Annotated in this window: 39 protein-coding genes and 1 pseudogene (2 of these 40 only partly in view); 10 read left to right on the plus strand and 30 right to left on the minus strand. The window is 39.1% G+C overall.

Going from position 1 to position 57,671, the window contains the following annotated elements; genetic code table 11:
- Positions 1–1,208, plus strand: partial view of a DEAD/DEAH box helicase gene (locus I6F50_RS02200; RefSeq protein ID WP_197160954.1) — the 3' portion only. The gene continues 121 nt to the left of window position 1, outside the view; the window shows 1,208 of its 1,329 coding nt (coding positions 122–1,329); the start codon falls outside the window, past its left edge; its stop codon occupies positions 1,206–1,208.
- Positions 1,209–1,210: 2 nt separating this feature from the next.
- Positions 1,211–2,044, plus strand: coding sequence for a S1 RNA-binding domain-containing protein (locus tag I6F50_RS02205; protein ID WP_024590152.1), 834 nt, complete (start codon positions 1,211–1,213; stop codon positions 2,042–2,044).
- Between the two features lie 43 nt (positions 2,045–2,087).
- Here I6F50_RS02205 and I6F50_RS02210 read toward each other — a convergent pair whose 3' ends face one another.
- The 10 genes from I6F50_RS02210 to gyrA form a co-directional block, all read right to left on the minus strand.
- Entirely contained in the window at positions 2,088–2,462 is a 375-nt protein-coding gene (locus tag I6F50_RS02210; RefSeq protein ID WP_165727496.1) for a hypothetical protein, read from the minus strand.
- A gap of 93 nt (positions 2,463–2,555) precedes the next feature.
- Complete coding sequence (gene pyrF, locus I6F50_RS02215) at positions 2,556–3,260, minus strand: orotidine-5'-phosphate decarboxylase (protein ID WP_165739707.1); 705 nt, start codon at positions 3,258–3,260, stop codon at positions 2,556–2,558.
- 43 nt (positions 3,261–3,303) lie between these two features.
- Positions 3,304–4,440 (minus strand): lipopolysaccharide assembly protein LapB, encoded by a 1,137-nt coding sequence (gene lapB / locus I6F50_RS02220; protein WP_165727494.1) that lies wholly within the window; start codon positions 4,438–4,440, stop codon positions 3,304–3,306.
- 2 nt (positions 4,441–4,442) lie between these two features.
- A complete protein-coding gene (locus tag I6F50_RS02225; protein WP_024600249.1) occupies positions 4,443–4,724 on the minus strand; it encodes a lipopolysaccharide assembly protein LapA domain-containing protein in 282 nt (93 codons plus the stop codon).
- Between the two features lie 21 nt (positions 4,725–4,745).
- Positions 4,746–5,033, minus strand: a complete 288-nt coding sequence (gene ihfB, locus I6F50_RS02230; RefSeq protein WP_007583054.1) for an integration host factor subunit beta — start codon at positions 5,031–5,033, stop codon at positions 4,746–4,748.
- 67 nt (positions 5,034–5,100) lie between these two features.
- Entirely contained in the window at positions 5,101–6,768 is a 1,668-nt protein-coding gene (gene rpsA / locus I6F50_RS02235) for a 30S ribosomal protein S1 (protein ID WP_002961176.1), read from the minus strand.
- A 95-nt stretch (positions 6,769–6,863) separates the two neighbouring features.
- Positions 6,864–7,574 (minus strand): (d)CMP kinase, encoded by a 711-nt coding sequence (gene cmk / locus I6F50_RS02240; protein ID WP_007583052.1) that lies wholly within the window; start codon positions 7,572–7,574, stop codon positions 6,864–6,866.
- A gap of 106 nt (positions 7,575–7,680) precedes the next feature.
- A complete protein-coding gene (gene aroA, locus I6F50_RS02245) occupies positions 7,681–8,958 on the minus strand; it encodes a 3-phosphoshikimate 1-carboxyvinyltransferase (protein WP_197175221.1) in 1,278 nt (425 codons plus the stop codon).
- Entirely contained in the window at positions 8,958–10,040 is a 1,083-nt protein-coding gene (gene serC, locus I6F50_RS02250) for a 3-phosphoserine/phosphohydroxythreonine transaminase (RefSeq protein WP_197175223.1), read from the minus strand. Before serC ends, aroA begins: the two co-directional genes overlap by 1 nt.
- A 151-nt stretch (positions 10,041–10,191) precedes the next feature.
- Positions 10,192–12,891, minus strand: coding sequence for a DNA topoisomerase (ATP-hydrolyzing) subunit A (gyrA, locus tag I6F50_RS02255; protein WP_197175224.1), 2,700 nt, complete (start codon positions 12,889–12,891; stop codon positions 10,192–10,194).
- Positions 12,892–13,068: 177 nt separating this feature from the next.
- Between gyrA and ubiG the strand changes: the two genes are divergently transcribed.
- The 5 genes from ubiG to yfaE all read left to right on the plus strand — a co-directional run bounded on the left by ubiG (position 13,069) and on the right by yfaE (position 18,621).
- On the plus strand, positions 13,069–13,779 hold the full coding sequence (ubiG, locus tag I6F50_RS02260; RefSeq protein WP_197175225.1) for a bifunctional 2-polyprenyl-6-hydroxyphenol methylase/3-demethylubiquinol 3-O-methyltransferase UbiG: 711 nt from the start codon (positions 13,069–13,071) through the stop codon (positions 13,777–13,779).
- Positions 13,779–14,459 (plus strand): HAD family hydrolase, encoded by a 681-nt coding sequence (locus I6F50_RS02265; protein WP_197175226.1) that lies wholly within the window; start codon positions 13,779–13,781, stop codon positions 14,457–14,459. The genes ubiG and I6F50_RS02265 overlap by 1 nt, the downstream gene beginning before the upstream one ends.
- A 411-nt stretch (positions 14,460–14,870) precedes the next feature.
- Positions 14,871–17,153: a class 1a ribonucleoside-diphosphate reductase subunit alpha gene (gene nrdA / locus I6F50_RS02270; protein ID WP_197139696.1), complete on the plus strand. Its 2,283-nt coding sequence runs from the start codon at positions 14,871–14,873 to the stop codon at positions 17,151–17,153.
- A gap of 65 nt (positions 17,154–17,218) precedes the next feature.
- Positions 17,219–18,349 (plus strand): class Ia ribonucleoside-diphosphate reductase subunit beta, encoded by a 1,131-nt coding sequence (nrdB, locus tag I6F50_RS02275; protein WP_165727486.1) that lies wholly within the window; start codon positions 17,219–17,221, stop codon positions 18,347–18,349.
- Positions 18,349–18,621: a class I ribonucleotide reductase maintenance protein YfaE gene (gene yfaE / locus I6F50_RS02280; RefSeq protein ID WP_165739718.1), complete on the plus strand. Its 273-nt coding sequence runs from the start codon at positions 18,349–18,351 to the stop codon at positions 18,619–18,621. Before nrdB ends, yfaE begins: the two co-directional genes overlap by 1 nt.
- Positions 18,622–18,708: 87 nt before the next feature.
- Here the strand turns inward: yfaE and aldA are convergent, their stop codons facing one another.
- Genes aldA through I6F50_RS02295 form a run of 3 tightly spaced genes read right to left on the minus strand, consistent with a single transcriptional unit; the run spans position 18,709 to position 21,980 of the window.
- Complete coding sequence (aldA, locus tag I6F50_RS02285; RefSeq protein ID WP_165741093.1) at positions 18,709–20,157, minus strand: aldehyde dehydrogenase; 1,449 nt, start codon at positions 20,155–20,157, stop codon at positions 18,709–18,711.
- Positions 20,158–20,161: 4 nt separating this feature from the next.
- Positions 20,162–20,926 (minus strand): 2,5-didehydro-3-deoxy-L-galactonate 5-reductase, encoded by a 765-nt coding sequence (locus tag I6F50_RS02290; RefSeq protein WP_033016439.1) that lies wholly within the window; start codon positions 20,924–20,926, stop codon positions 20,162–20,164.
- A gap of 31 nt (positions 20,927–20,957) precedes the next feature.
- Positions 20,958–21,980 carry a zinc-binding dehydrogenase gene (locus I6F50_RS02295; protein WP_165727483.1) on the minus strand — a complete coding sequence of 341 codons (1,023 nt, stop codon included), beginning with the start codon at positions 21,978–21,980 and terminating at the stop codon, positions 20,958–20,960.
- A 290-nt stretch (positions 21,981–22,270) separates the two neighbouring features.
- Here I6F50_RS02295 and I6F50_RS02300 point away from each other — a divergent pair, with 290 nt between their 5' ends.
- Positions 22,271–24,226 (plus strand): CRTAC1 family protein, encoded by a 1,956-nt coding sequence (locus I6F50_RS02300; protein WP_197175227.1) that lies wholly within the window; start codon positions 22,271–22,273, stop codon positions 24,224–24,226.
- A gap of 70 nt (positions 24,227–24,296) precedes the next feature.
- On the opposite strand, the pseudogene I6F50_RS02305 reads toward I6F50_RS02300, so the two are convergent.
- From I6F50_RS02305 to I6F50_RS02350, 10 genes and pseudogenes are all read right to left on the minus strand, one after another.
- Positions 24,297–24,793 (minus strand): annotated as a pseudogene (locus I6F50_RS02305) (helix-turn-helix domain-containing protein).
- Positions 24,794–24,908: 115 nt separating this feature from the next.
- Positions 24,909–27,272: an alkaline phosphatase D family protein gene (locus tag I6F50_RS02310; protein ID WP_166376310.1), complete on the minus strand. Its 2,364-nt coding sequence runs from the start codon at positions 27,270–27,272 to the stop codon at positions 24,909–24,911.
- 547 nt (positions 27,273–27,819) lie between these two features.
- Positions 27,820–31,287, minus strand: a complete 3,468-nt coding sequence (locus I6F50_RS02315; RefSeq protein WP_166376309.1) for a TonB-dependent receptor — start codon at positions 31,285–31,287, stop codon at positions 27,820–27,822.
- 512 nt (positions 31,288–31,799) lie between these two features.
- Positions 31,800–34,139, minus strand: a complete 2,340-nt coding sequence (locus tag I6F50_RS02320; protein ID WP_197175228.1) for an alkaline phosphatase D family protein — start codon at positions 34,137–34,139, stop codon at positions 31,800–31,802.
- A 67-nt stretch (positions 34,140–34,206) separates the two neighbouring features.
- Positions 34,207–35,235 (minus strand): UDP-glucose 4-epimerase GalE, encoded by a 1,029-nt coding sequence (gene galE / locus I6F50_RS02325; protein ID WP_197175229.1) that lies wholly within the window; start codon positions 35,233–35,235, stop codon positions 34,207–34,209.
- 10 nt (positions 35,236–35,245) lie between these two features.
- Positions 35,246–36,400 carry a galactokinase gene (galK, locus tag I6F50_RS02330; RefSeq protein WP_165727477.1) on the minus strand — a complete coding sequence of 385 codons (1,155 nt, stop codon included), beginning with the start codon at positions 36,398–36,400 and terminating at the stop codon, positions 35,246–35,248.
- The gene (locus I6F50_RS02335; protein WP_166419029.1) at positions 36,397–37,452 is read right to left on the minus strand and encodes a UDP-glucose--hexose-1-phosphate uridylyltransferase; all 1,056 of its coding nucleotides are present in this window, start codon (positions 37,450–37,452) and stop codon (positions 36,397–36,399) included. Before I6F50_RS02335 ends, galK begins: the two co-directional genes overlap by 4 nt.
- A gap of 12 nt (positions 37,453–37,464) precedes the next feature.
- Positions 37,465–38,547 carry a glycosyl hydrolase gene (locus I6F50_RS02340; RefSeq protein ID WP_165727475.1) on the minus strand — a complete coding sequence of 361 codons (1,083 nt, stop codon included), beginning with the start codon at positions 38,545–38,547 and terminating at the stop codon, positions 37,465–37,467.
- 9 nt (positions 38,548–38,556) lie between these two features.
- On the minus strand, positions 38,557–39,495 hold the full coding sequence (locus tag I6F50_RS02345; RefSeq protein ID WP_197139639.1) for a sugar kinase: 939 nt from the start codon (positions 39,493–39,495) through the stop codon (positions 38,557–38,559).
- On the minus strand, positions 39,492–41,087 hold the full coding sequence (locus I6F50_RS02350; RefSeq protein WP_197175230.1) for an MFS transporter: 1,596 nt from the start codon (positions 41,085–41,087) through the stop codon (positions 39,492–39,494). The genes I6F50_RS02345 and I6F50_RS02350 overlap by 4 nt, the downstream gene beginning before the upstream one ends.
- 326 nt (positions 41,088–41,413) lie before the next feature.
- Here I6F50_RS02350 and I6F50_RS02355 point away from each other — a divergent pair, with 326 nt between their 5' ends.
- A complete protein-coding gene (locus tag I6F50_RS02355; RefSeq protein ID WP_197119164.1) occupies positions 41,414–43,753 on the plus strand; it encodes an agarase in 2,340 nt (779 codons plus the stop codon).
- Between the two features lie 171 nt (positions 43,754–43,924).
- Positions 43,925–44,539, plus strand: coding sequence for a GntR family transcriptional regulator (locus tag I6F50_RS02360; protein ID WP_149605600.1), 615 nt, complete (start codon positions 43,925–43,927; stop codon positions 44,537–44,539).
- A gap of 291 nt (positions 44,540–44,830) precedes the next feature.
- Here I6F50_RS02360 and pbpC read toward each other — a convergent pair whose 3' ends face one another.
- The 7 genes from pbpC to I6F50_RS02395 form a co-directional block, all read right to left on the minus strand.
- Complete coding sequence (gene pbpC, locus I6F50_RS02365) at positions 44,831–47,221, minus strand: penicillin-binding protein 1C (protein ID WP_197175231.1); 2,391 nt, start codon at positions 47,219–47,221, stop codon at positions 44,831–44,833.
- Positions 47,202–53,126 (minus strand): alpha-2-macroglobulin, encoded by a 5,925-nt coding sequence (locus I6F50_RS02370; protein WP_197175233.1) that lies wholly within the window; start codon positions 53,124–53,126, stop codon positions 47,202–47,204. Before I6F50_RS02370 ends, pbpC begins: the two co-directional genes overlap by 20 nt.
- Before the next feature lie 64 nt (positions 53,127–53,190).
- On the minus strand, positions 53,191–53,784 hold the full coding sequence (locus I6F50_RS02375) for a DUF1287 domain-containing protein (protein WP_165740628.1): 594 nt from the start codon (positions 53,782–53,784) through the stop codon (positions 53,191–53,193).
- A 27-nt stretch (positions 53,785–53,811) separates the two neighbouring features.
- On the minus strand, positions 53,812–54,291 hold the full coding sequence (locus tag I6F50_RS02380) for a hypothetical protein (protein ID WP_197119167.1): 480 nt from the start codon (positions 54,289–54,291) through the stop codon (positions 53,812–53,814).
- A 221-nt stretch (positions 54,292–54,512) separates the two neighbouring features.
- Positions 54,513–55,235 (minus strand): SapC family protein, encoded by a 723-nt coding sequence (locus I6F50_RS02385; protein ID WP_166419035.1) that lies wholly within the window; start codon positions 55,233–55,235, stop codon positions 54,513–54,515.
- A 23-nt stretch (positions 55,236–55,258) separates the two neighbouring features.
- Positions 55,259–56,812 carry a tryptophan halogenase family protein gene (locus I6F50_RS02390; RefSeq protein ID WP_197175234.1) on the minus strand — a complete coding sequence of 518 codons (1,554 nt, stop codon included), beginning with the start codon at positions 56,810–56,812 and terminating at the stop codon, positions 55,259–55,261.
- A gap of 73 nt (positions 56,813–56,885) precedes the next feature.
- Positions 56,886–57,671, minus strand: partial view of a TonB-dependent receptor gene (locus I6F50_RS02395; protein WP_165740624.1) — the 3' portion only. Its footprint extends 1,986 nt past the window's final position; only the last 786 of its 2,772 coding nucleotides appear in the window; its start codon lies off the right edge, out of view; it ends in the stop codon at positions 56,886–56,888.

Raw genomic sequence — 57,671 nt, forward strand, 5'->3', positions numbered from 1 at the left:
TTTTCGCTCAGTCTAAAACTGGGTCGGGCAAAACCTTGGCGTTTTTATTACCTGCTGTACAAAGGGTTATGAAACAAAAAGCACTCAGTAAACGCGATCCTCGTGTACTTATTGTTGCTCCTACGCGTGAGCTTGCTACGCAAGTATTTACTCAACTGCGTTTATTAATTGCAGGCACAGCAATTAAGGCCGTAAAAATACTTGGCGGCGAAAACTTTAATGACCAAATAAAAGCACTTAGAAACGACCCACAATTCGTAGTTGCTACACCTGGGCGTTTAGCCGATCACATTACAAAACGCTCACTACAATTGAGTGGGCTAGAACTGCTTATTTTTGATGAAGCCGATCGTATATTAGATTTAGGCTTTACCGAGCAGTTAAAAATGATTAACGAGCAAGCTAATCACCGTTTACGTCAAACGTTATTGTTTTCTGCAACACTTGACCATGCTCAAGTAGATGCTCTATCACGTAACCTATTAAAAAAACCAAAGCAAATTACGCTAAGTGCAGCGAACGAGCAACATAGCGATATTAAACAAACGTTATATCTTGCCGATCACCTTGATCATAAAGAAGCGCTTTTAGAGCATTTCTTGAATCAAGATGATGTTGGCCAGTGCATTATCTTTACAGCAACACGTTCTGACACGAGTCGTTTGAGTGAGGCGCTTAATGCTAAAGGCTTTAAGTCTGTAGCACTTGCAGGTGACTTAACGCAAAGTAAACGTTTAGATATTATGGATTCGTTTAGTCGCGAAAACTTTAAAATATTGATAACAACCGATGTTGCGTCACGTGGTTTAGATTTACTAAGCGTAACGCATGTTATTAACTTTGATTTACCAAAACACGCAGAAGAGTATGTACACCGCATAGGTCGTACTGGACGTGCTGGTTTTAAAGGTAACGCAATTTCATTAGTTGGGCCTAAAGATTGGGCAAGTTATTTAGCTATTAAAGCATTTTTAAATGACGAGTTAAAATTTGCGAGCGTAGAGGGTTTAAAAGCTAAGTTTAAAGGTTTAAAAGAGAAAAAGCCTGAGACAACGTGGGATAAATCTAAAGAAAAAGCAGCTGCTGTTAAAAAGCCTGTATTTAAACGCAAAGCTAAACCTAAAAAGCCAACAGCACCAATTAAAGCACCAATGAACATTGATGGCGATACACCAATGCGCCGTAAAAAAAAGACTGAGCAGGAATAATTATGAGTTACCTAGGAACCACACAAACATTATTTGTAAAAGAAGTGAGTAACGAGGGTGCTTACTTAGACGGCCATGATTTAGGTGAAGTATTTTTACCAAAGCAAGAAATTAAACATGAACTTGAAGCTGGCGATAGCATAAGTGTTTTTATCTTTTTAGATAATGCTAATTTAGCGACTGCGACAACTAAAAAGCCACACGCACAAGTAGGTGAATATGCCCTACTTCGCGTTAAAGAAATTAATAGTATTGGTGCTTTTTTAGATTGGGGTCTTGAAAAAGATGTTCTAACTCCGTTCAACGAACAAAAACCACGCATGCAAGAGGGTCATTCATATTTAGTTCGTTTGTACCTTGATAATGCAAGCCAACGTATTTGTGCATCAAACAACTTTAATCGTTTCTTATCTAAAGATGAGCCGCAATATACTCACTTACAAGAAGTGGATTTAATCGTCGCTGGCAAAACAGATATTGGCTACAAGGTCTTAATTGAAGAATCGCACTTCGGTGTTGTTTTTTACAATATGGTATTTAAAAGCTTATTTGTAGGCCAAAAGCTTAAAGGATTCATTCAAAAAGTACGTGAAGACGGAAAAATTGATGTTGTACTAGAAAAACCAGGCATGGGTAAAGTAAGTGACCTTGGTGAAACTATTATGCAAAAACTTAAAAACGAAGGTGGAGTTATTCCATTAGGCGATAAGTCTGAACCTGAAGCGATTAAAAAGATGTTTTCTACTAGTAAAGCTAATTATAAAAAAGCGATTGGTGGATTGTTTAAACAAGAGTTAATAGATATTGAAGCGAAGTCCATTCGCTTAAGATCTTAGTCATAAATAATAGGCTTTAATTACCAATAATATCTGTTGGTAATTAACCTAAAATATACTTATAAGGCAATGTACATTGCGTATATTGCCTAGAGTAATCAAGCACTTCACCTTTCGACTCAATATTGAGTGGCGCTAAACGGAAAACCTTTTTTTCACATTCTGTTTTTTTATCATCAAGTTTCGATATGCATTCACTCACACTTACATGCTGAGATATGAGTGTATCTTCATTTTTGTAACACAGGTGATGAGCATAATCTTGCATTGTTTTTTTAAAATCAAACATATTGATTGGATATGTTTGAATTATATCTGTAACGGTTGTTACACCGTCATATGCTTTGTTAGAAAAAACATATTTATTTACGCTAAATCCCGCAACAATAATTATTAATGAACCAAATAATAACTTCAAAACAAACCCCTACTTCATCTTCATTCTAATAATGTAACATAAAAAACACATTAGGTAAGGGTTATTAGCACTATATTGCTGCTTTTTGTTAATTTATACTATAGAACTATTAACATCACTAAGAACTTTTACGGGATCATCCGCCTGAGTAATAGGTCGGCCTATTACTAAATAATCACTTCCTGCATCTATTGCTTGCTTAGGAGTCATAATACGCTTTTGATCGCCAGCATCACTGCCTTCAGGACGTATACCTGGTGTTACAAGTTTAAAGTTCTCACCTAACTCTGCTTTTAATGCTTTAGCTTCTTGCGCAGAACACACAACGCCATCAAGCCCTGCTTCCTTTGCAAGCTTAGCTAAATATATAACTTGTTCTTGAGCTGATTTATCAACACCCAAACGCTTAAGTTCTGTCTCATCCATGCTGGTTAATACAGTAACAGCAATAAGTAGTGGCGCTTTGTCACCAAATTGCTCAAGAGCAGACTTAGCTTTACTCATCATTTCAAAGCCACCAGATGCATGTACATTAACCATCCATACACCCATTTTCGCAGCGGCAGTAACCGCTTTAGCTACTGTATTAGGAATGTCATGAAATTTTAAATCTAAAAAAACATCAAAACCTAAATCAATTAACTCTTTAACAAATGTAGGTCCAAAATAAGTAAACATCTCTTTGCCGACTTTAAGACGACATGTATTAGGAGAAAGTTGTTTAACAAAGTTTAAGGCAACTTCTTGATCATCGTAATCTAATGCTATAAGAATTTTTTTTGAGTGTTCGAAAGACATGACTATCCTAATGTATGGCAGTAAAATTATTAATATGGGGTTATTAAAATCCGTCTAAGCCTCGACTTGGAACAATGGTTTCCCAATGCTTACAAGAGGGGCAATTCCAATATATTGTGTAACTTGTAAAACCACAATGCTGACATTGAAAGTCAGGCTTTGTAGCAATATAAGAGGTTACAAGTTTATCAATTTCGTTAAGTACTTCTTTGGTATTTTTATTTTGATCGCCCATCAATTGCAGTAAAAAACTGAAACCACGAATAGTAGGTTGACGTTTTAAGCTATCAGTTAAAAATTCAAAGGCTTGTTTTGTATGCCCTTGTTCAAGTAAGGCTTGGCAATGTTTTATTTTAATTAATACACCGCCCTTTTCTAATAAATCACTGACTAATTCATGAAATTGATGCGTTAAATTTAATTGTTTATAACTGTGGGCAAGCTCATCAATAAATAAAGGCGCAAACAAAGTGAATTGAGTAACAAGTTCACGCCAGTAATAAATAGCTTTAACGTAATCTTCTTTTGCGTAAGCAACTAAACCTAATTCGTACAGGGGACGCACAGCTTTATAATTTAAGCTAATCGCTTTTCTCATTAGTTGGGGGGTACTGTCACTTAAAGCCGACTCACAATAAAAATTAGCAATCGCTTTAAATTGTTGTTCTTTTGAAAATAGCTCGCTATGGGCTTCAAACATGTTGATGCCTTTCTCCCATTCACGGGTTTGCGAGTATAAAGTAATAATAGGATCTAGCGCTTCTACATGCCCTGCTTTAACTAACCAAACTAAGTGCTCTTCCGCACTGTCTAGTAGCCCAGCCATTATGTAATCTTCGGCAAGTTCTAAACGGCTTGTTGCAGCTTGTTGTTCATTTAAGCTTGGGTGTTTTAATAAAAGTTCATGAATTTTTATTGCGCGGTCTAATTCACCTCTACGACGAAACATAGCGGCAAGTGTAGAATAGTGTTCAACCGAGTCGGCTGACACTTCAAGTAAGTTAATTAAATGCTCTAAGCCTTGATCTTCTTCTCTGTCGAGTAGAAACTTTAAGCCTTTGCTGTATTCAGAAGTGATCTGACGATTAAGTTGATGAGCTTGGTTTTTAGCACTGTTTTTACCCATAATCCAACCGTAACCGGCGGCAACAGGTAATAGTAAAAACAAAAGCTCAATCATAGTTAGGTGTCTTTATTCGCGGCAAGCTTTTTTTTATCTTTTTCAGGCGCTAATTGCTTTTTTAAACGGTAGTTTTGCCACTTTAATTGCGAAAACAATTTAAAGCTAATAAAACAACCAATCAAAACACCTAATAAAAAGCAAATACTTATTATTACAGCTAAAGGTAATGTATTACTGGCTATAATATAATTTATTTGTACTAACTGTGGGTTTTGTGACCCTAATACAAATGCACTGATAAGGCATAGTGCAACCAGAATAATTTTTAATACCTTGAACAAGTAACTACTCCACTAAGTTAACTAGGCAATGCTTTCATTTACGCGGTCGCGTAATTCTTTGCCTGGTTTAAAATGAGGTACATGCTTTCCTTCAAGCTCAACTGTATCGCCAGTCTTAGGATTACGACCTGTGCGAGGAGCGCGGAAATGCAAAGAGAAACTACCAAAACCTCTGATCTCAATACGATCTGAAGTAGATAATGAGCCGGCCATTTGTTCAAGAATTTCTTTTACAGCATTCTCAACATCTTTCACTGGAACGTGTGCGTGTTGTTCCGCAAGTGTTTCTATCAGTTCTGACTTAGTCATAGCGTTTCCTTAAAAAGAGATATAGGAAGGGCAAAAAATGCCCTTCCAACTAAAAACTAATTATATATTAGTCTTTTTGTGCATTTGCGAAAGCAGCTGCCATTGCGTTTTCAAACACTGGCTCTTCTTTCTTAAGCTTCTCTAGTACTTCTTTCTCTTCTGCTTCGAAAAGAGCTTTTACAGATAAGCTTAAAGTGCGGTTCTTACGATCAACACCAACGTATTTAACTTCAATCTCGTCGCCTACAGAAACAACAGTAGTTGCATCTTCAACGCGTTCTTGAGCGATATCAGCTACACGGATGTAACCTTCAACGCCTTCGATAAGTTCAACAGTTGCGCCTTTCGCATCAACTTCAGTCACTTTACCTTTAACAATAGCACCTTTTTTGTTTGCATCAAGGTAGTTATTGAATGGGTCAGCTTCGATTTGCTTAACACCTAGAGAGATACGTTCACGCTCTGGGTCAACTTGCAATACGATAGCAGTGATTTCGTCGCCTTTCTTGAATTCACGTACAGCTTCTTCGCCAGGTGTATTCCAAGAAATGTCTGAAAGGTGTACAAGACCGTCAATACCACCGTCAAGACCGATAAAGATACCGAAGTCAGTGATTGATTTGATCTTACCAGTAACTTGATCGCCTTTGTTTTGTAGACGAGCAAATTCCTGCCAAGGATTAGCAATACATTGCTTAAGACCAAGAGAAATACGACGACGTTCTTCGTCAATTTCTAAAACCATAACTTCAACAGTGTCGCCTAAGCTAACAACTTTTGAAGGATGGATGTTTTTGTTAGTCCAATCCATTTCAGAAACGTGTACTAAACCTTCAACGCCTTCTTCGATTTCCACGAAACAGCCGTAATCTGTAAGGTTAGTAACACGACCAGAAAGTTTAGAACCTTCTGGGTAACGACCAGCGATAGCTGCCCATGGATCTTCACCAAGCTGTTTAAGGCCTAGAGATACACGAGTTTTATCTTTGTCGAATTTTAGAACTTTAACTGCGATTTCGTCGCCAACATTAACGATTTCTGAAGGGTGCTTAACACGCTTCCAAGCCATATCAGTAATGTGTAGTAGACCATCAACACCACCAAGGTCAACGAATGCACCGTAGTCAGTAAGGTTCTTAACGATACCTTTAACTTCTTGGCCTTCAACAAGGTTAGCAAGAAGCTCTTCACGTTCTTGTGAGTTTTCAGATTCGATAACTGCACGACGTGAAACAACAACGTTGTTACGTTTTTGGTCAAGCTTGATTACTTTAAATTCAAGCTCTTTGCCTTCAAGGTGAGTTGTGTCACGTACTGGACGAACATCAACAAGTGAACCAGGTAGGAAAGCACGGATTGAATCAACTTCAACTGTGAAACCGCCTTTAACTTTACCGTTGATAACACCAGTAACAGTCTCTTGCTCTTCACATGCTTTCTCAAGACGGATCCATGCTTCGTGACGCTTAGCTTTCTCACGAGAAAGAATAGTTTCACCGAAACCGTCTTCAATTGCATCTAGTGCAACATCTACTTCGTCGCCTACAGCAACTTCAAGTTCACCAGCAGCATTTTTGAACTGCTCTGCAGGGATAGCACTTTCTGATTTAAGACCAGCATCTACAAGTACAATGTTATTCTCGATAGAGATTACTGTACCTTTAACGATAGAGCCTTGCTCTGCTTCAAAACCCTTTAAGCTTTCTTCAAATAACTGCGCAAAATTTTCTGACATACGAATATACGTCTCATATATTAATACCAATAAGCAACCATGCTGCATGGGGTTGTTAAAATAGCACTGGCATCCTGCTGGCGCATAAAATGTGTTTAGCTTCGTTTAGGAAGCTTACCTTCAGAGATTGCAATATCCAATAAAGTTATTACCTTATCAAACACTTGCTGTGCATTGAGCTCGCTAGTATCAAGCTCAATAGCATCATCTGCAGGTACAAGCGGAGCAACGGCACGATTCATATCGCGCTCGTCACGAGCTTGAATGTCCTGTAATAGACCACTTAGTGTAACATCAAGACCGCGCGTATTCAACTCAACAAAGCGTCTACGAGCACGCTCTTCTGCACTTGCTGTTAAATATATTTTTAACGGCGCATCTTGAAAAACCACAGTGCCCATATCACGGCCATCGGCAATTAAGCCGTTTTCAGTGCGAAATGCACGCTGGCGACGTAATAACGCTTCACGAACGCGAGGTAATGCTGCAACTTTTGATGCTGCAGCGCCTACTTCTTCATTACGAATAGTAGTAGTTACATCTTCGCCTTCTAAAATAACTTTTCCTGCATTAGTTTGGCTATCTACCAAAAACTGCACATCTAAATTTGCAGCAAGAGGGACAAGCCCTTCTTCATTGTCTAATGCAATTTGGTGATGAAGTGCAGCTAAAGATAAAACGCGATAAATCGCACCGCTATCTAATACATCCCACCCTAACTTGTCGGCTAACAAGCGACAAACAGTTCCTTTACCTGAACCACTTGGGCCATCAACGGTGATCACGGGCATTAATAACGCCTGCATTTAAAACCTCCTGCAATGCACACCTAAATAAACCGCGACATTATACGTCAGTTATTAAAATATATCTGCTATTAGTGTGTAACTTTTGTAATTACTTCTAATTAGCTTATTCACTTACTGATGCTAAAACATTGAAAAATGTAGGAAATGTTTTATAGGTACACTTTGGATCATTAATCGTTATTGGCTTTCCACCAACGGCAACCATTGCAAAACACATGGCTATACGGTGATCGTCGTAAGTGTCTATTGCTACATCGTTGAAGTGTTTAGGCGGTGTAATTTCTATAAAGTCATGCCCTTCTACCACTTCTGCACCTACTTTTCTAAGCTCAGTTGCCATCGCATATAAACGGTCTGTTTCTTTTACTCGCCAGTTATAAATGTTACGAATGGCAGTTGGGCCTTTAGCGAAAAGAGCAACAGTTGCAAGGGTCATAGCAGCATCAGGAATTGCATTAGCGTCAATATCTACGCCTTTTAATTCGCCTTTGCGAACAACTAAACGCTCATCATACCAATCGATTTTTGCGCCTACTTGCTCCATTACTTTAGCAAAGCCTATATCACCTTGAACTGATTTAGCACCCACGCCTTTAATTTCAATCTCGCCGCCAGCAATTGCAGCCGCAGCAACAAAGTAAGAAGCAGAAGATGCATCGCCTTCAACCATAATTCGATCGAGTGATTGATACTGTTGACCACCTTTAACTTTAAAAGTTGCATAATCATTGTGTTCAACACTAACACCAAAACGTGCCATTACATCAAGCGTAATATCAATATAAGGTTTAGATACTAAAGTACCTTTAATAGTTATCGTTGTATCACCGCTAAATAATGGCGCTGCCATTAATAGAGCCGTTAAAAATTGACTTGAAATACTGCCGTCAATTTCAACTTCACCGCCGTTGATTTGGCCGCCTACGATTTTTAAAGGTGGATAATCTTTATGTTTTGTATAGGTAACATCGCCACCCAGCGTTTGTAGAGCATCAACTAAGTGCCCTATTGGGCGCTCTTCCATACGCGGCTCGCCTATTAGCTCGTACTCACCACTTACAGCAGCAAGTACAGCGGTTAGAGGTCGGTATGCAGTACCTGCATTACCTAAAAATAATGGTTCGCTCGGAGTTTTAAACACACCACCAACCCCCTCTACAGTGGCTACAGTGCGTTCTTCATTAAGTGTTACATTTACACCTAAAAGCTTCAGAGCACCCAACATATGACGAATATCATCACTATCAAGTAAGTTCTCTACAACAGTTGTACCACTAGCAAGCGCTGCTAATAATAAAATACGGTTTGATAAGCTTTTTGACCCAGGTAAGGTAACTGTGCCATTTACACGAGAAATAGGCTCTAAACGAAGTTGCTCCATTAGCTATTTTCCTTTGCAAAGGCAGCCATAAAGTCAACTAGTGCTTGAACACCTTCAAGTGGCATTGCGTTATAAATACTGGCGCGCATACCGCCCACTATTCGGTGACCTTCCAAAGCAAGTAAACCCGCTTCGTTAGATTGAGCAACAAATTTGCTATTTAAGCTTTCATCATTCAACCAAAAAGGAACATTCATACGTGAGCGACAATGCTTAGCAACAATATTTGAATAAAAATCAGAGTTATCGATAAAATCATACAGTAAATCAGCTTTAGCAATATTTTGTGCTTCCATGGTTTTTACACCACCATTGCTTTCAAGCCATTCAAATACTTCAGCCGCTAAATACCAAGCAAAGGTAGGTGGGGTATTAAACATACTGCCCTGTTTTGCTTCAAGTGCGTAATCTAAAATACCAGGTTTTGGTAAGCCTTCACGCTCTAATAATGTTTTACGCACAATAACGATTGATATACCCGATGGACCAATATTCTTTTGTGCGCCGGCATAAATTAAATCAAATTTATTAACGTCTATTTCGCGCGATAAAATAGTTGACGACATATCGGCAACAATTGGTGCTGTTGGGTGGCTAGGTACATCAAAAATCTCTAAGCCATCAACGGTTTCGTTAGGGCAATAGTGGATGTACGCTGCATCTGCTGGTAAATCCCAGTCAGCTACCGCTTTAATAGAAAACTCGCCATCAGCATCATTACGTATATCGGTAAAAGTCGTTTGAGTGAATTTACTCGCTTCATCTCTCGCGCTTTTTGACCATACGCCATTTTCGCAATAAAAAGCTGTTTTACCTTCTTGGTGTAAATTTAAAGGCACGGCACTAAATTGACCACGACCGCCACCATGCATAAACAGCACTTCAAACTCATCACTAATATTCATTAGGCGGCGAAGGCTGGCTTCACATTTTGCAGTAAGCGCTAAAAACTCTTTACTACGATGGCTTATTTCCATCACAGAAACACCTAGATCTTGCCAATCTAGGAACTCTTTTTGCGCTTTTTTCATCACCGCTTGCGGAAGCATAGCCGGTCCCGCACAAAAATTATATTTACTCATTACCTTTGCCTCATTCCAGTAATTTAACTACTAAGCATGAACGTATAATACCAACTCACTAAACCTTTAATGAATGAATATAATTTCACACCCTATTAATTTTTTTCAACAAGATTAAAAAAAGCGGCCTTAGCCGCTTTTTCAATTTCAATTATTCAGAAGGAGGATTGTCATCCACTACTTCTTCAATAACCGTATCAACTGTTTCAACGTCATCGATATCAATTAAGTCACTTTCTGTAACTTCAATCTCTTCTATACGTTGTAAACCAACTACTTGCTCTCCGTCAATAGTTCTGATCAAAATAACACCTTGCGTGTTACGTCCAACCGTAGAAACTTCATTAACGCGAGTTCGTACTAAGGTACCACGATTAGAAATAATCATTATTTCATCGTTGTCGTCAACTTGAACAGCACCAACAACAGCACCGTTGCGTTCACTCACCTTGATTGATACAACACCTTGTGTTGCACGACTCTTAGATGGGTAATCTTCAAGCTGTGTACGCTTACCGTAACCATTTTCAGTTACCGTTAAAATAGCACCGTCAGTTTTTGGAACAATTAACGAGACAACACGTTGCTCGTCTGGCATTTTAATACCACGAACACCTGTAGCAGTACGACCCATTGGGCGAACACCTTTGAAGCGAATCTCAGGGTTACCTTCTTCGTCTAATACTGGGTTACCGTTTTCATCAACAACGGTAGTTTCTTCAGCTTCTTTGAAGCGTACAACTTTACCTGCATCAGTGAACAACATAATTTCGTTGCTACCATCGGTAATATCAACACCAATCAAGCTATCGCCATCATTTAAGTTAACAGCAATAATACCGCTTGCACGTTGACGACTATAAGCCGTTAATGGTGTTTTCTTAACTGTACCGAATGCAGTTGCCATAAAGATATATTTATCTTCTGCGTACTCGCGTACTGGCAATATAGCAGTAATGCGCTCATCAGCTTCAAGTGGTAACAAGTTAACGATTGGCTTACCGCGCGCTGCACGACTTGCTAATGGTAACTGATACACTTTAAGCCAATATAAACGACCGGCCGTAGAGAAACACAATATAGTATCGTGTGTATTTGCAACTAACAGACGCTCGATGAAATCTTCATCTTTCATCTTCGTTGCTGACTTACCTTTACCACCACGACGCTGCGCTTCGTAATCAGACAATGCCTGATACTTCACATAACCTTCGTGAGAAAGCGTTACTACAACGTTTTCTTCAGTAATTAAATCTTCTAAGCTTATATCGTGAGCTGCGGCGTTAATTTCTGTACGACGCTCATCGCCATATTGCTCTTTAATTTCTACTAGTTCGTCACGAATAACTTCCATTAAACGCTCAGGCGTAGCCAAAATATATAAAAGATCAGCAATTAAATCTAATAAGGTTTGGTATTCACTTATAATCTTTTCGTGTTCAAGACCAGTCAACTTGTGTAAACGTAAATCTAATATTGCTTGAGCTTGTTGCTCAGAAATATAATATTGACCATCACGAATACCTAAATCATCAGCAAGCCAGTCTGGGCGGGCAACATTATCTTCGCCTGCTTTTTCAAGCATGCCTTGTACATGACCTAGTTCCCACGGACGTGCTGTTAAAGCAATCTTAGCTTCAGCAGGTGTAGGAGATTTACGAATAAGCTCGATAATTGGGTCAATGTTTGCAAGTGCAATCGCTAAGCCTTCTAGCGTGTGAGCACGGTCGCGAGCTTTGCGTAAATCAAATACGGTACGACGAGTTACTACTTCACGACGGTGAATAATAAACTCTTCAAGCATTTCTTTTAAATTAAAACACTTAGGTTGGTTATTAATTAAAGCAACCATATTCATACCAAACACAGTTTGTAACTGAGTTTGTGAATATAAGTTATTTAGAATAACTTCGCCTACGTCACCACGTTTAATTTCAATAACGATACGCATACCGTCTTTATCTGATTCATCTCGTAGCGCGCTAATACCTTCAATTTTCTTATCTTTAACCAGCTCAGCAATTTTTTCAATTAGGCGAGCTTTGTTAACTTGATAAGGAATTTCGTGAACGATGATTGTTTCACGGCCTGTTTTTTCATCGGTTTCGACGTCGGCGCGTGCACGCATGTACACTTTACCACGGCCAGTTAAGTAGGCTTGTTCGATGCCCTTCTTACCGTTGATAATTGCAGCCGTTGGGAAATCAGGACCAGGGATATAATCCATTAACTCTAAAATAGTTAAATCAGGATTTTGAATAAGTGCCAAACACCCGTTCACAACTTCAGTTAAGTTATGTGGTGGAATGTTTGTAGCCATGCCTACTGCAATACCCGACGAACCATTCACTAATAAATTAGGAACTTTCGTTGGTAAAACATCAGGGATGAACTCTGTGCCATCGTAGTTAGGAACGAAATCAACCGTTTCTTTTTCAAGATCGGCTAATAACTCATGCGACATTTTTGCCATACGTACTTCTGTATAACGCATTGCCGCTGCTGAATCACCATCAACCGAACCGAAGTTACCTTGGCCATCTACAAGCATATAACGTAGTGAGAATGGCTGAGCCATACGAACTATCGTGTCATAAACTGCACTGTCGCCGTGTGGGTGGTATTTACCGATTACGTCACCGACCACACGGGCCGATTTTTTGTAAGGCTTGTTCCAGTCATTACTAAGCTCGTTCATTGCAAACAAAACGCGGCGGTGAACAGGTTTTAAACCGTCACGTACGTCTGGTAATGCACGTCCTACTATTACGCTCATTGCGTAATCTAAGTAGGAGTTTTTTAACTCGTCTTCAATATTGACTGGCAGAATTTCATTGGCGAGATCAGTCATTTGATATCACATTCCTTCAGTATCAGCTCTCAACAACCCGGTATTGGGTATTAAGAGTATTTGTTATTATTACTAACAGCCATGCTATCACAATTAATTTCAATTTACAGGCGCAAAACTTTGCGATTTATCAATTTAGCCCTATATAATGGCCTCAGATTGACGAGGAAGTATTTTATGACCGAACATCAAAATGTAGATCACGCAGAAATAGCAAAATTTGAAGCCATCGCAGAGCGTTGGTGGGACCTAGACGGAGAATTCAAACCTCTTCACGAAATTAACCCGTTACGTTTAGACTTTATAGCAAACAAAACGCAAGGCTTATTCGATAAAGAAACACTCGACGTTGGCTGTGGCGGCGGTATTTTAAGCCAAAGCATGGCGCGTATGGGTGCAAAAGTAACTGGCATCGATATGGGCCAAGAACCTTTAACTGTTGCTAAGTTGCACAGTTTAGAAACTGGAATAAATGTAGATTATATAAAAGTGCCTGCAGAAGAGTTTGCAACACAGTACCCTGAGCGCTTTGATGTAATAACGTGTATGGAAATGCTTGAGCACGTTCCCGACCCAGCATCTATCATTCATGCCGTAGCCGCACTTGCCAAACCAGGCGCAGACGTGTTTTTTTCAACCCTGAACAAAACACCTAAAGCATACTTATACGCTATTGTTGGCGCTGAAAAACTCTTAAAAATGGTGCCTGAAGGTACACACGACCATAAAAAGTTTATAAAGCCTGCACAGCTTATTGCATGGGCAGAGCAAGCCGGTTTAAAAGTTCGTGCAAGTACAGGGCTTTCTTATAACCCACTATCAAAGCAATATACGCTCAATAGTGACGTTAGCGTAAATTACATACTTTATTTTGAGAAGTTAGCTTAATGGCTAGCTCTCAAGCCCCCCTACCCCTTATTGAATACGATGCATTTTTATTTGATTTAGACGGCACCCTACTCGACACCGCTGATGATTTAGGTGCCGCTTTAAACGCAGTTCTTATTAGCAATAAAATAGAACCTGTTAGTAGTGATATATACCGTCCTGCCGCATCTAACGGCGCAGGCGCATTATTAGAGGCTGGTTTTAAAGAATTATGGGCTAAACAACCCCAAAGCGAGCTTATAAAGCAATTAGTTGACGAGTACGCCACAAACATAGCAAATCACACACGTTGCTTCAGCGGAGTTGAATCGTTACTTATCGCACTTGATCAGAAAAAGATCAAATGGGGGATCATGACTAATAAACCAGGGTTTTTAACCGATCTTTTAGTGGCAGCTATTCCCGCATTAAAAAATGCCAGTGTAGTAATAAGTGGCGACACATTAGCTGAAGCTAAGCCATCACCTTTACCACTGCTACATTGTGCAAAGCTTATGCAGGTAGAACCAAGCCGTTGTTTATACATTGGTGATGCACAGCGTGACATACAAGCAGGCAAAGCGGCAGGTATGCATACCGCAACGGCACTTTGGGGTTACATCCCAAGTATTGATGAAGCCAACAGCTGGAATGCTGATTTTAACTGGCAAAGCCCAATTGATGGTTTCAACCATATATAGTGCTATGTTAATTAATAAACACTATATATTGTGATTGAGTCAATTTTCACGCAAAGCCTGATGATAAAAAAAGCAGTCAAAATTTATTTTTAAAATACGCAAATTTAGTAGATCATTAGTTGATTTTTGCATATTTCATCTTAAATGATTGTTCGAAGGTGAGTGTCTACTAACACAAAGGCTATATCTCCTCATTATCAGATAATAGACACAATTCTACCTCTTGCAAAACAACTCAGACCACACTATCTTGTGATCATTAAATTGAACAGCACCAGATATTGTGGCCAAATGTTATTCAATTAAATTCTCCAATTTAATTAAATTTATACAAAACGAGTATCTACCTTGCTTCGGCGAGGCATAAACATTGGTCAAAATACATAATTCCCAAGGAATACAGGCAAATCTATGAACCAACAGTTATCTGTAAGCAAACGTGATGGGCGCAAAGAGCCTCTTGATCTGGATAAGATCCATCGCGTTATTGAATGGGCCGCCGAAGGTTTAAGCAACGTTTCGGTTTCGCAAGTTGAATTAAAATCGCACATTCAGTTTTACGACGGTATTCGTACTAAAGACATTCACGAAACCATCATTAAAGCAGCAGCGGATCAGATTTCAAAAGAATCGCCTGATTATCAATACTTAGCTGCACGTTTAGCTGTATTCCATTTACGTAAAAAAGCGTACGGTCAATTTGAGCCACCACGTTTATTTGACCACGTAACAAAAATGGTTGGCGATAAACGCTACGATGCTCACTTATTAGTAGATTACACAGAGCAAGAATTAGACGAGCTTGATGCATACCTTGATCATTCTCGCGATCTTAACTTTAGCTACGCGGCTGTAAAACAGCTTGAAGGTAAGTATCTCGTTCAAAACCGTGTATCGGGTGAGATTTACGAAAGTGCACAGTTTTTATATATTTTAGTCGCGGCAAGCTTATTCTCTGACTACCCACGTGAAACACGCGTTTCTTACATTAAGCGTTTTTATGATGCAGTCTCGTTATTTAAAATATCATTACCTACGCCTATTATGGCAGGTGTACGTACGCCTACTCGCCAGTTTAGCTCATGTGTATTAATTGAGTGTGGCGACAGCCTTGATTCAATTAATGCTACATCGTCTGCGATTGTTAAATACGTATCACAACGTGCGGGCATTGGTATTAACGCAGGTCGTATTCGTGCGTTAGGTAGCCACATCCGTAATGGCGAAGCGTACCACACAGGTTGTATTCCTTTTTATAAGCACTTTCAAACAGCTGTTAAAAGCTGTTCACAAGGTGGTGTACGTGGCGGCGCAGCAACATTATTCTACCCGCTTTGGCACCTAGAAGTAGAAAACCTACTTGTGCTTAAAAATAACCGTGGTGTAGATGACAACCGTGTTCGCCACCTTGATTACGGCGTACAGTTTAATAAATTAATGTACTCTCGTTTAATTAAAGACGATTACATTACGTTATTTAGCCCATCAGACGTGCCAGGCCTTTACGATGCATTTTTTGAAGACCAAGAAGAGTTTGATGCGCTTTACGTAAAATATGAGCAAGACGAATCTATTCGTAAAAAGCGTATTAAAGCCATTGAGCTTTTCTCTATGTTTGCACAAGAGCGTGCAAGTACAGGTCGTATTTATTTACAAAATGTGGACCACTGTAATACACACAGCCCGTTCATTGCTAAAGTTGCGCCTATTCGCCAATCTAACTTATGTTTAGAAATTGCATTGCCAACTAAGCCACTAAGCAACGTAAACGACGAAGAAGGCGAAATTGCCCTTTGTACACTGTCTGCGTTTAACTTAGGCGCCATTGAATCACTAGATGAGCTTGAAGAGCTAGCTGAACTTGCAGTGCGCGCACTTGATAACTTACTTGATTTCCAAGACTACCCTGTACCGGCTGCAAAAAATGCGACTATGGGTCGTCGTACACTAGGCATAGGCGTAATTAACTACGCATACTACTTAGCTAAAAACGGTAAGCGTTACTCAGATGGCAGCGCAAATGCACTGACTCACAAAACGTTTGAAGCGATTCAATACTACCTAATGAAAGCATCAAACGAGCTTGCTAAAGAGCGTGGTGCCTGTCCTAAGTTTAACGAAACAACGTATTCACAGGGCATTATGCCAACAGATACGTACAAACGTGACTTAGATAAAATTTGTGATGAACCACTTCACCTTGATTGGGATACATTACGTGCCAGCATTAAAGAGCACGGCATGCGTAACTCAACACTAAGTGCGTTAATGCCTTCAGAAACATCGTCGCAAATCTCTAACGCAACAAATGGTATTGAGCCACCACGTGGTCACATTAGCGTTAAAGCAAGTAAAGACGGTATTTTGAAACAAGTAGTGCCTGAGTACGAACGTTTAAAGAATAACTACGAGTTATTATGGGATATTCCATCAAACGATGGTTACCTACAACTTGTGGGCATAATGCAGAAATTTGTTGACCAAACTATATCGGCAAACACAAATTATGATCCAAATAAATTCGAAGGCGGTAAAGTACCTATGCAAGTCTTATTAAAAGACTTACTAACTGCGTACAAACTGGGTGTTAAAACCTTGTACTACCACAACACTCGCGATGGTGCCTCAGATATGCAAGAAGATACTCCAGAAGTGGAAGATGATGATTGTGAAGGCGGCGCGTGTAAAATATAGTTATTAATTTTTATTTTAAGCGGGCATTTAGCCCGCTTTTTCTGATAGTTTTTTGAGTGATAAACATGTCTTATACTACATTTAGCCGAAACCATAATAACCAAATGCTAGAGCCAATGTTTTTTGGCCAAACTGTTAACGTATCTCGTTATGACCAACAAAAATACCCAATTTTTGAAAAGTTAATCGAAAAGCAACTGTCTTTCTTTTGGCGTCCTGAAGAAGTAGATGTAAGCAAAGACCGTTTAGACTTTCAAGCATTACCCGATCACGAAAAGCATATATTTTTAAGTAACTTAAAATATCAAACTTTGCTTGATAGCGTACAAGGTCGTTCACCTAACGTTGCCCTACTTCCTATTGTATCGTTACCAGAGCTTGAAACATGGATAGAAACGTGGGCATTTAGTGAAACGATTCACAGCCGCTCGTACACGCATATTATTCGTAATGTTACACAAGCCCCTGAACTTATTTTTGATGACATAGTTAGCAACGATAAAATAAGCGAACGCGCCGATGCTGTAACCACATACTACGATGACTTAATTAATTCAGTATCGCTTTACAACCTTTACGGTGAAGGCAAACACGAAATTAACGGCAAAACAGTGATCGTTAATTTGTTCGAACTTAAAAAGAAACTTTACCTTGCCATGATGTCGGTAAATATTCTTGAAGCCATTCGTTTTTATGTAAGCTTTGCGTGTTCGTTTGCGTTTGCTGAGCGTGAATTAATGGAAGGTAACGCTAAAATCATTAAGCTTATTGCGCGTGATGAAGCACTTCATCTTTCGGGTACTCAGCATATTTTAAATATTATGCAAGACGGTAAAGACGACCCAGAAATGGCAATTGTTGCAGCTCAGTGCCGCGACGAAGCTATTAAAATGTTTGTAGAAGCCGCAGAGCAAGAAAAAGAATGGGCAGAGTACCTATTTAAAGATGGTTCTATGATTGGTCTAAACAAGCATATTTTATGTCAGTACGTTGAGTACATTACTAACGCACGTATGACCGCTATTGGCTTACCAGCACAGTTTGAAAATAACAGTAACCCTATTCCATGGATCAATTCATGGTTAGTGTCTGATAACGTGCAAGTAGCACCACAAGAAGCTGAAATTAGCTCATACCTTGTTGGTCAAATCGACTCGCAAGTAGATGCCTCTGAATTTGGTGACTTTGATTTATAATGAGTGACAAGTCTGCTGCAAGCATAACGCTTGCAGAAAACAGCCAGTGTATAGAATTTACCACTGGCTGCCTTTCTGTTTTACAGTGCTTAGAATCCATGAAAATAGACGTTGCATTCCAATGCCGCGAAGGTTACTGCGGCGCCTGTAGAGCAACGTTAGTTTCAGGTAACGTCGAGTATAACGAAGAGCCACTGGCGTTTGTGCGCGAAGGCGAAATACTCCTGTGCTGCTGCAAGCCTAATGGTGACATAAGCATAAATTTAAAATAATTTATGAATAAAATAAAAAGCCGATAATTTATTATCGGCTTTGTTATTTATAAATCAACGACCCAGGGAGATTGTTGTTTAATTATATTATTTTTCTTTTAAGTAAACGGTTTTCTTTTCTAGATATTGCTCTAAACCAAACTTACCGTCTTCACCGCCAAAACCACTTTGTTTCCAGCCATTATGAAAACCTTGATGCTGCTCACCCATACCACGGTTAACATAAACTTCACCCACTTCTAATTCGTTAATAGCTTTATTAATATCAAAAAAGTTTTGAGTGAATATATAGGCGCTTAAGCCATAAATACTGTCGTTACAGTACTGTATTGCTTGTTCCATATCTTTAACTTTTACAATAGGGAGTACTGGGCCAAAAGTTTCTTCGTGTACTGCAATGTTATCTTGCTTAACGTCTACAAGTAACGTTGGTTCGTACCAACAACCACCTTCGAAACCCTCAACAGACGCAACTTTACCACCAGTGGCAATGCTTGCACCTTGCTTAATACTTTGTTGAACAATGTGATCAATGTTGTCTATTTCACGTTGATTACATTTAGGCCCCATTTGTGTATCTGGGTTCATAGGATCCCCAACACGAAGTGCTTTTACTGCTGGTATAAATTTAGCCATAAATGCATCGTACACAGACTCTTGAACATATAAACGCTCAACACAGGTACATACTTGCCCGCAGTTAGCAAAGCGACCCCAAAGCGCACCTTCAACAGCCTCATCAAGGTCGGCATCTGCCATAACAACCATCGGGGCTTTACCGCCAAGTTCAAGCATTACAGGCGTCATGTATTCTGCGCTAGTTTTATAAATTTGCTTACCTGCAGCAGTAGAGCCTGTCATGGTGATCATTTTAGTAATTGGGCTTTCACACAATGCTTGGCCAACAACAGAACCTGATCCATTAATAACGTTTAGCACGCCAGCAGGAATCCCCGCTTCGTTTGCTAAACGACCCAGCTCGGTGGTTGCTAAAGGTGTTTCTTGGGTAGGTTTTAATACAATAGAGTTACCTGTAATCAACGCAGGTCCAATTTTACGACCAGCCAATGCCAGCGGAAAATTCCACGCAGTAATACCAACAACTACGCCACGTGGCACTTTATGAATGTATATTTTTTCATCTTCGTTATCTGAAGGTAAAATATCGCCTTCAATAGTAAGTGCATGGTCGCATGCATAGTCAATAAAAGTCGCTGTTACGTCGACTTCCATTTGTGCAACTGATAGCAATTTACCTTGCTCTGCAACAAGCATTGGTGCAAGAATATCTTTATTTTCACGAATTTTATTAGCAAACACGCGCAATATATTTTGACGTGTGCGAGCTGTCAATTTAGCCCACTTTTTCTGGCCTACATTCGCTGACTCAAGTGCATACTGCGCATCTTCTATACAGCCTTTTGGTATTTCACCAATTTTTTTACCCGTAGAGGGGCTTAGTATTTCAATGATGCCGCTCGCTTTAGACGCAACATATTCACCGTTTATAAAATTTACATTATTATGGAAGTTCATTGAACTATCTCCCCATCCATCCGCCATCAACCAATAAAATAGCGCCGTTTACATAACTAGCAGCCTCAGAAGCCAAGAACACTGCGGGCCCTTTAAAGTCTTCAGGATTTCCCCATCGACCTTGTGGAATGCGCGCTAAGATGGCTGCATTACGCTCTTTGTCATTGCGTAATGCTTCAGTGTTATCGGTATCAATGTAACCTGGCGCAATGGCATTTACATTAATGCCTTTACCTGCCCATTCGTTAGAAAGCGCCATAACCAATTGCCCAATAGCACCTTTACTAGCTGCGTAACCTGGTACTGTAATACCACCTTGAAAAGTGAGCAAAGAAGCCGTGAAAATAACTTTACCCTCGCCATGCTCTATCATTTGTTTGCCTATTTCGCGGCTTAAAATAAATTGAGCATTTAAGTTAACTTCAATCACTTTATCCCATAAATCATCTCCATGCTCAGCCGCTGGTGCACGTAAGATTGTACCTGCATTATTGACTAAAATATCAATTTTAGGAAAATCGCTTTTAACATCATTAATAAAAGAATAAAGCGCATCACGATCACCAAAGTCACATTGATAGGCTTTAAAGTTTCGGCCAAGGGCTTTAACTTCTTTTTCTACTTCTGAGCCTTCAAGCTCTAAGCTTGCAGACACACCAATAATATCAGCGCCAGCCTGTGCTAAACCTAGTGCAATACCTTTACCAATACCGCGCTTACAACCTGTAACAAGGGCTACTTTGCCTTCTAAGCTAAATTTTTCTAACATATTATTCATTTTAATACCTTTATAATTTTTATTATTGTGGATTACATTCAACAAGCGCTTTCATGCCTTCTGGATTTCCATCCATACTCGAAAATGCACTACCAATATCAGTTAACGAACTAACCGAACTAATAAAAGGTTTAAGATCTATTTGGCCCGATGAAATTAACTCTATTGCCCAATCAAAATCTGCCGCTTCGTATACGCGCGCACCTAATAACTCCAACTCTTTCCAAAAGAATTGAAATAAATCGATTTCAGGTTTAACACTGTGAATAGCCACCATGACTATACGACCCCGACGCCCTGATATTTCGGTCATAGCCTCTATTGCGGGTTTTACGCCTGATACTTCAAATACAACATCTGCACCTTTTGTTTGCGTCCAGCTATCTACATAGGCAGCTAAATCTTCTTCAATGGGATTAACCGATTTAACACCTAGCTCATTGGCAAAAGCACGGCGGCTTTCGTTAGGCTCAGACACGAGCACTTCTGCACCAACACTTTTAGCAACCGCAGCAACTAATTGCCCAATTGGCCCGCCACCAAGTACAACCACTTTCTCACCCGCTTGTAAGCGCGAGCGTCGTACATCATGGCACGCAACCGATAACGGCTCTATTAATGCGCCTTGTTTTAAATCAACGCCTGCTGGTAATTTATGCAAAGTACGCGCTTTAACTGTCCAGCTTGACTGAAAAGCACCTGGCGTATCTATTCCCATAAACTTTAAGTTTTGACAAATATGCGTATGCCCTGCATTACACGTAGGACAATCGCCACACCAATCTAATGGACGTACTACCACGTTTTCGCCTACAGCAAAGCCTTCAACGCCTTCACCTATTTCTGCAACAACACCTGATATTTCATGGCCAATTGTTTGCGGAATAGACACTCGTTGATCCATTACGCCGTGGTATATGTGCATATCTGTACCGCAAATACCAACGTATCCAACACTCAATCTAATCTCACCCGCTTTAGGTTTAATAGATGTGCCTTCAACAATGTTAAATGACTTGTTACCTATATATTGTGCAGCTTGCATATTTTTATACCTTCAAGAATGTTTAATTAAATAGTAACCAAGTAAAGCATCATTAAAACAATGCCGAAACGAGGAATATCAAAGTGAACTATCATACCTTGATATGGTTTATTGTTAACAATCTACACCTAGGTATGTTGTTTGTAAAGCCACTATCAAAATTTAATATAACTTTAGAGCGCAAAAGCCAATACGTTAAAAAGCATTAAGAATAGTTATTAAAATTTACTTGTATGTTTTAATATCAACATATATTGTCAACAATTAACACAGTGTAAAGAGGGACAATAATGATTAAAAACAAAAAATCTGCGCTTAGCGTAGTGATTATCAGCGCTCTAAACTTAGCGGGATGCAGTCAAAACATACAAACACACACGCCCAGTAGTAAAACAAATAACAACGTAGTCTTTTCTGACGTATCTGAACAAGCAGGTTTAATAACACAAAAAAATTGGAAGTATGGCGGCCCTACCATTGCAGATATAAACAGTGATGGTCACTATGACCTACTACTAACAAATCACGACACCACTCCTATTCGGTTGTTTATGGCAAATGGCGATAATACATACACACTACAAGATAATATTTTTCCACGAGCAGATCTTCATGGGATGTCGGCCGGTGATTACGACAACGATGGCGATCTCGACGTACTTATTGCCCTAGGTGGCGGAAATGGCACCAAACCTAAACCACAACGATTACTTAAAAACAATAATGGCAAATTTGAAGATAAAACTGTTGAAGCTGGCTTATCTAAAATGGGAGCTCGCGGGCGCTCTGTGCGTTGGATTGATGTAGATGGCGATGGCGATCTGGACTTTATACAGATAAACGCCGAGAAATTAATTCTCGAAAACTCGCCACGTAATATAATTTTTGAAAATATTGGTAACGGAAAATTTGCTCATCACCCCTCACCTTCTTTTGAAAATATAAAAGCCGAGCGCGTATTATTAACCGATTATAATAACGACAACATACTCGATATTTTTGGCTTCGATGCTTATAATAATTTAAGTATATACAAAGGAAATAACGACTTTTCATTTACTGATGAAACTAACAACGTTATTACAAATAACAAAGAATATAAAAACACGTTAGTTATTGCTCAAGCTGATATTGATAACGATGGTGATATGGATTACTACCTAGCTCGCGGTAAACCAAATTACCAAATAGCTAATAATAGTATCTCGTATAACAAAGAAAATAAGCGGTTAGATTTGCGCGATGAAGGTAACAAGAGTCACGACGGTATAACACTCATTACAGACAACACAAACTCAGGAAGCCTTATATTAAGTGACTTTTATCACTTCCCACGTGCCAAACTATTAAGCCAAATGGATGTATATATCGGAGAGCAAAAAAAATTAATTAATACACCTAATAAAAATACAACTATTAGCCAACAAAAAGCGCTCGGTTTTCCAACTAAGCTTGATAAAACCGGCTGGTACATTGGTTATTTAGGTAATAATAAATGGCGTGTTGAATGGGTACTTACAGATAACCTTGCATGGGATATACGTGCATCGTTCAAAAATGTAGCTGAATATCAAAGTGATTGGCAGCCACAAAATCAAGTCCTTACCGATGTATTACTACGTAACGATAACGGTAAGCTAGTTGATATTTCATCTAAATTACCAGCATTAACAAACAGTAATAACTGGGGTGTTGTACCAGGAGATTTTAATAATGACACTAAAATAGACTTTATGGTTTATCGCTTTGGTAAGTTAAAAGAGCGTATTTCTGATGTACTCTTAATAAATCAAGGCGATTACAAGTTTGAAGCAACAACAGTACATAATGCCAATACTGAAATAGGCCAAGATTCTCATGGTGATATGGGGGCTGCCTTTGATTATGACCAAGATGGTAAATTGGACCTACTCAGCGGAGATACAGATAACGGCCAGTGGCATTTGTATAAAAATACCACTGAGTTAAGCGACGCTCATTATACCCTTATAAGAGTTGGCTACTCAAAAAGTGGTATTGATCCGTATGGTGCAAAAGTACAAATTAAAACGCCAAGTGCAGCTCAATATCAAGTTATTGGTTCGCAAAGCGCATCTCACTCGCAAAGCTTACTTAATATTGTGCATTTTGGATTAGCACAAGCTGATACGCTTTCATCAGTTGTAATTACATGGCGAGATGGCAGCCAAAAAACGCTCACTAATGTTAAGGTAGACTCACTAATAAAAGTGGGAGAATTTAAGTAAGTCCTGTTTAATATGTACTAGCTCAGGCTTGATCTGACAGTTACCCATTTTTCTAATGATGACTGTTAGTTTAGATTTGAGCTAAATTATTTTCTGCCCAAACCGTTTTTCCATCCAGTAATGTTTTAAGTGGTGTTCGACCGCAACATACTTTCCCTTGATGAGTCCGATCATTGTTGTAGTAATCCATCCATTCGTCCAGATCTTTTTATAGTTCTTCCTTAAGCGTATAGCTAACAATTGAACGAACACCACTACCTGAAAAAAACACGCCTAATTTACGAAGCTCATTGCTGCTTCTATGATGGCCGTGAGCAGGATAGTCAACTGCATATTTAATGACGGCTTGCTCTGTTTCTTCGTCAACGCGATTCTTTATATTTAGTGTACGGTGGTTCTTTTCGATTAACGCATCAATCCCCCCTCATTAAAGAGTTCTTGATAACGATAAAATGTATCTCGTGATACGCCCATGACTTTACAGGCTCTTGATACATTGCCTAGTTCTTCAGCAAGGTTAAGTAAACCAGCTTTGTGTTTTATGGTTGGGTTGTTAGTATGCAACATGAGAGTTACCTTTTTGTTTGTTTTGATTTAAAGATTCGACACCTTTATCAAAACGGGTAACTCTCACTTTTTTCAAGTTGAATTGTCAGATATTGTCTGAACTAATACATATAAGTTAACTTAATATATTTTTGCCTTTATTCTCTTGTTGATGAATAGTTACTGGCCATCCTGGATACTGATTACTTGCTTTACCATCGGCTATATCTATTAAAAACTTATATGCTTCCATTGTGTATGTCAGCTTTTCAGAATCAAATGTAATAAAGCCAAAACCACTCCCTTTCTCATGTGCCTTTACATAACGATTACTGGATTTACCAACCTGTGGATTTCCTACCGCATAGACATAAATCTTATTACCGAAAGTGTCATTATATTCGCCAGTTTCGCCAAGGCCGTGTGCTGGCCGGTTTTGGTAAGGCATGCTCATCGAATCAGGTTTCCACCATCTTGGCCAACCGGCAGAAATAGCTGGCGTACAAAAAGCCCAATTGCTATCTCTTTGCTGGTTTACGCCATATTGCGATAAAGAACCTAAATGGGTATCTCCACAAATATGTAACGCCATAGAGTCACGCATTGCGTCAATTGCACGGTTACGTGCAGATGCAGGCCAACCACTCGAATCAAAATCATATTTCAAGAAGCGATCAGGCAAGGGCTGATGAGTAGAAATAGCAGCAAACACCGTTTGACTTAATACCGCTTTTAATTTATGTCCACGCCAATCATTACCCCACTTTATAAGAAAGTTCTCTTGGCGGTTTCCTAACAGGTCTAAGCCGGGGGGATTGAATATAGGATTATAAAAAAGTGGGTCTTCATCTTGTCCCGTTTCGCCAACCGCAACATTAATACGCTCTGGGCCACTTTTCCATTGTCTGTCGGCAAGAATCGCAAAACCGACACCGCCATATAGCATAGTGCCATAATACGAGCTAATACCATTAGTTGGCGTTGGATCATAAGGATCTGGATTATGGTTGAGAGTGGTTTTATGTATCATATTTACCACGCGTGCAGAATCAATATAACCACCTAATGCACTTGCTGAAGGGTCTTTGGAAATGTTTTCCATCCTTGCACCACCTTCCCCCCACAAATTACCTTGGAGTACATCATGATCATCGGGCAAACAAATTGTCGGTTGATTACGCATTACCTCTTTGAAAGCCAAGCCAAACTGATAGAATTTGCGTAAGTAATTTAAAATCGCTAAATTATCTGGAGTACGAATTACACCAAATCCGCCATGACTTTCATAAATTTGATCACCAGAAAAGAACACCAAATCGGGGTTTAGTTTTTCGACATTTTGAGCAACCGGTTGGTACGGAAAACCATAATCATTTTGACACGTGAGCGCGGCCATTCGTAATTTTTCACTCGCTGGGTTCGCTTTTATAATCCCTGAATATATATCTGGGGTTTGTGTACCATCTGTGTGTTTTTCACGGTATACAACCCGAAAAGGCGTATCGAGTGTTTCATCCCAATTAGCAATACGAAAGGTCGCCAACCAGCCATCATGGTCTATGACTTGCGAATCAATAGCGAGCCACTGATCATCACGCTGTATTTGTAGTTCTATTTGCTGATTATCTTGCTCACCTATAGGCCCTGTGTAAGCACTTAACTTCATCACAAAGCCTTCATCACTCAATGTATCGTTTAACGAATACATAGTCCAAAGTATCGGACCAAACGCTTGTTCATCTATTACTGAAAATGCTTCACCTTGCATGGTCCAATTACTAAATTTATATCGTGCGCCCAACTTGTCTTCAGGTGCATTTTCATATGTGACGGATGGAATCGAAAAGTTACTCACCAACGCCACATTGCCTAATAATTCAGTGGCTGCAGCCAAATGAGTGAGAGTACCTATCACTTTTCCTGACGACGTTAAACTAGCCGTTAACTCTAAAGCCATGGCACCTGATTGAGGTGTTCCAGTCAGCGTTAAAGTAACAGCTTGATCCTCTATCGGAATCGATATAGGCACGGTGTTATTGCCTAACAATAAATCGTTGTTTTTAATACCAAGGTCATAACCCTGCTGGACAAAACAATTACTACGGTATTCATTTAATTCACTTTTAGCACCAAGACGAATACCCGCGCCACCATCGTTGCTGTTTTGCTCTAAGCGAGACACTTGCACCGACATTGTAAAAGCTTGGTCAAGATGCGCTATTTGGTGAGTGAGTGAATGAACACTACGATTACCACCTCTACTTCTACATTCAGCAGCACCATTAACTACGCGCCAATCCTCCATTGGATTAGCCCAATATTGTTTTCCAAGCCATACTCTATCATACGTTTTATACCAATTATCATGATGAGATTTAGTACCGCGGGTAGTTGTTGAAGCCACTGTCCCAAAACTGCTAGTGCAACCAGAAATTCCTGTAGCAGCAACACCAGCAGCTAGCATTTTGAGGACTGAACGACGAGATATGTTTTTGTTCATAGTTTTAATCTCACAAATCAAATATTGTTAACAGTAAACAAACTATATTTGATTTTTTACTAAAGATCAGCATTTTTTTTTCTAAAAACGGTTACAAATTGATAAAAGTTAATTGCAAGTATTATCAGAGATGTTTACCTAGACACTAAATATTTTACCTAGCTTGTTATAAAAAGGTATTATTGCTGATAGTTTTCTTAACCCGCCCTATATAAAGCTTTGTTTAGATAACCGATTAGAGCTTCTCACTATGAGAAAACTACAGTAACAATTTCTAAAATGAGATAGATTCTCCACTTTCAGTTAATAAATTTTTTGGACTTGTTTATAAGTCATATCGCCTTTTTCTACAGCGTCGACAACTTGCAATTTAAAGCCTAATGAATAATCTCGTTGTGTTCTTTTAATCGGTGTGTTCTTTTAATCGGTGTATTATTTGACTTGGTCATAATAAGTCCTAAATGTGTAAACACATTTCAGGACGAGACAAGTAACAAAAGCCAAAAAGCCCGCAGAAATGCTGCGGGCTTTTTATTAGATTAAAAATTTAGAAATTAATACGGGTATTAAGTCTAAATGTACGTCCGGTATGATACTGGTAGACCGTGCGTGACTTAGTTGCATCCCCTTCTAGTGGGCTGCCTTCGGAGAACGTTTGGCCACCAGCATTTAAGAAACGACTCGTAAAGTATTGGCGTACGCCTTCGTCGGTTACATTGGCAACTTGTAGTGATACCGTCATGTAGTTATTTACTTTATAACTTGCAGAAAAGTCGAGCGTTTTACGTCCCTCTTCCCACAGCGATCCGTTTTCCCATGAGCGTTGTACAAGCTGATCGGTTGTCCCTTGGTAAGATAGACGTAATTGATGACCATCTTTTTCCCAAAAACCCGTTACGTTGTAGCTATGCTCTGGCGTATAGGCAACCGCCAATGAAGGAATTTTTACATTATTATCAATCGATGATACTTCTTGATCGTACTTACTGTCTTGATATGTATAGTTAGCCTGCAAGCCAAGGCCGGACCAAATACCCGGTAAGTTATCGTAGGTTTGCATGTATTGAAGCTCTAACCCTTTAATACTTGCCCCTTTACCATTTTTAATACGGGTAGTGTTAAATTTGGCACACATTTGCTCTAAGTCACCTGAATACATCCACTCTTTTTGATAATCCTGGCCACCTTGGAACCGTTTAGGCATACACCCTTCTAAGCTATCTTGGCCAGCAATCAGTACTAAATCATTTGGATCATAGGTTTCGCCTTCTGTTAAACCTACGTCACGTAAATCATCCATGTAAGTAACGATTGTTTCTGATTCTTCAAAGTTAGTCATATCTTTATAGAATAACGTCGCGGCTAATAAGCCGGAATCATTAAAGTACCATTCATAAGATAAATCTAAATTAAATGATTCAAGAGGGTCTAATTTAGGATTAGTCAGTGTAATTGAGTTATTACGATTTTCGCCACCCCATTGCGTTTCTCTCACTTTAAAACCAGGGCGAAGCGAGTCAATTTGCGGGCGTGCCATTGTTTTTGATGCTGCGAAACGAATAATAGTATCTTCACTGTATAAGTAATTTAGATTTAAACTCGGTAAAAATAAATCATATTCATGCTCATCCGTAACGGCAAAAGAGCGCAAACTTCTGTCTTCCGTTGGTAATAAATTTCCTGCTTCATCATAAACTCGTTCACCGTAAATCCAATGTTTTTCTGTCGAAACATCAGAATGACGCCATAAATACCACTCAGATTCAAACTCGCTACCTTGTATCGCGTTAGGATCATGACACGGGCCTTGATCTGGTATCCTAACATCATCAGTCTTATCATTGGTTCCTAAGGTGTCATAACCCAAACCATCCGTTCTAGACCAACGAATTTCTTCATTATAATTAGTGCCATAAAATGGAGTCGCTGCACAAAGCGGTAAACTTGGGTCACGCAGTTCTGCAAGCTTGAATGGATCCATTAAACGGGCATTATTTGATGGGTCATAAGCAAACTGCACACCTGATGCACCTTGAACTTCAACCGTTGTTTTAACATAACGAACACCGACATCACCACTAATGCGTCCATCTAATAACTCAAAGTTGAGCTTTGTGTAAAATGCTAGGTTATCGAATTCTGTATTTCTTGTATTTGAATTATCAGTATTAAATGCCACTTCAGGGCTACCTAACGCAACTTCAAACGCTTTGAAAGCTGAAAAGCTATTCCAACCATCAGTTACATTATCGCGACCATAACCAAGGCCTGCCATAAAATCATCTACTGGGAATTCATTGCCGTCTGTAACCATTGCCCCGGTGATATCACGTAAGCCACTGCCTAAAACCGCAGGTAATCCAGTATTTGGGTTTGTAATTACAACGCCTTCACCTACACTGTTAAAAGACCCTTGCTGTGCATCAACATACTTAGAACGTTTAGACCATTTAGCACCAAATTCGATTGAACGAAAGTTATTTGAATCTAGAACGTAGTCAAAGTCGACAAATAATGACTTTTGTTCATCTTCTACCCTATTTAAAGTTCTGCCCATGTAAGATAAATGCTGAGCATCTAATTCGTCAGGGTTAAACCCGGTAGTGCTATAGTTATCCCACAGGCTTTCTGGATCACCAAAGGTATTATTTTCGCCATAGTCAATTAAGCCCGTACCGGTTACTAAATTACACTTCCCACTAATACAGTCATAACCCACAGGTTCCATATCTTCAGGCGGAACATTTTTTAAACTCCATGCACTAATGTTTGCAAAATTTTGTAATGCTACATATACAGAATTATTGGGTATTTGCTCGGTTTTAGAGTAACCAACTCCCGCATCCATCGTTAATGAATCACTAAAATTATGGTTCATATCTAAAGAAAATATTTGATTGTTATTTTCAAAATCCCCTTCAGATTGCACCAAGCCACCACTGCCAAAGCGGTTAACAAATTTAGTAAATGTATTCGTTTCTAAATCAATGGTACGCCAGTCTTGTTCAGGATCTGTATATTCAGCAGTTACACCAGCCAAACCAGGGTCTTCACCTTCAACCAAGTTTTTAGTTTCTACTGAGCGGGTGTTAATTCCATGCATAGAATTATTTATATCTTGCTTACCAACAATAGCATTAAAGTTAAATTCTGTATTTTCTGTTGCGCGCCATTGTAAACCTAGACTGAAATTCACACGATCATTTTGACTTTCTTGATATTGATACTGTACGGCTCGAGGTGTAATACCTACAGCATTTTCAATAACATTACCGTTAGTATCTTTCGCTAAAGGGGATTCTAAGGCATACCAATCTGTTGCCGAGTATTGATCTTTACGATACGCATTGGTTTCTTTAACTGCTGTTACAACCACGCCAAACGTATCATCAAAAAACTTTCTTGAAAATGTACCCGACACTTTGTAATTATCTTCTTCTGATAAGTCATTGTAACGACCTTCGAGCGTCATGGTGTTTATTTCGTAGTTTAAATCTAACGGCTTAGTTGTTGTTAAATTTATATTGGCACCTAATGCCCCCTCTTCATGATCGGCACTTGGGGTTTTAACCACTTCTATTTTAGATAAGATATCTGAAGAATACTGCGATAAATCGACACCTTGACTATAACCTGTTGAGCCAAGCTGGACACCATTCATACTGATGTTATTTTGTTGTGAATTAGCGCCACGAACAGTCACCCGTGCGCCTTCACCATCAACTGATTGCACCGACACACCAGTTACACGAGAAAGCGCATCAGCAATATTTTGATCGGTAGACTTACCAATGTCTTCAGCGTTTATGGAGTCAACAACGTTTTCAGCAAAACGCTTATCATTAATAGATTTTTTAAGACTGGCGGCTAACCCGCTGACTTCAATTATTTCAATATCGGCTTCTACTTTCGATTTTTCTTGTGTGCTTTCGTCTTGCTTGGCGTAAACCAATTGTGTTGCAAGTACTGCAGCTGTAATCGCGCTCAACTTGAACGCTTTGTTGATGATTGTCATGTGTGTTCCCTTTCTAAGGTATTATTATGTTGTCAGGTTAATCTTTTGTAAACAATAATATAATAACCAAACAATTGTCAACTGTATTTTGTTAACAATCTTTACTTAATTATAAAAAAGCAACTTAATGCGTAAGCATTAAATTACTCTTAATTAACAGTGTTAAAGTAAATATTTACACAGAGTTTATCTAGGGCGTGTTGATCTTTGTGGATTGAAATTTGTTCAATCTAGGGGCGGTTAAATCGCGGCGCGAGGTTTGTAACCTAGTGGGCTAAGTAAAAACCGAGCAAAGCTTCCGCGTCCTGCTCACGCCCCTTACCTACATCCATGTAGGCAACAAAGAGTTAATCGTCCCTAGAAAGAACCCAAAGGGCAGCGCATGTTTGGTATTTATGCTGCGTTATCGCCTATTCATGGGGAATAACCACACTACATAGGCTCCGCCTTGCCTAAAAACCAAACATACTGCTGCAAATTCACCCACCAAAGATCAACACGCCCTAGCCTAATCAAAATTCTTTTATATACGGCCAACCAGCAAACTGTTTGCCTATAGAAGGATCGGTATTCCATTCCCAACACTCTAACTGATAATATTTTTTAGCGTGATTTATTTTAATAATTCCGTAACCTTCGCTTTTTAAGTTTCGGTCTGCTAAAAATTTACCCCACGTTGTATTTTGTTTAGCAAAAAGCTTATGCGTTACTTTTGGATTAGCTGCGGCCAGTACACGCATTTTATTACCAAACGTGTCGGTAAAATCACCGGTATTTTTGTCGTTGTTTCGCTGATTGGGTAAAGGTGCGTGGGGTTCAAACCAACGCTGCCAAAACGCCGCACTAGCTGGGCCTGCAAAAAATAAGCTGCCATCATCAAAGGTATTTATTCCTTGGTAGGCAAGCAACCCGAGGTGTTGATCTCCCGCAATTACTAATGCATTAGCGTCACTTACTAGTTTTACTGCGCGTGTACGCCCATCCGCCGGGTAGCCATGTGCATCGTAATCTATTAATGCTTTGCCATTTTCATCGGTTTGAGGCGACCCCCACATGGAAGCTGTAATACATATTTTAGGTTTACCCGGGTGCATAGTTTGCCAGTCTTTTAAAAAGGCTTCTTGGCGTTTACCTAATAACTCACCCGTTGTGGCAAGCTTATTAGCTTTGTAGTCAGGTGGCGTTTTAAATTTACGATCCTCAACCATCGCAAAGCTAATTCCGCCATATTCAAAAGCGGCGTAGGCTACAGGAATATCATATTTAATAGGCGTAGGGTCGTAAGGGTCTGGATTGTGACCGTTTTGCATACGGTAAATCATTCTAACTAAGTCTTTATCCCACTTATAACCACCGTCTTCTTCTTTTGGCATATCGGAGTGCTCGGCTCCATCGCCCCACAAGTTACCTTGCAGTACATCATGATCATCAACCAAAACAAGTGTAGGCTTATCTTTTATACTATCGGCAAATGCCCAGTACCATAAGTACCATTTATATAAGGTATCTAGTTTGGCATCTTTTGTGTGCCGACCATAACGAGTTGGGTATGTTTCATAGTACTGATCGCCACAAAAAACATACATATCAGGATTATGATAATTGGCATTTTCAACAAGCTCAGTGTGAGGGAATAAAATATTATCTTTGGTGTAACGCCCTAAATCGCGCTCGCTGCTAATAAGGCGCGTGTAATGTGTGTTGTCTAAGCTTTTGGAGGTAGGAATAATACAAGAGTACAATGCAATCGTGAATTCTTTAGTATTTTGTGGGTCCTTAGCAATAGTGCCAAAGTATAAAGTGTCTTCAGGCTTTTGTGGGTTAACAATTCTGTATTGAGCTTGTTTTAAATAGTTCCAATTACTTAACCTAAACCTTGCTACAAACCCATCTTCAATTTTTGCTGTGCCTGCATGCTGCCAATCCAATTGGTTTTCAAACTTATATTGCAGCTCTACGCGTGAAAATTCTTTAATATTAATAGGCATTAACTGACAAGATAACTTGAGTACCTGTTTATTAACGCTATACATACACCCCATAACCGGGCCTAAGGTATTGGCATTATTTAGAGTTATTTTACCGCCACCGGTTTCAATATCACTAAACCCCCAACGTGCGCCTGCTACAAAAGGCTCTGAGGAGCTTAATAACGAAATCCCCCCTTGCAGTTGATCTGCGGGTACTTTGTGAAGTACTGCAAATCCTAATTCCTGGGCTGTATTTGTGTTACTTGCCACAAGACGAATATCAAAATGGTGTGCATCTATTGGGTCTAAATGGCAATCGAGTGTTATTTTATCGCCGCTTTTATATTGTTGTATATTAAATGGAGCACGATTAATAATAGTAAAATCAAGCGCTTTGCTTTCATCATCAAACTGTCTAAATGATAATTTACCTAAACTGTCAAAGGCGGCAATTATTCCGCCATTTTCGCCACCAGCTCGCTGTGCTAAAGCAGCACCTTTAGCTGATAGCTCACCTTTGCCAATTCCTAATAAAAATCCACAAAAGCCCTCTTCATTCGGTGTTAAATTGCGTACGGTGGCTTTTATACGCCCACTTTGTAATGAGCCATTAAGTTGCCTGGTGAGTAACGATACACTACGCGCTTCAAAATCTTTTCCTTCTCGGGTACATAAAAGCTCATTACCTATACGCTGCCAATCTTGTAGTCTGTTGCCCCAAAAATGCTTACCAAGCCACACCTGCTTACTAAAATTAGTATTATCTAATGGCGCAGTTGAGGTTAAGTCACCTCGGTATGATGCAAATAATCCGCTGCAACCACTTAACAGGCTTGAACTTAGTAGACCAGCGCTGAGTTTTAAAAAACTTCTCCGTTTCATTTTAATCACCTTTATTATTGTGTGTGGATTAGGGCGCCTTGTGTAGACAGTGCTTTACATAAGGAAGTTATACATTTGGATAGCCATTAGGGTTATTACTTTGCCAGCGCCATGTGTCTTTCATCATGTCTGCGAGGGTATATTGACATTGCCAGCCTAAAACAGACTGGGCTTTAGATGAATCGGCCCAAAAGGCAGCTAAGTCGCCATCTCGGCGCTTTACAATGTCAAAGTTAATATTAACTCCGGTATACTCAATAAATGCTTTTACTATGCCAAGCACAGAATAAGGAGTACCAGTGCCTAGGTTAAATGCTTCATATAGACTGTGGTGTTGCTCGCCAAGCCATTTAAGGGCTTTAATATGACCATTGGCTAAATCACTAACGTGTATATAGTCACGCTCACATGTACCGTCTTCAGTAGGGTAATCGCCTCCAAAAATAGCTAATTTGTCACGTTTACCTACAGCAACTTGAGCAATAAAGGGCATTAAATTGTTAGGAATACCTAATGGGTCTTCTCCTATTTGGCCGCTAATATCTGCGCCAATAGGATTAAAGTAGCGCAGGCTGGCTACTTGCAAACCGGTATTTGAGGCGACTATTTCTTGTAGTATTTGCTCAATCATTACCTTTGTTTGCCCATACGGGCTTGCTGCACGCCCTAGAGGTAAACTTTCGGTATAAGGCACCGATGCGCCTTGTCCATAAACTGTAGCTGATGAGCTAAACACGAGTTTATCAACATTATATTTAAGCATGCATTGGCATAAATTTAAGGTAGACACCAAGTTGGTATAATAATACTCAAGTGGTTTTTCTATGGATTCGCCTACCGCTTTTAAACCTGCAAAGTGAATAACCGAATCAAATTTATGCTCGCTAAACGTGGCAGACAACTTATCGTTATCAAGTAAACTGGCGTGAATAAATTCAACTTTTCGCTTTGATAACGCTTCTACGCGAGTTAGCGATTCACGACTCGAGTTACTTAAATCGTCTATTACTACTACGTCAAAACCATCTTTTAATAAGCTTAAAACAGTGTGGCTGCCAATATATCCCGCGCCTCCTGTTACCAGTACTTTTTTCATTAGATTGTCCTTATGCTCTTATAAGTGATACACCAGCTGAAGGTACGCTTGTGTAAATCGTTTCTTTTAATCCTGTTTGTTGCTCGTACTGCGTTTCAATAGCACTAATTACATTCTCTACCAAAAAATTAGGAACAAACGCCACTACACAACCACCAAAGCCACCGCCCGTCATTCTTACGCCGCCGTGTTCATTAATTACTTTTGCGATAATATTCACAAGAGTGTCGATTTGGGAGGTGGTTATTTCGAACAAATCACGCATAGAGGCATGGCTTTGTGCCATTAGTGTACTTAGTTTGGTTATATCGTTATTACTAAAGGCTTGCATGGCTTCTAATGTGCGCGCATTTTCATACACAATGTGCTCTACACGCTTGGCTACTTCAACGCTTAATGTATGTTTTTTTGCCTCAAACTCATCAATACTTACATCGCGCAAGCTCGGTTTAGACAAAGCTTCTGCCCCTGCATAACATTGCTCTCGGCGTAAGTTATATTCGCTATCAAGCAAGCCTCGTTTAACGTTTGAGTTAACCATTAAAATAGTCATCTTTGGGTCAATGCTCACTTCAATTAAATCAAGTGAGCGGCAATCTATACCCAATGCTTGTCCTTGCTGACCACACGCCGATATAAGCTGATCCATAATTCCACAGTTGCAGCCCACAAAATTGTTTTCAGCGGCTTGTGCAATTTGAGCTATGTCTTTTCGCTCAATAAACAATTCACATAAATGATTAAATGCATAAGCAATACCTACCTCAAGTGCAGCCGATGAACTAAGACCAGCTCCTTGCGGGACATTACCTGTGATGCATATATCGCAGCCACTGAGTTTATGATTTCGTTTTTGCAGTTCATCAACTACGCCGCGAACATAATTACTCCACGTTTGCGTACTGTGGCTATTAAGCGGTTTATTTACTAAAAAGTTGTCAGTTTGGTTATCGCAATCAAGTGCAAGTACATTTACTACATCGTCTGTTCGAGGGGACACAGCAATGTAAGTAGCGTATTCAATGGCACAAGGCAGTACAAAACCGTCATTGTAATCGGTGTGCTCACCAATTAAATTAACACGCCCTGGGGCTTTGACAACAAAGTCGGCATCGCGTCCAAAGTGGTTTGAAAAAGCTAACCGTGCGCTTTGTTCAACATTCATTTAGTGTTCTCTTTATAATGCGTTAGTGATTGTTTCTTCAAAATAGTGGCAGCTTGCTCGGGTGTAATATCACGCTGTGCTTCGGCCATCATTTCGTATCCAACCATAAATTTTTTAACACTGGCTGATCGTAGTAATGGCGGTAAAAACTGCGCATGTAATTGCCAAAATAAGTGGCTTTGACCATCATAAGGCGCGCCATGCCAGCCCATAGAGTATGGAAATGAACACTGAAATAAGTTATCGTAACGAGTTGTTATATTTTTAATAATTTCAGCTAGACTACTTTGTTGAACGTCTGTCAGCTGTATCATTTGAGTAATCGCAAACCGAGGCAATAGCAGTGTTTCAAATGGCCATGCAGCCCAATAAGGCACAACCACCAGCCAATCATCGTTTACACAAACCACGCGTTCTTGCTTTTCAATTTCACGTTTTGCGTAATCAAGCAGTAAATTACTTTTATACTTTTCGTAATATCGTTTGAGGTTTTCGTGTTTACGCGCAACCAAACTAGGTAATTTATTTTGTGCCCAAATTTGACCATGTGGATGTGGGTTAGAGCACCCCATTACAGCGCCTTTATTTTCAAATACCTGAACCCATTTGTAAGTTTTTGATAACTCTACGCATTGCTCTTGCCATGTGCTTACTACATTTGTAACTTGCGAAACACTAAGCTCTGGTAGTGTTTTTGCATGATTAGGCGAAAAACAAATAACACGCGCAGTGCCACGCTCTGTATGCATACTAAATAGGGGATCGGTTTGCTCCACATCAGGCACACCTTCACGCAAGGCGGCAAAGTCATTAGTAAACACAAAGGTGTTTTTGTAATCTGGATTTACTTCACCGTTAATACGCGTATTGCCTTTACATAAAAAGCAGCTTTCGTCGTATTCTGGTTTAACCTCAATATCTACACTTTCTTCTTGACCTTGCCATGGGCGTTTAGCCCGGTGTGGCGACACCAACACATATTCATTTAATAATGGGTTTAAACGCCGGTGTGGATGCTCTGTCGGGTCAAATTGATTTTGTTGCTCACTCATTCTTTACTTTCCCTAGTTACTGTTTTGAAAGGTACCGGCGTCGAGCACTTGCTTACGAGGAGTAAACCGACAAATATAGTTCCAGTTCCAACTGGCATCGTATTTATGGCACAATCCCCAGCTAATTCCAGGTGCTGGATTTTGCTCAAACCCTTGTGCAGGCCTATATAAACCAATTGCTTCTGGACCGCCTTTTATATGCGCCATAATTTCAAAATTAATACCGTCCTGAGCAAATTGAATGGTGTTTTTTTCAGGGCCATCGGTTGTTAGCAAACTAGCAATACCCCCTTTATAATTCCAAACAACGACCTCATGACCGCTATTTGAAATAGGGTTATAAGGCGATTTAACATAAGGACCTAATACATCATCAGCAATAGCAACACCGTGTTTTATTTCACGACCACCAAAGTTCATTCCTTCACCTTGGGTTTCGCCTTTGTAGTACAAGTAAAATTTATTATTAAAAAATACTAAACATGGGTCGTGTACTTTATGACTATCAAAACTACCTTTAGCTGTTACTGCAAAACGACTGTCTTCATCACCAAGCCATTTACCATCTTTGCTTGGGCTTACAATCGGTTTTGGTGATTTTATCCACGGCCCAAATGCAGATTCAGAGTGAGCTATTGCAATATGTTCGTACTGACGATTTGTATAAGGTGTTTGTACTGTTTGATAAACCAAATAATAATGACCTTGGTGTTCAAACACTTCAGGCGTAAAAATTGCTCTGTCGTCGTAATCACCTGGTTTACCTGGGCTTACAGCTAAGCCTTGTTCTTGCCATGTAATACTGTCTTTTGAGGTGGCATGCCAAACTTGCGTTAAATCCCATGGAAATACTTTGTCATTCGGATTAGTAGAGTTAAAACCAACCGTTTCCCCCTCACCTTTGGTGTACCAACAATGGTAAACACCATCAATGTATAAAACAGATGAAGGATCGCGACGTATAACCCCTTCTTCATAGGCAAAATCACCCAGCAACGGTTCTATATCAAATTCTGTAAGCCACTGCGGGCCATATTTATCGTAGCCACGCTCTATTGCACGCTTACTTGCTAAACTTAATTTTTTATCAGACATGTTAATTCCTTACTTACCTAGGCTTATATTTAGCGACTGGTATACGTCAAGAGGTAAAATAGCGCCTTGATGCTGCACAACTTGTGAGGCAACACTGTCAGCCATTTCTAATGCATTTTGAGGGTTTTGTGCGCACATTCTGGCGGCTAAGTAGGTTCCGGCAAATGAGTCACCTGCCGCTGTACTATCAACTTGCTTTGCAGCGGGTGTAAACGGACATGACGCTTTAAGGTCATCTTTGCAATAAACCTGCATCCCGGCACTACCAGCTTTAATAACAATTTCGTCGATATCAAATTGTGTACAGTACTGAACAATCTCTGCAATGCTTGAATGACCGAATAACACACGGTGATCATCAAGACCTGGTAAAACTACATTACTAAGCGCATAAGCACGCTCTAGCCATTCAATAGCGTGGCTTTTTGATTGCCACATACGCGCGCGATAATTAGGGTCGAACGCAATTGTGCAGCCTTGTTTTTTAAGATCAGCTAATAATGTGAGTAAACCTTGTTTAGATTCATCATCTAAAATACCTAAACTAATGCCACTGAAAAACACCCAGTCTGATTCTTTCAAACCTAAATTAAATGGCTTTTGAGTATATAAACTCATCATATGCTTCGCTGCTGATTGATTACGCCAATAATCAAAGCTTCGCTCACCATCAGCATCCGTTGAAATAGCGTAAATACCCACGTTATAGTCTGCTGTTGTAATCACGTTTTGCGTGCTAATACCTTCTTGTTGCCAACATTTGAGCATATTGGCACTCAGTACGTCGCTACCTACAGCTGTAAATAGCGCGCAATTTAGTGTGTTAGCAAAACGCTTTGCATACACAAGAGCATTGTAAGTATCGCCCGCAAATGACTGCTTGCATTCGCTAATACCTGTTGGTACTAGCTCAACCATACATTCGCCAATAGCAAGTAAAGTACTCACACACCCTCCTTTACTTTTTTAGTGTGTAGGCCTTCTAGGTAGACTTCAATTTCTTCTATCGATTTATTTTTAGTCTCTGGCATAAACTTAAATAACAATGCAAAGCCGGCTACACCCGATACGGTATAAAGTAAAAAGATGTTTGCAGCGCCTAAATTACTTAGCTGCCATGGGAAAAACTGCTGAACAAAATAGCTAATTACACTGGCAATAAATGCAAAGGTAGGAATGGCCACACCTCGAATACGAGTCGGGAATATTTCAGAAAATATCACCCACATAATTGGCCCAATCGAAAAGTGAAAGGCTGCAATAAAGCCCGCTATACCAAATGATATAAGTGGCGCGTTTATAGTTGCTGCGCGTGAAATTAAATCGCTTTCAAATAATTGCTGTTGCGAAGCTGTAAGTACGCTCGCTAAAGCCTGCTTAAATTCAATATCACTGTGATACACGGTACCAATTATGTGCTCCAGTCCTGTAATAGAGTTTAACGCTGAAAACGAGGTTATATCTTCAGCCGACAAACTATATTCTGCCTGGCTAAAGCCTAAATAACACATAAACAAACTAATTGTTGCAGCTGCTAATCCCCAAATAACAAGGGGTCTGCGCCCTAACTTATCTATCAAAGCAATAGCTACCACAGTAAATACAATACTGACTAAACCAATTAAAACAGCGTTAAAAAAAGCAGCATCAGTGCCGACTCCCAGTTGTTCAAACACCGTTGGAGCATAAAACATTATGGCGTTAATCCCCGTCACTTGCTGCACAATAGCAATAGTAAAAGCAATAATGACAGCTGTGCGAACACGACTTTCGAGTAGCTGTTTAAATGAAGAAAAATACCCACCTGTTTCGCTGTAATCAACCAAGCTCTCTTTAATACTCTTAAGTTGCTCTTGGGCCAATTCAGTATTTTTATTTAAACGATGCAAGATAGTTATAGCGCGTGTTTCGTTGCCTTTCATAACTAACCAACGCGGGCTTTGGGGAATAGTAAATAATAATAAAAACCATAAAATAGCAGGAATAATCTCAACGCCTAGCATCCAGCGCCATAAATTATCTTGTACATTCCACTGTGTTACCCACTCAAAATTACTGTGAGCTAAATCAACAAGTAAGTAGTTAGCAAAATACGCTGCGGATAATCCAACAACAATATTTATTTGAATCATAGACACTAATTTACCACGGTACTTAGACGGTGCAACTTCACCTATATACATAGCAGCGACCGATAAAGACGTGAATGCTAATCCACCTATAAAACGAGCAGTAACTAATAGCTCGTAACTTGGCGCGAAAACCGATGCAATTGCCGACAGTATGTATATAAACGCAATGCCTATTAAGGTATTTTTTCGGCCAAACATATTGCATATGTAACCGGTAATGACTAAAGCAAATAGCACACCAAAACCAGGCGCACTTACTACAGTGCCTATTTGGATGTCAGATAAATTAAATTCTGCAGATACAAAACGAACCGTACCTGAAATAAGAGCAGCGTCTAATCCAAAAATAAAGCCACCAAAGGCGACGATAAATGCAAAGAAAAACACATTACGTTTGCTACCATTCATACTTCTATCCAACTTTGTTGTTATCATTGTGTGTTGCTTTATATAGAGAATAAAGCGAGTGCTAGTGTCAAAACCCAACATTGTTAACAATTAACCATGAGTAATGACTTCGAGACTATTTCAAAATTAACGCACTTGCAACATCTATTTTAAGAAATCATGCTTTAACTTAAACTCTTTTACAATTAACATTAAAAATTAGTTAAACAAAATCAAAAGTTTATTATAAATAACACATAAAAACAAAAATTGCATATTGTCAACAATATTCAATTTGGTTTTTTTGTTGTATGGTATGTTAAATTGTAATTAAAGGTTGAACAGCAATGAAATATAAAAAGAACATACTACTCACATCGCTCTTACTTGCGCTAAGTGCCTGTAACCAACAAGAAATCAAGGTTGAAAAACCAACCAATGAGCCTACAGAGGTTAATTCAGCAGATACATTAATGTATTTATTTGCTGATGCTGCACACACACAGCTAACCCCAGTTCAATACAAAAGTAATGCAGCCACTGTAAAGGCAGAAAACTCTGTATTAGATGTGACATTTCAATCTAAGAAAAATTCGTACGCTAGTATTGTTTTTTCACCGGAAAAACCTTGGGATTGGAGTGAATTTAGTGATTTTAATCTTGCCTTTGAATTGGCAAACCCAGGAACACACTCTGTACAAATTTATTTAGATATCTCCGATATTGACGGTGCTAACTATACGCGTAGCGTTAATGTGCCGGTAGGTGGATACAACACGTATTACGCAAAACTTGACGGCCACGACCTTGCAACGCCCGATGGCAAAGAAAATGTAGAACTTAACTTTACCTCAGGACTTCGTTCAAACCCTGATACATGGGAGTCTGATGAGGTACAGTTTATTTCTATGTGGGGTAAAAAAAATCTTAACTTAAAAGGCATCGCTAAAATAGCAATTAGCGTGCAAAGTACATTGCATGACAAAGAGCTGGCAATAAAATCTATTTCACTTCGTAAAAACCCTCAATTTAATACTGCTTTTTTAACCAAAATTGTTGATGAATTTGGCCAAAATGCCAAACAAGAATTTTCAGGGAAGGTACATTCAGAAGCCGAGCTATTGAGCGACAAAAAACAAGAAGCAGCACAGTTACTTTCTAAACGCCCTACTAATCGCTCACGCTTTGGTGGCTGGGCAGAAGGTCCAAAATTAGAAGCTACTGGTTATTTTAGAACGGCTAAATATAATGATAAATGGTCATTAGTCGACCCTGATGGCTATTTATACCTTGCAACTGGAATTGATATTATTCGTCTTGCAAACTCAACCACACTAACTGGTTACGATTTTGATCAAGCATTATTGGCAAAACCAGCGGATGCAGGGGTAACACCTGAGGATTCAAAAGGGTTAAACCAAGTAAATAAAGAAGCGCTTAAAAGCCGCTTTGTAGCGTCACAAGTGCGTAAAAATTTATTTGAATGGCTACCTGATTATAATGAGCCTCTAGGTAAACATTTTGGCTATCGTAAAAGTGCGCATTCGGGTCCGTTAGAACACGGCGAAACATATAGCTTTTACGCAGCTAATTTAGAACGTAAATATGGTCAAAATAATGCAGATTACATGCAAAAATGGCGAGAAGTGACTCTTGATAGAATGATCACATGGGGCTTTAGCTCACTGGGTAATTGGACTGATCCGAGTTATTACGATAATCAAAAAGTGCCCTACTTTGCCAATGGTTGGATTATAGGTGATTTTAAAACCGTATCAAGCGGAAGCGATTTTTGGGGAGCCATGCCGGATGTATTCGACCCTGAATTTACAGTGCGTGCTAACGAAACCGTTAGTGTTGTTGCAAAAGAAGTTAAAAATTCGCCTTGGGCAGTAGGCGTATTTATTGATAACGAAAAAAGCTTTGGCCGCCCTGATTCCGTTAAAAGCCATTATGGTATTGTTATTAATACCTTAGGCCGTGATGCTAAAACAGTGCCTACTAAAGCTGAATTTTCTCGCTTAATGAAAGAAAAATATACTGATGTCGCTAAACTTAATAAGGTATGGCACTTAAACTTAGCCTCATGGGTTGAGTTTGACAAAGGTGTAACGGTTGATATAAAAAATGAAGAACAACTGAGTGATTTTGCTATTTTACTTACAGCCTATGCCGACAAGTATTTTAGTGTTGTAGATGCTGCTATGGATAAATACCTGCCAAATCATATGTATTTAGGTGCACGTTTTCCGGATTGGGGCATGCCAATCGAAGTGGTTAAAGCATCTGCTAAGTATGTAGATGTAATAAGCTTTAATGCATACAAAGAAGGCTTAAGAGAAGATAAATGGGCATTTTTATCACAATTTGATAAACCAGCAATTATTGGCGAATTTCATATTGGCGCATCTGACTCGGGTTTGTTTCACCCTGGGTTAATACATGCAGCTAACCAGCAAGACAGAGCAAAAATGTATACAGATTACATGAACTCAGTCATCGACAACCCTTACTTTATTGGCGCACATTGGTTTCAATATATCGACTCGCCAATTACTGGTAGAGCCTACGATGGCGAAAACTATAATGTTGGCTTTATTAGCGTTACAGATCGCCCCTATACTGAAATGGTTGAAGCAGCTAAAGCAATGAATGAGTCTATGTATGAACGACGTTTTAAAAAATAATCGTAAATACAGCCATTAATTGTACATTTATTGGTCTATTGTAATGTGTTGACAATAGACCATTCCACTTTTTTTATATACACTGAGATAAGTACATGATCTTGACTAAATTAACAAAGCTTATTAATTAATGTTAGGGTCAGATAAAGTTAATCAAATTTAGGAATAAATATGGCTGGTAACAGAGCAACTAAAATTTTATCTGTAAAAGATCAAATAGCTGAGCAATTACGCTCAGATATAATCTCTGGTGAAATGCCACCACAAACTAAGTTAAATGAAAAAGAGCTGGCAGAGCGATTTGGTCTTTCTCGCGGCCCTATTCGCGATGTAATATTACAGCTTACAAAAGAAGGTTTACTTATTTCTCGCAATAACTGTGGTGCGTCTGTAAATAGTGTTTTAGAGCCTAAATTACAACGCTTAATGATAAAACTTCGCCGTAGTATTGAAGAGTACGCAATCACTGAATTAAACGGTAATTTAACTGATCAAAACATTGCTGAACTAGAAGGCATTTTAGCATCTTTAGAAGACGCGCTCGATAGAGAAGATTATACCGAAGTAACTAAAATTGATATTTCGTTTCATCAGTATTTAATATACCAAGCTGGTGGCGAAGAACTTGTTAATATTTGGTATCCGTACGTAATGCGTATGCGCTTAAACTATAAGCGAATTACTTCAAGTTCTGAATGTGTAAACGAGCACCGCGCTATTCTAGAAGCACTAAAAGCACAAGATAGCGCCGCAGCAGTTAAAGCAGTAAAACATAATATTAAGTAACGTACTTTCGAAGTCATTTTGATACTCCGCTATGTGAACTAGCGGCTATGAAGTCATAAGGGCGTGTTGATCTTTGTAGATTGAAATTTTTTCAATCTAGGAGCCGATTTAATCGCGGCCCGAGATTTGTAGTCTAGTGGGCTACCGAGCAAAAGCTCCGCGTCCAGCTCACGCCCTTACCATCATCCACATCCATGTAGGTAAGAAAGAGTAAATCGCTCTCGTTTATATAAATTTCAGTTATAAAAAACTACCCTTTATTTATTACATTAAATGCATGAACACTCAATATCACTGAACGAGCTTTACACGCATTGAAACTGATGCGCTACGCCCTAAATTATCAACCACTCTTACGTCAAATTCGCCTACTTGCGGGTGCCAGAAAAAAGGCGTATCTCGCTCTACTTTACCTACAAAACTGTTATCTACAAACCAGTATAAAATACGTGAATCTGTATCTGTGGTTGCACTAAAAGGCAGGCTTTCTTGCTTTAATTTACTGGCTCTTATCGTGTAGCTAATTAAGTTACTCGGAGATGTAATAGTCGGTGCTGAGCCTTGTGTACTCGTGTTATTAATTAAGCATGAATCTAAATAAGGTGGAGGCTGGCGTTTAACAATACCTGCTTGCTTAAATAATCTGACTAAGTCAGATGGCCAAAATTCATAAACTGCTTTTGTCGTTGTAAATTCATCATACTGACAAGCACGTAATCCCGACGCTTTATCAATATAAATTTCACGATGTATATCGGACACTTTAATTGGCGACTTACCTGGGATAAAAAGCCCTTTTTCTGTTTTAGGGCAATGCACATTAGGTAAATCACCTGTTGTTGAACAAATATCTACTTCTGTAATATTTAAACCACCTGGTTTTATATTGCCTTTGATTAAGCCGTAACTATCTAATGAACGTATTATTTCAAAAAATAAAGGCGCGGCTGCTTGTCGCCCAATAAAAGATGGGTGCCCTTCTCCTGAAAAATTACCAACCCATGTAGCTAAAACATACGGGCCAACAATACCTACTGACCATGCATCACGAAAAGCAAATGAAGTACCGGTTTTCCAATATACAGGATATGATTGCCTTCTTTCTTTTTGAAATGAGATCTCATCAACTGCACTATTTTTACTTAGCATTTGTAAAGTCAGGTAGGCTGCCTCTGGGCTGATGAGTTGCTTGATATGTTTGTTTGGGTTGTTTGGGCTGTTTGGGTTGTTTTGGTTAATAACAGCGGCGTCTTTTTTTAATATAACTTCATCCTTATACACCCCTAAATTAGCTAACATGGCGTATAACTTAACGAGCTCTAGCATCGTTACTTCACTGCCGCCCAGCGCAAGCGCTAAACCATAAAACTCTTTAGGCTGAAGCTTTTTAACATCGGCAGCAACGAGTAAATCGTATAACCCCACTTTTTGTAAGCGATACATCAAATTAACGGCAGGCACATTACGGCTCAACACGAGCGATTCAGTAGCTGATATAGGGCCTAAAAACTGTTGATCGTAGTTCTCTGGTGTATATCCTCCAAAGCGTTTGGGGGCATCTTTTACAAGCGTTAATGGATGAATTAACCCTTCGTCTATAGCAAGCGCATAAATAAATGGTTTAAGGGTTGAACCTGGCGACCGTTTAGCTCTTACACCATTTACTTGACCGCTAATGTCATTATTAAAAAAATCCACAGAGCCTAATTCAGCAACTACTTCCATAGTTTTATAATTTAGTAAAATAGCAGACGTATTACTAAGCCCGTCTCTTTGCCTACGATTAATATAATTTTTTGCATGGCGCTGAAGTAAGTTTTGTAAATTAAGGTCTATCGACGTTTTATATTCTCCCGGCTTTAGGTGCGGGTACTCGCTTTGTAAATTATTAATAAAATGTGGGGCTTCAAAAGGTAAGTCTGAAGAGGCATATACCTTTATCGGTAATTGCATAGCTGCTAGCCAATGTTTATCCTCTGGATATTTTTCAAGCCAACGAGTAAACAGTTTTTTTCTTGTTTCTAGCAATACCAATTTAGCCGACTTTTTAATGGGATTTCGTTTGGTTGGGTTTTGCGGAATTAAGCTAAGTAATAATGACTCAGGTAAATTAAGATCAATGGCTGGTTTCTTAAAGTAAATTAAACTGGCTGCACCAACACCTTCAATATTTGATCCATAAGGCGCTAAATTAAAATACGCCTCGAGTATTTGGTTTTTACTGTAGTGTCGCTCAATTTGTAACGCTCGAAGTATTTGTTCTACTTTTCCAAAAATAACATGCGTGTTCATCCCAAAGTGCAACCGGGCTACTTGCATTGTTATTGTTGAGGCACCAACTCGGTGACTTCTTTTAATATAGCTAGTATAAAACGCATTTATTAAAGCAATAAAATCGACACCAGTATGCTCATAAAAGTCTTGGTCTTCATACAATAAAGTCGCTTGTTGAACGCTCAAAGGGATTTTATCTATTGGCGTCCATAATCTATATCTATCGTCTGCGGCTAAATTTAAACGAAGTAATTTACCACTGCTATCGTAAAAAGCCGTTGAGTAAGCATTAGGCTGAGTAATATCAGGCTTTGGAGTAAATAAATACAACAGCACTGCAAGCAGTGCTGTTGTAAAAAAAGCCGTTTTTATTATAAAACTAAACTTTTTATTTAGCGGCGGTAACATCAAAACGACCCGATTTTGAGTGCGCTTTAATACTTAAATCATACATAGATTCAGCATAAGCCGATGGCACTACAAAGCTGCCAGATGCAGTAGCCTTAACTTTGTAAGTCAGCTCAGTCATGCTATCGCCAAAGCTGCCATACAATATAACGCGATCCTCTCGTATATCTTTATAGTCAGAGGTCCAGCGGTTATAGCTATTGCGAACGCTGTCTCTGAGCACTTCAAAGCCACCAGGTAGCAAATCAATAACAGCAACATCCGAAATATTTTTACCCGTTGTACTACGCACTCGTAATACAACGTTTAGCTCTTGACCTTGAACAGCGGTGGTTACAATATTACCTTTATCGTCTTGGTATTCTCTGACAACTTCTAAACCATTACTTAATGACTTTTGTGGCACGTTTGTATCAAAACCAGCTTGGCTCATCATGTAAAATGAGCGAGGTGGCGCTAATACATCAAGCGTTTTAACGTCATTTAAAAACGAGGCTTTAGGATAAGGTGCATAAGTTACGTCTAATGCCTTTTTATCTGCCTTTGTCGTTGTTGCCATTATTTTTACATCTTCAGGCTGGGCTTGTGATAACGCAACTTTTGAGTATGCCGTCATAGCAAGTACAGACCAAGCAGACGACAACGTGTTGTAGTCTCCTTTAAAAATAGGGTCAACTACAGTAAACAAATCATCTTTAGTTAACTGCTTTAAGCGAGCAGGAAAATGTTTTGATAACAAATAAATATACTGTCCGTCGTGAGCTAGACGAGAGTCGTAAGCGCCCCAATTATCGTGTTGCGTATTTTGCCCAATTTTATAGCTATTGATCAGTGCTTGCGCTTTATCGCTTGCACGTAATAGCTGATAAGTTGCGCCCATAAACGCGGACGTTATATCTTGCTGCCATATTTTGCTATTACTCGCATTTACGCTTTTTTCTAAATCAGATAAGTAATTAGTTGTTACCTCACCTTGTCGTGTTAGCAAATAAATAGCATAAGCGCGGTTTCTGTCATTCGTCTCTAAAGATCCGCTCGCTATACTGCGCACACCTTCAAAACCACTGTTCCACATATCATAAGGTATTGCGACGCCCGCTTCTTTTGCATCTAATAAAAAATGCATAACATAAAGAGAAGAATAAATAGATGCACTAGAATTACCCGGCCATAACATAAATCTACCATCAGGTAACTGACGTTGACGAAGGGTGTCTATTAAGTTGTTTATACGCTCATGTTTATAAGATACGTCGCCCATATAACTTGGGTGTTCTAAATAACTCAGCACCGGAAACACACTACTCACCACTTGCTCGGTACACATATGAGGAAAGTTATCTAAATAACTAATAAGACCATCAACAAGGGCTAACGGGCTTTGTGAAGCGGTAATATTATTTTGTGCTAAATTAGGATATAGCTGTCTCGAAACCGCTATTTCTTTTTTACCTGATTCACTAAAGCCACTTTCAAAGCTACTAACAAATGCAACCGCAGGGCGTACACTTAACGTAGCCGTACGTTGGCTAACATTGTCTCCCGACAGCGCAGTAAATGTAATTGATGCAGCGCCAAGCTTGTCGAGCACTTTTACTCTAAACGTTAATGTGTCTTCTGATTTTTCATCAATATTTAGCGTTAGTTTTTTATCACTTATTATTTCAATGTTGCTTGAAGCAAGCGCTTCTACCGTAATTGGCAGTTGTTTACCTGAATCCTCAACGCCATTGGCAATACCAAGTACAATATCAAACTCATCGCCTGGTGCCGCTGTCGTTAATATATTAGGGCTTAATACAAAGGGCCCTTTTACAAGTGTTGTACTTTCTTTAACACCAACACCCTCGTCATTTACGGCAATCGCAATTACACGTACCTGACCTACAAAAGTATCTGGGATAGTGAACGTATGTTTTTTCGTTTTAGCATCAGCCGATAAAATACCAGACCAAAATGCGACTGGTTTTTGTACCTTACGAGAAAACGGGTTAAGTTGCTTGCTCTTGCGGTTCATTGCCATTGATTCAGCATAACCACCACCGGCAGCTGCAAGCTCTTGCACTAGTTTAAATTCAGGTAAAATAAGATCAACAATTTGCATAGTGCTAACTTCTAATGCACGTTTTTGTAAGAAGTGATTTAACGGCTTTGGCGTCCGATAATTCGCCACTTGTAAAATACCTTCATCTACAGCAAATAACAAAACACGTGAAGGTGATTTGGCACTATATGAAATGACTAAATCGTCACCTGGTTTTACTTTATCAGGTATGTTTACGTCAAAATCTATTGCGCGTTTACTACGATCAATCGCAAATGGTTTAACTGCGTAGCTTAATGGGCTTGTAAATATTTCTTTCGATTCAAGGCTTCGAACAAATGAAACATTAACATACGCATTGCCTTCTATTCCTTTAGGTAGCGTTATTGTTTGTATGCTACTTGTTGTTTTACTCTCAAACCATTTAAAAGCGTGTACTTTATTGGTTTCAATTGTAATTAAACCCGAGCCAACATAAGGCGCTACAATACTTATTTCAATTGTTTCGCCCGGTTTGTAATCCGGTTTATTTAATTGCACTTGCAGTTCAGCATTTTTTTCAAGCTTACCCGCTATGTTACCCGTACCGGTTACCGTAAACGATACTCTACTGACGGTATTCCCTTTGCCATCAACGAGTTCTACTAAGTAATCACCTGGCTCAGCAGTGGGTAATTCGTAGTCTGCGCCATCTTCTTTAATGTAAAACGGATTGCTTGATACCTGTTTGTTTTTTCTAACCGATTGGTACTTATAAGTGCCGTTATTTTGTTGCACCAACGTAGATACATATTGTTGTTCTATTAAATTTAGCGATAAATCATCACGAGCTACTTGCTCAGTTTCTGAATTAATATTAATAAATTTTACAACACGTTTTGACTCTTTTGATATGTAGCTTAAATCGCCATCGGCTTTATAACCAACTAACTGCTCAACGGGTGAAACAAGCACCGAGCTGCTTGCACGAACACTTTTACCACCGCCTTCTTCATACCCTTGTACTGCAAAATTTAACTGATAAGTACCTGCCTCATAGCGAGTTAAGTCAATATCAAATTCTGCCTTGCCTTGTTCATCAGTTTTGGTTTCGGTTAATGATTCATAACTGTGTCTAATATTTTTTCCTTCACTGTGGGGATCAGAAAACACATAACCTTTGTATTCATTAAAGTAAAAACCAGCTGGAGATAAACGTAAATCAGCAGTAACACGTCTATTTTGAGCGGGTGTACCAAATAAATTTTGAAGGCTCACCAATGCTTTAAATTTTGAGCTGTTTACCCACCCCTTTGCAGATGACTGAGAAAATTGACTGCTGATTTTCAATCTATCGGGTACAAACTCTTCAACTTTAAACTCAGTACTGCCTAATTGGTCGCGGCTATTATTATTTTTAATAAGCTGGACCGATACATAATACGTTCCAGTGTTGGCGCTATTTTGTGTTTTAAAGTCAAAATCAAGCAATCCGTACTTATCCAAGCTCACACGTTTATTATAAACAGTTGCCCCTTTAGGATCGGTAATTATAAGTTCAAGCGGTATATCGCCCAGTTTTGTAAAGTTTTGTTGCTTAACAATCGTGGCAAGTTTAACGCTATCGCCTGGTCGATAAATTCCACGGTCAGAAAAAACAAACGCATCTATTTTATTACTACCACTGAGCCCAGAACTTACACCGCCGGTATCAAACCGAGAGTAGTTAACCATTCGGGCATAGCGATTATAAGGAATAAAAGACATGTCACTTTTAGTTTCTACTACAAAAGCAATGGGAGTTTGATCATCAGTAAACCACTTTGTGTTGTCGAAAAATGCGTGCCCCTCAGAATCTGTTTTAGTATTTAAAATAACTAATCCGTTTTTACCCAATAACGACACCTTCGCTTTTGCTACCGGTTTTCCTGTTTCAATAGATTGGACAAATATATCGCGAGATCCATCTGCATTATTTTTTACCAAAATACCTAAATCAGTAATAAGGATAAGTCGTTTTTCTTGGGGTCCATATACGTAATTATCTTTTGTATTTAACGCTTGAGCATTTATAAAAAATAAGCCTAAACCAACTGACTCATTATACTTACTACTCAAATCAATAGATGAATAGACCGCTTTTTTAGGGTGCTCCGATTTTAAATTAACTTGTCTGGTAAAAATTGAACTTATGTTTTCTTCTGTAAAGTAATAATTATTAAATTCTGGATTAGAAATATCACCACTGGTTTGACTTATAAGGTGGTTAATTTGATTGGCTTCTACCCTACCTACTTTAACTTGAAGTGCGTTTACACCACGGGTCAAAAATGACAATTTATGGTCACCATTTTTTGATAATATAGACCCTTTAGACATAATATTTACTTGTGTCGGATACGCCGGCGTATCTAAAATAGTGTCGTATTTATTCACCATTGTAAATTCACCCGTCGACTTTAATCCCTTATCAATCGCGATATAAACTTGCTGGTTTTGAGGGGCGTCAAACGTAAAACTGTGTAACTTAGTTGTATCTTGCGCGGTAGGAATCGCATTTAACTTAACTTTTTGAGATTGCTTAAGCACTGCATCAGTAACCTCTCGTGGACTACCGAAGTACTTATAATTACCTTTTGAATCTTTAGTCGGTAATACGTAAGCAATCGTTTTACTAATCACATCTTGCGATGAAATATCGTCTGTGAAGTCTAAAACAAGTGTTTGTTCGGGCTCCCCTTGCGTATTTTTTACCATCAACACATTGGCAGTATTTACTCTAAAAAAGCTATTTACACTTGGGATCAACACAGCGTCTTTAATCTCTACTGTTGTTTTAGAAGGACCCATAACCGGCTTTACACCGCTATTAAGCACAAAATACAGATAGCTTTCGGTATCTTGAATACGTATTTGCTCTGAAGTAATGTAAATCTCTCGTTGATGTTTGTCGTAAGTAACATCAAATTTATATTGCGCGAGTTCGTTTTTGCCATCTTGATCAAGTGATTGAGTCAGCTTTAAATTATTTTTTATGGTGCTTATATCTGTTGGGTGAGTCGCTTTTAATGTTGCAACCACCTTGTGACTTTTTTTAACGTTAGGATCTTGATAAAAAGCGAGCGAGCTAAGTGTTAGTTCAAAATCGGGAGTTTTAAATACATGCTCATTATCGCTTAGGTGTATATCGCTTTTAAAAATAGATGAATCAAAACGTACTGTATATTCTTGCCCTGCTGACCAATCTTGTTTTGGGATAAATTTAAGCTGGCTTTCACTATTCCAAGACCACTGTCCAATTAGCTCTGGCGTGACTTTAATACCTTTGGGGATCACTTTACCAACAAGCGCAAGCTTTGCGACAGAGTAAGACACTGCATCCGTATTCTCTACATCATTTAAAACAGGAGTAAAATCAATATAAAGCGGTTCAGGGTTTAAAACATCAGATAAAGTGGTAACAGCAGGTGTAGAGTGAGTTGCTTTGTAATTAATTGGCTGTGGTAAGGAAAGGAAAAAACAATAGCCTGCTATAATTAATATCAGCATTAGCACGGCGCTAAAAAATGCTGTTTTGCGCTCTTTAGCAAACCTAAGCACATTATTTATAGCAGTAATTAACCATTTCGGTTTATGCCAAATAATGACACCAAATACATTTAAAATAACAAAAAATGTGGTCAGTAAAACCCACACACTGCCAACTGTTTTTTCGGTTACATTTACGTTGCCAAGTAAGCTTGCAACCAAACCAAACAAGCCCGTTCCTATGGCTGAAAAAACAATACTCATAAATAAGCTCGCTATTTTGGGAGCAAGTTTACTTTGTTTAAGATTAACCTCTTTTGGGTTAGCCTCTTTTGAATCGGTTTTTGTATTCACGTTCAAAATCCTTTTTCTTTATACTGCATATCAATAAATGAGAGAACTCATACTTATAATCTGATTATTTATATTCTTGTGGGACGAAACGGTAATGCCCCGTAATTTTAAAATCGAAAAGCATGTCGCTTTTTTCAGGTCCTCGACCAATATTATGAACAATTAATGGATTCCCTGTGTCTTTTGCTAACTCATTCACAACCATACCAATATGCGGCAAATTACCTGGCAGCATCCACGTTACAATGTCACCCGTTTTATAGTCGTTCGCGTTACTTGATTTAGTGAGCACTTGACCATGATTTTTAAAGTAAGCCTGTAAGTTTGGCACTCGGCGGTGATCTATATTTTTATCAGGTTTGGTTAAACCCCAAATACGCTTAGAGGGATATAGCTCAAAGCTTTTTAGCATGTCCTCATGCACAAGCTTTTGCAAATCAATACCTAAAAGTCGATATGATCGAATAACTACATCGGTACACACCCCTACATTAGCGGGCACATCGCCACCCGGATAAGTAATAGAGCGATAAGACCCATCGTAGGTAACGTTGTATGTTGTTCTTTCAAGCAGCGCTGCAACAATATCGTCATCAAACGATGCCGCATAGGCATTTACACTAAGTAAGCTCAGTAAAAAAACAGTAAAGCGTGTCATATGCAATCCTTTGAAAATGTTCATTAACTACAACGCTTGAACCACGTGTTCAGGCACGTTTATTTTCTTGCCATTATTTGTAAAGTGCTTATCAAGACCATACGCCATTACTTCAAGTGGCGCAGCTGCATAACCAACCTGCTGAATTTCGGTTATGTAACGCAACATAAAAGCCTCGGCGCCAAGTTCACTCCATTGGGCTACGTGAACAAGTTCATGAAAATGCACAGCTAAATTATCAGCCACGTAAGGAAGCATGTAGTAAGTGTTTTTGTATGTAGTACCAGCCGCATCCATGTCAATAAAATCGCCTAGCCCCATTTCACGCAAAAAAGGAAAGTTAGGTTTGGGTATTTCATCGACAATAACGTAAAAGGCATTTTTTAAAAATTCAGTAGGATAAAACCCAGCAAACTCACTGGCAAATTTTTCACAGCTAATTCTTTGGTTTTTATATTTAATATTTGTTGCATCAATCCATTGTTCTATTTGTTCGAGCATGTCCATTCTCTTAATCATCAATGTTTGTTGGCTTGACATTTCCCATTGCGATACAAGCCGATAAGTTAAATGATACCAAAACCAAGGCAAATAATCGAACTCCAAAACCTAAGAAGTGAACACATAATAGTCTCGAGTTGTAGTTCATTCCTTATTTCATAGGTATGAGCATTAACTAATTCACACGAACAATCAGTGGGTGTAAGTAACGCTAATTAATAAAAAACTTATTTTAAATCGTGTAACCATTTTACTAACTTTTGAACATGTCCGCTCGAACATATAATTAGATGACAAGCTTGTATGTAACCCATTGAGTGCAGAACGTTTAGTGTTTCTGCAGATAGTTGTTGTAGTGTATCTGCGGCAATAGAATACAAGCCATTGTAGCCTTGTGTTTTGCCATTTGGTTGAGTGATGTTTAGCTGCACTGCTTCAATTAAATCGTGTTTTAGTAAGGTATTGATAAACGCGGTTGTGCGTTCGCCGCCGTTCATAAGCTTAATTAGCTGCTCACTCACATTAGTTAGATAAGCAGTTGGCTCTGAATTTTCATCAAATAATTGTACCCCTTCGCTATTACTTACTCTTGGGTGCTGCTCGTTAATTGTAACGGCTAACTGGGTTTGCTCACTATTATTTGAAAGCCTATTACCTACGCCTAGCTTAAATGGTTGTCGCTGAATGTGTAATGGCACGTAAGTAGCTTGCCAGATATCCTTTTGTAAAAATAGATTTTGTCCCTCATCAAAACCGGTTAAAGCAAACAGCTCAAATTGCCCAGTCTGATTATTTTTCATAAAATAGACTGGGTAGTCTAATGCAAGTTGAGAAAGCTCATCGGCAACAACCGGAATGTAGTTTATTGCCTCACCGTACTGTGCACCTCGCTCAGTTTTAATGCGAGTGTACTTATGTGTATTTTTATCGAGTAATACTGAGTTTGTCATAGTGTGTCGCTCTTATGTTTTAACTATATTTGCTGCATACCAAATTGATTAATTTGCACTAATAATTCTTTATTTGTAGGTAATTTATTAAGTAATTTTTGGGTGACTTGCTGGTTGTTGTTAACAAGCGCAATGGCCTTTTTAAAATAACTTTCTGAGTTGCCATACAGTTCGCTTGAGCCTGTAAACCCCATGCCATACATCACATATTGATAGCTTGCTGCTGGAAACACTTCTTGTGAATGATCAAAGTGGTTATCGCTTGGTGTATGATATTCCCAAAGTGATAAGTTATCTTTTAAGCTTTGTGGAATAGTACTTTGATGACAGTGCGCTTGCCAAAATGGGCTGTCGGTTCGTTTACTCAACATATAATGCAACTTTAAAAAGTCGATTATTCGCTCCCATCGATAACTAAATGTGCGGTTAAAACGCTGCGCAGTTATATTCATTACATGCCTATTGGCCGGAAATTGCTGGGCAACAAAATTGGCTGATATTTCTACCAGTAATAAAGCAGAGGCTTCCAGTGGCTCCAAAAAACCAGCTGAGAGGCCTACTGCGACACAGTTTTTATGCCAAAATTTTTCACGATGTCCTGGTTCGAAACTAAGCTTTTTAACTTTGTATTCGCTTTGCTGATCTTTATTAATATTTAAGTAATCAAATAATTGCTGCTTAGCATCTTCATCACTAATGTGTTTACTAGAGTACACATGCCCTACTCCACGGCGTGTTTGTAACCCTATATCCCAAATCCAGCCAGATGTTTGTGCTGTAGATAAAGTATGCGAGCATATTGGTTCGTCATCCTTGTATGGCATGTGTATGGCAAGCGCACTATCAGCAAATAATACATCTTTACAAGATTTAAACCCCACCCCTAAGTTCTCACCTAGTAATAACGATTTAAAGCCACTGCAATCAATAAATAGATCCCCAGCTATCTCTATTTTATTATTAAGGCTAACGCTTTTAATATCGCCATTTGTGCAATTGTTTACACCGACGACAGTGCCTACAATGTGTTTAACATTAAGATTATTAATGCAGTGGTTTTTTAAGAATGTAGCGAATAAGCCTGCATCCAAGTGATAAGCATAATTTGCTATTGCACTAAATTCGGGTGTGGTGATTTGTTTGGGAGCTAATCCGCTTTCGCATATTGATTGCTGCGCACTTACATACTGGGCAAAAGGAAGTTTTGGCTCGTTTTTAGTTAGCCAACTAGTAGCTAAGTTATGTTCATACATCCCTGTTGGTAGTTCAAGCGGGTGATAGTAATAGTCGTCTTCTTCACCTGTAATCCATTTGGCAAACTTGGCGCCTTGTTTAAACGACACATTACATTTTTTAATAAACTCACTCTCACGTATTCCCATATCTTTAAGGGTTCTTCGCATAGTAGGCCACGTCCCCTCACCTACTCCCACTGTTGGAATATCAGATGACTCTAACAGCGTTATATTTATTTTTTTACTGTGATGCTTTTGTAAATAAGCTGCAATTATTCCTGCACTTAGCCATCCTGCTGTTCCACCGCCGACTATTACTATTGATTTAATATCATCGTTCATAGCAACCTCGTTAGTTAAAAGGCAAAAACGACAGCGCTGAGCTGTCGTTTTGTATTATTTGTCAAAAACTAACTTACCATTTAGCACTTAAGCCAATGCTAAAGCGCGGACCATATTGCTCAGCAGATACTAATTGCTCTGCAAAACGACCATGGCGGCGTGTTGTTTCATTAGTTAAATTAAGTGCATCAAAGCTAACACCCAAGGTGTCGTTAATGGTGTAATTAAAACTAAAATCTAGCTGACCGTACGCCTCTGTAAATGTAGGCTCAGTTCCCAAAGACAGTAAGAAATCATCACGCCAGTTATAGGCTAAACGAACTTGGTAATCATCGTTTTCGTAAAAGCCGACCAAATTACCTGAGTCGCTTAGTCCTGCTAGTGCAATTGTTTGGTCAAAATCATACGGTTTAAACGATTCATCGCTATTAACTATCGTATAATTAGCAACGACGCCAAAGCCTGTATCAGGCACCATGTACTGCGCATTTAATTCCCAACCATCTACTTCACGATTTTGAAGATTATCTGGCGTTGCAATATCAAATTTAACAATCGGGTCTGACGCTTGGCTTAAACATGCTGGGTTAGGTGTATCTGAACTATCAGGACAACCAGGGCGGGGGTTAACACTTGGATCGCGTAACGGCTCGCCATTTACATCATTTAGCGTACCTTGCACTACGCCTGCACCAATGAAGTTTTCAACAAACTTTTTAAAGTAACCAACCGATGCATAGCTTCCGTCGTCTCCATACCACTCAACTGAAAAATCAAAGTTATCTGACGTAATTGGCAATAAGTTAGGGTTACCTTGCGATGCATTAAACGGTCCTTCAGGACGGGCATTAATGGTAGT

The sequence above is a fragment of the Pseudoalteromonas sp. NZS127_1 genome (assembly GCF_015864295.1).
Classification (GTDB): domain Bacteria; phylum Pseudomonadota; class Gammaproteobacteria; order Enterobacterales; family Alteromonadaceae; genus Pseudoalteromonas; species Pseudoalteromonas arctica.

Coding starts and splice junctions, on each gene's coding strand:
- nrdA (WP_197139696.1), top strand. CDS start 14,871: ATGAACCAACAGTTATCTGTAAGCAAACGTGATGGGCGCAAAGAGCCT.
- yfaE (WP_165739718.1), top strand. CDS start 18,349: ATGAGTGACAAGTCTGCTGCAAGCATAACGCTTGCAGAAAACAGCCAG.
- I6F50_RS02390 (WP_197175234.1), bottom strand. CDS start 56,812: ATGAACGATGATATTAAATCAATAGTAATAGTCGGCGGTGGAACAGCA.
- I6F50_RS02205 (WP_024590152.1), top strand. CDS start 1,211: ATGAGTTACCTAGGAACCACACAAACATTATTTGTAAAAGAAGTGAGT.
- cmk (WP_007583052.1), bottom strand. CDS start 7,574: ATGCAGGCGTTATTAATGCCCGTGATCACCGTTGATGGCCCAAGTGGT.
- I6F50_RS02310 (WP_166376310.1), bottom strand. CDS start 27,272: ATGAACAAAAACATATCTCGTCGTTCAGTCCTCAAAATGCTAGCTGCT.
- nrdB (WP_165727486.1), top strand. CDS start 17,219: ATGTCTTATACTACATTTAGCCGAAACCATAATAACCAAATGCTAGAG.
- I6F50_RS02380 (WP_197119167.1), bottom strand. CDS start 54,291: ATGGACATGCTCGAACAAATAGAACAATGGATTGATGCAACAAATATT.
- I6F50_RS02315 (WP_166376309.1), bottom strand. CDS start 31,287: ATGACAATCATCAACAAAGCGTTCAAGTTGAGCGCGATTACAGCTGCA.
- lapB (WP_165727494.1), bottom strand. CDS start 4,440: ATGATTGAGCTTTTGTTTTTACTATTACCTGTTGCCGCCGGTTACGGT.
- serC (WP_197175223.1), bottom strand. CDS start 10,040: ATGAGTAAATATAATTTTTGTGCGGGACCGGCTATGCTTCCGCAAGCG.
- gyrA (WP_197175224.1), bottom strand. CDS start 12,891: ATGACTGATCTCGCCAATGAAATTCTGCCAGTCAATATTGAAGACGAG.
- I6F50_RS02350 (WP_197175230.1), bottom strand. CDS start 41,087: ATGAATGGTAGCAAACGTAATGTGTTTTTCTTTGCATTTATCGTCGCC.
- I6F50_RS02290 (WP_033016439.1), bottom strand. CDS start 20,926: ATGTTAGAAAAATTTAGCTTAGAAGGCAAAGTAGCCCTTGTTACAGGT.
- I6F50_RS02385 (WP_166419035.1), bottom strand. CDS start 55,235: ATGACAAACTCAGTATTACTCGATAAAAATACACATAAGTACACTCGC.
- rpsA (WP_002961176.1), bottom strand. CDS start 6,768: ATGTCAGAAAATTTTGCGCAGTTATTTGAAGAAAGCTTAAAGGGTTTT.
- aroA (WP_197175221.1), bottom strand. CDS start 8,958: ATGGAGCAACTTCGTTTAGAGCCTATTTCTCGTGTAAATGGCACAGTT.
- I6F50_RS02355 (WP_197119164.1), top strand. CDS start 41,414: ATGAAATATAAAAAGAACATACTACTCACATCGCTCTTACTTGCGCTA.
- aldA (WP_165741093.1), bottom strand. CDS start 20,157: ATGAACTTCCATAATAATGTAAATTTTATAAACGGTGAATATGTTGCG.
- galK (WP_165727477.1), bottom strand. CDS start 36,400: ATGAATGTTGAACAAAGCGCACGGTTAGCTTTTTCAAACCACTTTGGA.
- I6F50_RS02300 (WP_197175227.1), top strand. CDS start 22,271: ATGATTAAAAACAAAAAATCTGCGCTTAGCGTAGTGATTATCAGCGCT.
- I6F50_RS02340 (WP_165727475.1), bottom strand. CDS start 38,547: ATGTCTGATAAAAAATTAAGTTTAGCAAGTAAGCGTGCAATAGAGCGT.
- I6F50_RS02335 (WP_166419029.1), bottom strand. CDS start 37,452: ATGAGTGAGCAACAAAATCAATTTGACCCGACAGAGCATCCACACCGG.
- I6F50_RS02375 (WP_165740628.1), bottom strand. CDS start 53,784: ATGACACGCTTTACTGTTTTTTTACTGAGCTTACTTAGTGTAAATGCC.
- I6F50_RS02295 (WP_165727483.1), bottom strand. CDS start 21,980: ATGCAAGCTGCACAATATATAGGTAACAAGTCATTTAACATTGTTGAA.
- galE (WP_197175229.1), bottom strand. CDS start 35,235: ATGAAAAAAGTACTGGTAACAGGAGGCGCGGGATATATTGGCAGCCAC.
- ubiG (WP_197175225.1), top strand. CDS start 13,069: ATGACCGAACATCAAAATGTAGATCACGCAGAAATAGCAAAATTTGAA.
- pbpC (WP_197175231.1), bottom strand. CDS start 47,221: ATGTTACCGCCGCTAAATAAAAAGTTTAGTTTTATAATAAAAACGGCT.
- I6F50_RS02265 (WP_197175226.1), top strand. CDS start 13,779: ATGGCTAGCTCTCAAGCCCCCCTACCCCTTATTGAATACGATGCATTT.
- pyrF (WP_165739707.1), bottom strand. CDS start 3,260: ATGTCTTTCGAACACTCAAAAAAAATTCTTATAGCATTAGATTACGAT.
- I6F50_RS02360 (WP_149605600.1), top strand. CDS start 43,925: ATGGCTGGTAACAGAGCAACTAAAATTTTATCTGTAAAAGATCAAATA.
- I6F50_RS02320 (WP_197175228.1), bottom strand. CDS start 34,139: ATGAAACGGAGAAGTTTTTTAAAACTCAGCGCTGGTCTACTAAGTTCA.
- ihfB (WP_007583054.1), bottom strand. CDS start 5,033: ATGACTAAGTCAGAACTGATAGAAACACTTGCGGAACAACACGCACAC.